Raw genomic sequence first — 56567 nt, 5'->3', positions numbered from 1 at the left:
TCATAGCGGTGTTGAACACCACTTCGCCGCTGGTTTCGCCGTCAGCGCCAATAGCGGTGCCGTAAAACAGGCTTCCGTCTGCGAGTGCAAGGATTGCGGGTGTGCTCAAGGCTTGTATCCTCATCGAGTGGCGTATCGGTTCGTCACGAACAGGAACGCAAGCGCAAATTCAGGTCGCAAAAAAGCGAGAGGGAGTAAAAACTCCGTCCCGCTTTTTGTTATCCGGGAACGGCTTTTGTTCCCTGGGCTATTCAAAGCCTACGCTTGGTGCAGTTAAACCGCCTTATTGTAAGAAATATGCGGTTTTTTGTCCATGTAAAATCACCACCCGGCATTACTTCAACGATAGAACATCCTGCATGTCGTACAAGCCGGCAGGCTTATCTTTCAACCACAGCGCGGCGCGCATGGCTCCCTTGGCAAAAGTCATACGACTGCTTGCCTTGTGGGTAATCTCGATGCGCTCACCTTCCGTGGCGAAAAGTACGGTGTGATCTCCCACCACGTCACCGGCACGAATGGTTTCGAAGCCGATTTCCTTACGGGTACGCTCCCCAGTGAAACCTTCACGACCGTATACCGCACACTCTTTAAGATCACGACCAAGCGCATCAGCAACGACTTCGCCCATGCGCAGGGCGGTGCCGGAGGGTGCATCTTTTTTATGGCGATGGTGAGCTTCGATGATTTCAACGTCGTAGTCATCACCCAGCGCGGCTGCCGCTGTGCGCAGGAGGTTCAGGACGACGTTAACGCCTACGCTCATGTTGGGCGCAAACACCACGGGAGCGGATTCTGCTGCAAAAGCCAACTGCTCTTTCTCGGCGTCGGACAGGCCGGTAGTACCGATAACGAGCATTTTACCGTTGGCTTTGCAGAATTCGGCGTTTTCCAGGGTCAGATCCGGAAAGGTGAAGTCGATAAGTACGTCGAAATCGTCTTTCACGTCAGCCAGGGTGCCAGCCATTTTTACGCCGGTTTTGCCGATGCTGCTCATTTCACCGGCATCCGCACCGATGAGGCTGCTGCCGGGCTCGACGACAGCGGCACCGAGCTCGAGCCCTTCCGTGCCGTCAACCGCTTCAATCAGCACCTTACCCATGCGCCCGGTGGCGCCGATGATTGCTACCCTCATGGCTTTTTCCCTGTATAAAGCTGATCAGAATTTCATTTCGTCGAAGAAGCTCTTAACACCCTCAAACCAGGATGTTTTCTTCGGTGCGTGGTTCGTGCCGTTGTTACTGCCATCCAAGGTTACCTGAAACTCGTCCAGCAGCTCTTTCTGACGTTTGGTCAGATTGACCGGAGTCTCAACCGTCACACGACACAACAGGTCGCCGGAAGGACCTCCGCGAACCGGGCTGACGCCTTTGTTTCGCAGCCGGAAGAGTTTTCCGGTCTGGGTTTCCGGGGGAATCCGGAGCTTCACGCGACCATCCAGCGTTGGCACCTCAAGCTCGCCGCCAAGGGTGGCATCAATAATACTGATCGGCACTTCGCAATAAAGGTTGCGACCATCGCGAGTGAAAATCGAGTGCTCACGCACCGACATCTGCACATACAGATCGCCCGAAGGGCCGCCCTCTATGCCCATCTCGCCTTCGCCGGAGAGCCGGATACGATCACCGGTATCCACGCCCGGAGGCACTTTGACGGAGAGCGTCTTTTCTTCCTGCACCCTGCCCTGACCGTGGCAGACTTTACAGGGATTTTTGATAATCTGGCCGGATCCCCGACATGTGGGGCAAGCCTGTTGCACGGTAAAGAAACCCTGCTGCATGCGCACCTGCCCCATACCTTTACAGGTACTACAGGCCTCAGGGCGAGAGCCCTTTTCAGCGCCACTGCCGTCACAACTGCCGCACTCTCGATGCCCGGGAATTGTGATCTCTACGGTTCTTCCCTTTACCGCCTCTTCGAGATCCAACTCCAGGGTATAACGCAGGTCCGAGCCGCGGGTGTTGCGGCCGCGACCGCCGCCACCACCAAAAATGTCGCCAAACACATCACCAAAGATATCGGAGAAATTGCCTCCGCCTCCGCCTCCGAAGCCGCCACCGGCCTGGCCATCTACGCCGGCATGACCGAACTGGTCGTAGGCCGCCCGCTTGGACTGATCCGCCAACACTTCATAGGCTTCACTGGCCTCTTTGAACTTGTTCTCGGCGTCTTTGTCTTCCGGGTTGCGGTCGGGATGGTACTTCATCGCGAGCTTTCGGTACGCCCGCTTGACTTCTTTCTCATCCGCGTCCCGGGAAAGTCCGAGAATGTCGTAATAATCGCGCTTGGCCATGCTTTAAAACCCTGTTTTTTAAACGCGGAAAACGCGGAGTAGCTCCGCGTTTTCCAACTACCTGATGTACGTCAGATTTACTTCTTTTCGTCGTCTTTGACTTCTTCGAACTCGGCATCCACCGCATCGTCAGCAGATTGCGACTTCGCGTCTTCCTGGCCGCCGGCCTGCTCTGTCTGGCCATCCTGGTCTGCGTACATCTTCTGGGCCAGCTCACCTGAAACTTCGGTCAGTTTCTGGGTTTTGGCTTCGATGTCGTCTTTGTTAGAACCGGTCAGTGCTTCTTCCAGATCTTTGATGGACGCTTCGATCGATTCTTTCTCGCTGTCGCTAACCTTGTCGCCAGCGTCTTTCAGAGTCTTGCGCACAGCGTGAACCATGGCATCGCCCTGATTGCGAACCTTAACCAGCTCTTCGAACTTGCGGTCCTCTTCGGCGTTCGCCTCGGCATCCTGCACCATCTTTTCAATCTCATCGTCGTTCAGGCCAGAAGACGCTTTGATCACGATGGACTGCTCTTTGCCGGTAGCCTTGTCTTTCGCAGACACATTCAGAATACCGTTGGCATCAATATCGAAAGTAACTTCGATCTGCGGCACGCCCCGCGGTGCGGGTGGAATGTCTGCCAGATCAAAACGACCCAGAGACTTGTTCTGTGTCGCCTGCTTACGCTCACCCTGAACAACATGAATCGTTACGGCAGTCTGGCTGTCATCCGCTGTAGAGAAGGTCTGCGATTTTTTGGTCGGAATCGTAGTGTTCTTGTCGATCAGCGGCGTAGCGACGCCACCCATGGTTTCAATACCCAGGGTCAACGGAGTCACATCCAGCAACAGTACGTCTTTTACATCACCAGAAAGTACAGCCGCCTGAATCGCTGCGCCCATGGCAACGGCTTCGTCAGGGTTCACATCCTTACGGGCTTCTTTGCCAAAGAACTCTTTAACCTTCTCCTGAACCAGCGGCATACGGGTCTGACCACCAACCAGGATAACCTCGTTGATTTCACTGGCGCTCATGCCGGCGTCTTTCAGGGCCACCTTGCAAGGCTCCATAGTGCGCTGCACCAGGTCTTCTACAAGGGATTCCAGCTTGGCACGGGTCAGCTTGACGTTCATGTGCTTGGGACCACTGGCATCGGCAGTGATGTAGGGCAGGTTAACGTCTGTCTGCTGGCTGCTGGACAGTTCGATCTTGGCTTTTTCGCCGGCTTCTTTCAGGCGCTGCATGGCCAGTGAGTCGCCGCGCAGATCAATGCCGCTGTCTTTTTTGAACTGGTCAGCCAGAAATTCGATGATTTTCATATCGAAGTCTTCGCCGCCCAGGAAGGTGTCGCCGTTGGTGGCCAACACTTCAAACTGGTGCTCGCCGTCTACATCAGCAATTTCGATAATGGACAGGTCGAAGGTACCACCGCCCAAGTCATAAACGGCCACGGTGCGGTCGCCGCCTTTCTTGTCCAGGCCATAAGCCAGAGCAGCAGCGGTGGGCTCGTTGATGATGCGCTTCACTTCCAGACCGGCAATTTTACCTGCGTCTTTGGTAGCCTGGCGCTGGCTATCATTAAAGTAAGCCGGAACGGTGATAACCGCTTCAGTCACTTTCTCGCCAAGGTAGTCTTCAGCGGTCTTCTTCATTTTCTTCAGGATTTCCGCAGAAATCTGCGGTGGTGCCATTTTCTGGCCCTTTACATCCACCCAAGCGTCGCCGTTGTCAGCCTTGGCGATTTTGTAAGGCACCATCTTGATGTCTTTTTGAACAACGTCGTCTTCAAAACGACGCCCAATCAGACGCTTGATGGCATATATGGTGTTATTGGGGTTGGTAACCGCCTGACGCTTGGCAGATTGCCCAACCAGAATTTCATTTTCATCGGTGTAAGCGATGATTGACGGGGTGGTGCGATCACCCTCTGCGTTCTCAATAACCCGAACCTTGTCGCCATCCATAATGGCAACACAGGAGTTGGTCGTTCCTAGGTCGATACCGATAATCTTGCTCATTGAATCACTCCAGTTCTTCTGAATGCTGTACTTAATAGTTGTCCGGAAACATCTACTCCGGCTGTTGCGGTTTACAGGCTATATTGGCGCTTAAGTCGGTTTTTCAAGCCTGCTCATCAATTTTTGGTGCATCTTGTGCCTTAGCCACCACGACCATTGCCGGGCGCACAACGCGGCCATTCAACAAGTAACCTTTCTGTACCACCGCCACCACGCTGTTTGGCTCAGCATCTGGCGCAGGCACCATGGACATGGCTTCGTGTTGCTGGGGATCGAATGGCTCACCTACGGGATTCAAAGGTTCAACGTTGAACTTTTTCAGGCTGGAAACGAACAGACTCAGCGTCATTTCGACACCCTGACGGATAGACGCTACCAGCTCGCCAGCATTCCCCTGGCCTTCCGTGCTCTCAACCGCCTTCTCAAGACTGTCTGCCACCGGTAGCAACTCTTTAACGAACTTTTCCAACGCAAACTTGTGCGCCTTTTCAACGTCTATCTCGGCCCTGCGACGCACGTTCTGCATCTCCGCCTGGGACCGCAGCATCTGCTCCTGAAACTCCTGAACCTGGGATTTTAAAGCGTCAAGTTCGGAAACCTCACCTTGCTCGGCCTGCGGCTCACCTCCCTGCACTTCTTCACCAGATGCCTCAGCGGCCTCTTTCAATTCATCTACTTGTTCATTGCGCTTTACGTCGTTGCTCATGACTACTCCTGCCAGATCTTCGGTGGCCGGCTTAAACGCGACCAATTGAACATAGGCTCCAGCCCCACAGAGCCGAAAGAATGCTATTGCGAACGAATATGGGGTTCAGAGCTCAGGTTTCAACCACCACAGCCTGCATTCCTGAAGAAAATCCCGTCGCGGTGTTTGCAAACCTGAAATTACCTGTATATATTCACAGTGACTGTATGCACGAACAGTATATTTTGAAAGGCGGAGGTTATCTGCATGCTCACACAGCTCACAGTTTCCAATTACGCGATTGCCGAAAGGGTAGAACTGCAATTCAGCAAAGGCATGACAGCCCTCACTGGCGAGACAGGTGCGGGCAAATCCATTGTGTTGGATGCCCTCGGGCTTGCGATGGGCGGTCGCGCTGACGCAGGAGCTGTACGTTTTGGCGCGAAGCGCGCAGATATCACCGCCACATTTGATGTCTCGGGCATCCCCGAGGCCCTGCAATGGCTGGAAAGCCACGAACTGGATGACGACAGCGACTGCATCCTGCGCCGGGTAATCAGCAAAGACGGGCGCTCACGGGCCTACATTAACGGCCAGCCCTGCCCCCTTGCCCACCTGAAAGATCTGGGTGGGCTGCTGATGGATATTCACAGCCAGCACCAGCATCAGTCACTCCTGCGCAAAGAAACACACCGCAAACTGATCGATGAATTCGCGGGCGCAGAAGACCTCGCCGGCCTGACCTGCGAGGCATGGAAAGCCTGGAACCAGATTCGCGCGAAGCTGGCCGAGCGCCAGCAGAATGCAGAAGAGTCTGAAGCCAGGCTACAACTACTGCGCTACCAGGTTGAAGAGCTTGATCGCCTGGCCCTGGAAAGCGGCGAACAGGAGCAACTGGAGCAGGATCAGGCGCAACTGAGCCAGGCCGATGCGATTCTGCACAGCAGCCATCAGGCAGCTCTGCTGTGTACCGAAGATGAAACCAGTGCAGCGGGCCTGGTGCGGCAGGCATTGCAGCAACTGGAGCAACTTCCGGTTGCGATCCCCGCGCTGGCCGACACCATACAGATGCTGAACGAAGCCCAGATTCAGATCAGCGAAGCTGGCGATAATCTTCGCCATTTTGTGGATGACTACGAGGCAGACCCAGCACGACTGACCGAAGTTGAAGACAGGCTCAGCGCTATATACCAGATGGCGCGCAAACATCGCATCAATCCGGAGGAGCTGCCCGAATTTCATCAACGGCTAAGCGCGGAATTGGCAGAACTTGATGGCGGAGAGGGCAGCCTGGAGAAACTCGAAGCGGAGCTTGAAATCCAGCGCAAAGGCTTCGACGAGCTGGCGGACAAGCTTTCAGAAGCCCGGGCCAAAGCAGCCGTGGCACTGGATCAGCGCATTGCGGGCGAACTCGCTCAACTGAGCATGCCGGCCGTGCAGTTTGTTACGCAACTGAACCGCAACGGCCAGGATGAGCCAGCGCCCCACGGCCTGGAAGAAATAGAATTTCTGGTCAGTGCCAACCCCGGGCAGCCTGCAAGACCACTAGCCAAGGTCGCTTCCGGTGGCGAACTGTCACGAATCAGTCTGGCGATTCAGGTGGTGGTTGCACAGACATCGACAACCCCAACCCTTATCTTTGACGAAGTCGATGTGGGTATTGGGGGCGGCACGGCTGAGGTGGTTGGCAAGTTGCTGCGCTCGCTGGGCGACAATGGCCAGGTTATCTGCGTGACCCACCTGCCACAGGTTGCGGCTCAGTGTCATCAACACCTGTTTGTCAGCAAGTTCACCCAGCAGGACGCGACTTTCTCAAAAATCGAATCTCTGGACGACCAGGGGCGGATCAGTGAAGTTGCAAGAATGCTCGGCGGGGTGGATATGACCGACCACACCATCGCCCACGCGACAGAAATGTTTTCCAAAGGACAGGCAACCCATCACTGACGTAATGGCGATTACCACTTCCCCCTCTCTACCCTGAGAGCTGTTGGGGCAGGCTTCACAGCCTGCCCCCTTTTTATTCGGCCATTAACACTGCGAATTTACGACTTAATGGGCTTAACGTAGAGAATCAGGCTGTGCTCGACAATTTCGTAGCCGTGCTCTTTCGCTATTTTCTGCTGACGCTCCTCAATCACGTCGTCAACAAACTCAATCACCTGCCCTGTCTGGGTGCAGACCATGTGGTCGTGGTGATCTTCGCTCGCCATCTCGAATACCGCGTGGCCGCCTTCAAAGTTGTGACGCAACACCAGACCCGCCGTTTCAAACTGGGTTAACACCCGGTATACGGTGGCCAGCCCCACGTCATCACCCTGATCCAGGAGTCGCTTGTACACATCCTCAGCACTGAGATGGTGATCCTTGGCGTTTTCCAGGATATTGAAGATCTTCACTCTTGGCAGAGTTACTTTGAGACCGACTTTTCGTAGTTCGGCGTTTTCAGATGCCATGTTACCATTCACTCTTTGGTGTGCCTCACGGCTTCCGGTATGATGAAGCCGCCATTTAACGGTTAACCCGTGCCACACCTGCCCTTGGCAGGCGATTTCAAGATAGAGGATTTCCTCCGGCGATGCAAAAGCTTACAGCTCTCATTCTCACTCTGGTTCTGTCCGGTTGTGCTTTCCCGGGCGTTTACAAAATCAACGTCCAGCAAGGCAACATTGTTACCGATGAAGAGCTGACCAAACTCAACGAAGGAATGCCGCGCAGCCAGGTTCAGGCGCTACTGGGCAGCCCTTTGATGCTGAACCCGGTTGACCGTTCGCGCGAATATTATGTGTACACGTTCCAGCGCCGCGGCGGCGATATCGAAGAACAACGCATCATCGTGTATTACGACGGCGACCGTTACTCACATTACGAAGCTCAGCTTCTGGAAGAAACGCCGGCCTACTGATCCGGCCCGGACTTCTTTTTGGCCCGGTTCAGGCGCGCCTGTTTCGGGTCAATCTGGAGTGGGCGATACAACTCTACCCGATCCCCTTCGCGCAGCTCATGCTCAGCGGGATTTTTAATAACCTTGCCAAATATCCCCATATCGATCGAATCTGCATCGATCTCCGGGAAAATTGCGGTGATGCCTGACAACTTGACCGCCTGAACGGCGGTTGCGCCTTCAGGCACCTGAACAGAAACGATCTCCTGTTTGTCCGGCCGGGCGTAGGCCACTTCAACCTGCGGCATCAGGCGCCTCCCTTATAGATATCATCCGCGCGACGACAGAAAGCATCTACCATGGTGGTAGCAGCCTGGTTGAACACTGGCCCGAAGGTCATACGCGACAGCGTGCCTGAGAACTCAAACTCCAACGTCAGGATCACTTTACAGGCATTCTCATCCAGGGCTTTGAAGTGCCAGCGGCCCGTGAGATTGCGGAACGGCCCATCTACGAGACTCATTTCAATGGCTTCCGGCATCAGCAGCTGGTTGCGGGTAGTAAGCGTGTGCCGCACACCGCCCTTGGCTATTTCCAGGGAAGCCATAATCTCCTCCGGGCCCTGCTGGTGAACCTCCGCGGCCGCACACCAGGGTAGAAACTCCGGATAACGGGCAATGTCATTAACCAGGTGAAACATGCGCTCGGCAGAGTGCATAACCAGGGCTGTTTTATCAATCTGATGGGGCATCGGAACCGGTTGTCCTGCTTACAAACACGCTTTAAAAATGATTGCAGACGCCTGAAGAACCAACACGGCTGCAATCAGACGCTATGATAAAGGATATCGTCGTCTTTAGGGGCATTTTCAGGGGCCGATTTCTGTTCGCTGTGCTCACTTGCAGGCGCCTGTACTGCCGGTAACAGTTCTCCTCCCCCCTCGCCTGCCCCGTCACTGACGGCGCCGCTCTCACCAACATCTGCCGCCTCAGGAGAGGCTCCACTCTCATCCCGGAAGACCATACCAGGTGCCGGCTCACACCAGAATGCCTTGCTGCCGTTGTCGCAGAGGTTTACCAGTGAAGCTGCGGTGTATTGGATACCGATGTAGACAACAACCAGAGGCAGCACCAGGCGCATAACCCAGAACCAGATTGTACCAAAAAGCTTCGGTGCTGCTCCGAGCATGGTTTTTGAGAGGTTGCGGGTCAGACACCAGCCAGTAAAAAGCGCGATGAGAATAGCCACCAGGGGAATCATCAAGCCGCCGCTTGTCAGTTCCAGCCAGCGAAAAACCGTCGCGCCGCCAAACCGGTATTCCGCCCACACATTGAACGAAAACAGGGAGACCAGCCCCGCGAGCCAAACCGCCAGGCCCAAAAGAACCACAGACAACCCCCGGGGGGCACCTGTCCATTCACGAAACCAGCCAACAACCGGCTCCAGTAAAGCCAGTGCAGTTGCCCACACAACCATCACCACCACAAGAAAAACTGTCGCGATAACGAACTGGCTTGCCGGAATCTCTGCAAGTGTAATGGGAAGTGAGATAAACAGTAGGCTGAACCCCCGCTCGCCATCAAAAACGCCGCTTTCCGTCGCCATGGAAAAAATCATCAGCCCGGCCATAATTGCGACCAGCGTATCCATCAACACAACAGCCAGAATGGATCGCTTCAGGCGTGTGTCCGGTGTGGTGTAAGCACCCAGAACCGCCCATACCCCCATACCCAAGCCCAGAGTATAGAACGCATGGAATAAAGCGGCGCGCAGACTGGCCCAGGTTAGATCCTGCGGATGCATCTCGAGAATCTGACTGATGGCGCCGTCAATACGGCCATGCCAAGCGGCAAGCCCGAACAAGGCGAGCAAGAGTATCAGCGTGCCTGGCACCACAATTCTGAACGCGCGCTCAAGGCCTCCAGCCACACCCTGCCCCGACACCCACAGCACCATGATCAGAAAGAAGGCATGCCAGCCCATGAACACGCGATACGCCCTGGGGTCAGAAACCAGCCCGGCGAGTAGGCTGGTGGCCTCCACCTGACCCGCACCGGAAAACCGGCCCATCGCACCAAAAAACACATAGGCCAGCGCAATGGCCCCAAAAACTGCAGTAAACGACAGCACCAGAAAAGCAGCCAGTATGCTAAGCCGACCTGCAGCCATCCACACTCTTGAACTTTTAGCACTGCGAATCAGGCCATCCATCGCCAGCACAATGCCATGGCGGGCATAACGGCCAATAGAAGCTTCGGTAACCATTAATGGCAGAGTGACCAGTAGCAGACAGCCGAGATACAGCAGAATGAATAGACCGCCACCGTGCAAGCTCGCCAGATAAGGAAACTGCCACAGGTTAGCCAGACCCACAGTTGCACCCACTGCGGCCCAGAAAAAGGTTGATTTACGGGTAAACGACCCGATATGTGTCTGATATGGCGCAGGCATTTTTGCCTCTGAAAAGAGTCTGGCCCGATAGTGTAGCCGAAGGCCTTCTATACACACGAACCGGCCGCGCCTTTAAAGGCCATTTCGTGACCGGTCTGGCACTCGTGAGCTACAATGCTCCTTTTGCCGACCCGTGTCCGGTCGGCCCGTTCATTCGTCCGAACCCGGATAACTGATTCATGAGCAAAAAGAAACCCGGTACGCCAAGCAGTACCATCGCCCTGAACAAGAAGGCGAAGCACGAATACCACATAGAGGATCGCTTTGAGGCGGGGCTTGTCCTGCTCGGCTGGGAAGTGAAATCACTGCGAGCTGGCAAAGCCCAGATAACCGACGCCTATGTATTGCTGAAAGACGGTGAGGCCTTCCTGCTGGGCGGGCACTTTCAGCCGCTGACCGAAGCCTCCACCCACGTTATTGCCGACCCCACCCGCACCCGCAAGCTGCTGCTGCACGCAAAAGAACTGGCCAAGCTGATCGGGGAAACGAGTCAAGCCGGCCAAACCTGCGTGCCTCTGGCGCTGTATTGGAAAAAGAACAAAGTGAAGTGCGAAATCGCTCTGGTAAAAGGCAAGAAGCTGTTCGACAAGCGCGCCACCGAGAAAGAGCGCGACTGGAATCGCCAGAAACAGCGTATTCTGCGTGACTCCAACGCCTGAACGTTCGGTTTAACCGTCGATTTTCCTGATCCGCGTCACGGGCGACAAGCACTTTGTGTCGCATACTTGTCCTCTATGCACCGTTTTTTATGCTGCCTATACTGCTGTTGTCCGGTGCACCGCTCAGGGAGGGTTTATGTCACCAACTCAAATACCAATGGCCGCCGTCGACCGCGCCTGGCTGCGAATGGACACGCCCCAAAACTCAATGATGATCTGTGGCGTGTGGATGCTGGACCGCCCTGTTTCCGTGAACCGCCTCAGGCGCACGATTGAGGAACGCTTCCTGTGCTTCGACCGCTTCCGGCAGAAGGCTGTGGACACCGGAGACCGCGCCTACTGGCAGGATGACCCGCTGTTTGACCTGGACAACCATTTCCACCAAATTGCCCTTCCGGGCAAGGCCGACAAAGCTGAGCTCCAGAAACTGGTCAGCGATCTGAACAGTACCTCGCTGGATTTCCGGCAACCGCTCTGGCAAATGCATTATATCGACAATTATCAGGGCGGCAGCGCACTGTTGATTCGTATTCACCATTGTATTGCCGATGGCATCTCACTGGTTCGGGTCATGCTGTCACTGACGGATAAAACGCCAGAGCCCAAGCTAAGCAAAGTTGCGTCAAAACGTCATTCAAAACCACCCCAGAGATCCGCAATCCAGCGATTGCTCCACCGCGCGGTGGACAACGCACAGATCGCCACACATCAGGCAAAGCTATTCATTCAATCCGTCCGGGAAGAGCCTAACTACCCCCTCAAACTGGCATCGACGGCCAGTGCCGTGGCTCTGGACATTATTAAGCTCGGCATGACCCCCGTTGAACCCAAAACCGGGTTGAAAGAGCCACTTTCTGGACGCAAACAGGTGGCCTGGGCAGACCCTCTGGACCTGGACGAAGTAAAAGCCTGCGCCAAGGCTTTGGGTGGCACCATAAACGACGCACTGCTCTGCACAGTCACCGGGGCTTTGCAGCGGCATTTTGCAGCACACAAGGAGGCCATCCCCGATTGCGGAATACGCGTTGCCGTTCCGTTCAACCTGCGGCCTCTTGATCAACCCATAGAAACCCTCGGCAACAAGTTCGGTCTGGTGTTAGTTACCCTGCCGGTGGAAGTATTGGACCCGCTCATGTGCTTCCAGCAAGTGCAGGAAAACATGAACCGGCTTAAACGGTCCTATCAGGCCCAGGTCACCTACAGCCTTCTGGATTTATTCGGCCGCGGCCCCGATGTCATTGAACGCCGGGCACTGGACCTGCTCAGCAACAAAGCGTCTGCCGTACTGACTAATGTGCCGGGGCCGAAAGACGCCCTTTACCTGGCTGGCAGCAAGCTGACCCAACCCATGTGCTGGGTGCCCCAGAGCGGCAATATCGGCATCGGCATGAGCATTCTCAGTTACGCCGGCACTGTTCAGTTCGGCATTACCGTCGACAAAGCCATCCACGCCGACCCAAATGCCGTGATGGATTATTTCCGACAAAGCTTTGAAGCCCTTAGCCACGCGGCTCTGGCAGGCAGACACAAGAGCATAAAGCGCCAGCCAGGCTGAGAAACAGCGATACATAAAAGCCTGCCTGTGCAAAACAGCAACAAAGAAGCCTTGAAGTCGGGCGACGCACCCCCATATACTGTGAGTAAGGGGACGACATGGCTTCGACGCTGGTGGCGAACCCTTGGGTGCATGTCGAGATGGCAGCGAATCTCGTTAATCCAAAGCTGCAATGCAATAGTCGCAAACGACGAAAACTACTCACTAGCAGCGTAAGCTGCTAGTCGTCCTGACTGGGTCGCCCGTAGCCCAGAGCTACATCTCAGGACGTCATCGCTTACGGGATGCTCCGTTATCCAGAGTTCACTGGCTAACGGCTAAGATTTAAAGAACTCGCCTCTTGCACCCTGGCCTTCGGGTCGCTCGAGGTTAAATCAATAGAAGGACATAAACATGTAGATCTCAAGGCATAGTGCTGGCGGACGCGGGTTCAATTCCCGCCGTCTCCACCAAACAAAGATCCAAAGCCGCCCAAGGGCGGCTTTTTTCATGCCTAAAATCATGCTTAAAGCCGATTCTTCCGTCCTAGAAGGTCTTATATAATCCAGGGGCACATGCCTCACAACGAAGACTTGATGCCCCCCATGCCTTTGACAGATACTGCGATTCGGAAGGGTTCTGCTCCATTCAATCGCCTTCGCGCCGAAGGCGGATTTGCAGGCGCGCGTGGTCGATAGCTCCAGTGCAGGGTTTCTGGTGTCCGACTACGCTAAACAAGTCACCGGTCAGACGATGTATGTGGATGCTGGTTATAATGTGAGGGGATCATGATAGATATAAAGGAACTGAACGGATACACCTTTGAAGAATTGCAGCTGGGCATGTCAGCCATGCATAGCCTTACCATTACTGATACAGACTTGCGCCTTTTTTCTGGCGTTTCCGGTGATACCAACCCAACGCACTTAAATGAAGAATATGCAAAAAGCACCCTATCCACGGGGTGTATTGTGCATGGCATGCTCACTGCGAGCTTGCTCTCCACAGTCATTGGCACAAAACTGCCAGGTCCCGGTTGCCTTTATGTTAGCCAGACACTGCTCTTCAAAGCACCTGTGCATGTGGGCGATACGGTCTACGCTAAAGCAACAGTAATAGAACTAATACCTGAAAAACGCCGCGCTAAGTTACATACCCAATGTCTGGTGAAGGATGTGGTAGTGCTGGATGGTGAGGCGGTGGTTCAATTGCCTAAGAGCCAGACTTGATCGGTTTCTGATGCTGTATTCGTCCACTGCATCTACGAATAAAACCGGGACAGATCTATTTTCTGTATTGTGTGCGCCATCGCCGAGCCAACAGGTTATGGCCCAGGGCGGCGGCGGTTACGCCACTTTCAGTTTTTGGTCCTGGCTGATCAGGTATTCGCCATAGGTGCCCTGGAAGTCCACCAACTCCTGGTCTTTGATTTCAATGACGCGGGTTGCCAGTGATGACACAAATTCCCGGTCATGGCTGACGAAGATCAGGGTGCCATCGTAATTCTCCAACGCACGGTTTAGCGCCTCAATGGCTTCCATGTCCAAGTGGTTGGTGGGTTCATCCATGATCAAGACATTGGCGTCAGACATCATTAATTTGCCGAATAGCAGCCGGTTTTTTTCGCCACCAGAGCAGACCTTGGCTTTCTTGTTGGCATCATCGGCGGTGAACAACAGGCGGCCAAGCATTGCGCGGATCATCAAATCGTCGTGTTTGGGTGTGCGCCACTGGGCCAACCAGTCAAACAGGTTCAGATCACAGTCAAAGTCGGCGGTGCTGTCCTGGGGGCAATAAGCGACGACGGCGTTCTCAGCCCATTTAATCTCACCGGAATTGGCTGTGATTTCTTCCATCAGGCAGCGTAAAAAGGTAGTTTTACCGACGCCGTTTTCGCCAATAACGGCCAGTTTGGCACCGGCTTCCAGAATCAGGTCGCCGTCGGAAAACAGCGGCTGGTTGTCAAAACCATGGGACAACTTATCCAGAATCAGGGCCTGGCGGTGGAGTTTTTTGTGCTGCTTCATGCTGATGGACGGCGTGACCCGACTGGACGATTTCACTTCATCGAGTTTGATCTTATCCATCCGCTTGGCGCGGGAGCTTGCCTGTTTGGCCTTGGAGGCGTTGGCTGAAAAGCGGTTGACGAATTGCTGTAGATCGTCAATTTCCGCGCTTTTCTTAGCGTTCTCTGTATGCAACTGGTCACGGATGAGTGTCGACGCTGCGACGAAACTCTCGTAGTTGCCGGGATAGATACGCAGCTCGCCGTAGTCAATATCGGCCATGTGGGTGCAGACGGAATTCAAGAAATGCCGATCGTGAGAAATGATGATCATGGTGCAGTTGCGCTGGTTCAGAATCGTCGCCAGCCAATGGATGGTGTGGATATCCAGGTTGTTGGTAGGCTCGTCCAGCAGCAGGATGTCCGGGTTGGCGTAGAGCGCCTGCGCCAGTAATACCCGAAGCTTCCAGCCGGGCGCCACCTGCTTCATCAGGCCAAAATGGAACGCTTCCTCGATGCCGGCTTCCAGCAGTAGTTCGCCAGCACGGCTTTCGGCGGTGTAGCCGTCCATTTCGGCGAATTCGACCTCCAGCCCGGCCACGACCATACCGTCTTCTTCGGTCATTTCGGGCTGTGCATAAATGCGATCACGGGCCTGCTTAACCCTCCATAACTCCGCATCACCCATGATGACGGCATCGACCACGCTGTAGTCTTCGAAGGCAAACTGGTCCTGGCTCAGGGTGCCGACGGTCTGTCCGGGGGTAATCGAGACGTTGCCGGATGTCGGCACCAAGTCCCCACTCAGGATTTTCATAAACGTCGATTTACCGCAGCCATTTGCACCAATCAGACCGTAGCGATTATTGTTACCGAATTGGGCGGAAATATTTTCAAACAAAGGCTCTGCGCCAAACTGCATGGTGATGTTTGCGGTGGAGATCAAAGACGTATTCCTGGAAGCAGAAAAAATAGAAGGTGTTAACCAGTAGCGCAATATGAGGCGTAGAGGGCGTACACAAATGGAGGCGGACTATAGAGACTTAGGCCTCCAATGTCGAGTTGGCTGTGCATTATTTGCACGAAGGTTGCCGGTGCGGTGGGCGCCCGGCCGGTGCACTTCCGGACTCCCCACACCACTACACTTGGACTATAAATAACCGGGACAGATTTATTTTTAAACACTCTTTCTGGTACAGATAGAGCTCAGATTGCGCAGATAAATCTGTCCCGGTTTCGGGGAATCCTCAATGCCTGACTGGCGGAGGCGGCATGAAGTCTCTCTCGAATACAGGGTTTGCACTTTTTGGTGCGGCGCTGATCGCGATCAGCTACGGGCTCGCGCGCTTCGCCTTTGGTCTTTTTGTACCCCCTATTCGGGCCGAGTTGGGTCTGACGCCAGACGTAATCGGTATCATCGGCGCGCTGCCGCTTATCAGTTTCCTGCTGGCCACGCTGGTGGCCCCGCTCTCCGCCGATCGTTTCGGTGCCCGCAACACGGCCGTCCTGTCGGGTGGTTTTGGCGTTGTCGGTCTGGCGCTGATCAGCCAGGCATCTGGAGCTCTGTCGCTCGGCGCCGGTGTGTTCGCATGCGGCATCTGCACCGGACTGATGATGCCGGCGCTCACGGCCGCCATGCAGGCGATGGTGAGCCGAGCGGTGCACGGCCGGGTCAGCTCAGTCATAAATGCGGGCACCAGTATCGGCGTGGCCATTGCCGTGCCGGTGGTTCTGTTCCTGTCTGGTGCCTGGCGTTCTGCGTATGTGTCTTTCGCCATCCTGGCGGGGATTGGCATGGTTGCCGCGTGGTACTTTATTCCTTCGGTGTCTCGGGTCATTCCCGCGAACGCCGCGCCACCAACTCCGATCAGCGCCCTGCAGTGGTGGCGGCTGCTCAGGCTTTCGCTGTTTGCATTCGTGATGGGCTTCGTTTCCTCTGCGTACTGGATCTTCGCACCCGATTTAATGGTCACCCTCGGTGGCCTGCCGCCCTCTGCAACCGGGTGGCTGTGGCTGGCGGTTGGCATCGCCGGCATCGGAGGTGCCGTGGTGGCCGACCTGGCCGATCGCAACAACCCACCCATCACGCATTCACTGATGCTGGTAATGCTGTCCGCGAGTTTGGCACTGCTTGCTGCCAGCCCTGAACAGCTGGTGCTCGCGGCATTCTCCGCGCTGGTCTTCGGCCTGGCCTATATGAGCCTGACGGGGCTCTATCTAATGACAGGCATCCGCCTGTTGCCGGCATGCTGGTGAGCGAATTCGGCTACGCCAATGCGTTTGCCACCTTCTCCGCGATCGGCATCCTGGTAGCAATGTTGTCGCCACTGTACCCGCGCTACATTGACCATGAGCCCGAGGAGGAGCAGGAGCAGATTGAAGACCAAACCGGCCTCCAGGCGGCGTACAATTACCAGCTCCTGGACGAAGATGGAGAGCCCCTGGCACCCGTCGCGGACGAGACTGAAAACCCGTAACCGATGGCTGCTTAAATAAATCCGTCCCGATTTTCGCACTTAAATAAATCTGTCCCGGTTTTAACAAATTTTTTTGCACTCTAGTATGAACACTCTAATTTTTCACCGTACTGTAGGCCCATAGTTTGAAGTCAGACGGATTCCCGTCGACACATTCGCTTGGTGAATCCTTCTTCAATCAAAGCGATCACTAGCAACCAGGAGATTCAAAATGGGTAAACTCAAAACATATCAGCAACAGATTCAGGAAATCGTCGAGAAAGGCATCAACGCCGCAGAAGAGCAACAGAAGAAGTTATCTGCCAAGCCTTTCGAGTACGCTGAGAAATTGGAATCCAGCGCTCGCGAATACAGTGTCAAGTCATTGCGCTCGCGTTACTACGGCTACAGTGAAACGCTGTTCGAGCAGCTTCGCAGCCTGAACCTGCGTATGGGTGGCTTTGCTGCCGACATCGTGTCAAAGCTTGAGAAAGAAGCAGCTGAAGGTGCCGATGAGGCCGCTGAAGTTGTAGCTGACGCCGCTGATGACGTAACCAGCGTGGCGCAGTCCACCAAGCACAAGGTCAACACTAAAAAGCCGACTGCAAGTAAGACTCCGGCCAAGAAGACAACAACCACCGCTTCTGCCTAATAGCGGAACCGTGAAATTAAAAAGGTCGCCCTAGGGCGACCTTTTTTCGTTCTACACTTCCGATGAAGTCGGTAAAAGTTCGCCCATCACCCTCTAACCAGCTTAAGCACCCGCTCCAGCATCGGATCCTTGCCGTCCTCGCGCCCCTTTCGTCCAAGATAGTTCAACCGGATATGCGGCGGGATGCCGATATCTTCGTATACCTCGCCATCGTAGGCCCGGTATATTTCGTTGGATAAAGTGAGGTGCCAGCCATTTGGCAGGTGGCGCTCAAGAGTGTCGGAAAGGATGCCTTGGGTAGGCTCGCCAATCAGGGTGAGGCGGGGGTGCTGAAGTAATGAGAGCACAAAGATTTCCGCAGCACTGGCCGTCAGCTCGCTGGTCAGCACAAACAGGTTGCCACGGTAGGTCTGACTGACAGGGGTGACATGGATGGCCTGCTTGCCGGTGAACCCATTGCCATGACGGGCCGACTTGGTGAAAGCCAGTCGCTTTCGGTCCATTAAATAGGCGGCAAACCGCAGCGCGACGCCATCATACCCGCCGCCGTTATTGCGGAGATCGACTACCAGATTGGGGAGCTCGCCAACATCCGCCAGCACCTTTTGCATTAAACCGTCAACGGCACTCAGATCGGCCGCCGGTTCCCCGGTCTTGCCGCTTTGGCCGGCCATGGCCCGGATATTCATGTACCCGATGGCATCATTAAGACGCCCCCACCCCACCAGCCGGTTACCACCGTGGCTAATGCCGCTCGCGAGATAGTCCTCGTGAATGACGTCGTGCAGCCACCCATTCAGATCGCCCAAATAGCTTATGAGTTCCCGGTCATCGTTGGCATTTTCAAGTTCCTGTGTCAGCCGCTGGTAAAGTGCGGGTTGAGCGCCGGCACTGTAATGGCCCCAGGGTGTATTCAAACGAATGTGACCATCCTTAAGCGGCCGCAGCATGGCTGCCATGGTTGCAAACAGAGTTTCTCGTGAGCTGCGCGCGTTAATTTGCGGGCGATAGGTGTGGTACGCCTTATCCCAAGCCACGCCTTTCAGTTCAAACAAGGCATATTGCTCGTGGAAGGTTCGCCAAAAAATTTCGAAGTTATGCTCCGGATCCTTTGTCACATGCCTCCGGCTTTCTGCGGCACTGGCCGGCAACGCTTTCAGGCGACGAAAGCTGATGCGCGCCACACCGCTGACACGATGGGCACTGAACGCCTGTCCACCCGGGGATACCACCAGATCTTCGTAAAAATGGCTGAGCTCCTCGATGCTGCCTGTATACAGCTTCCGGCAGCTAATGGTGGTTTCTTCAAACAGGGTGTACTGGTCGCTCTCTATCAGCAGTATTTTGCCATAACCCTGCGAACGCCAGACACCCTTCAGGTTGGCGAAAACAGGGGCAGAAAGAGAATGGTTACGCCTTTGACCAGCCGTCATAGAGAACTCCAGGCTCGTTTGTGCGACGCTTGGCGGCATGGGCTATGCACCCTCGCATCGTATGGATCCTTATGAATACAGAATAGCCAGTTAAGAGCTAAAAGGTAAGTAAGCACCGACATAACGATAACGGCGGACTCCCGTTCCGGCAGCTTCCGTCAAATTCCCAGAGGCAAAGGAGATTCTCAGATGTCGATACTGATTACGGGTGCCAACCGTGGCATAGGTAGCGCATTAGCCGGGGAGTGGCAAAGTGCAGGAAAAAAGGTCATTCAGACAGCCCGGAACTCCCCCGGCATGGAGCCGCTTGATGTTGCCGATCCCTCCAGCATCAAACAATTCGCACAACGCCTCGAAGGACGCCCAATCTCCACCCTGGTCTGCAATGCCGGCGTTTCTCTGGACAAGTCCGATGAGCTGGAAACAGGATACGCGCCGGAACTCTGGGCGCAGTCTTTTGCCGTCAATGTAACCGGTGTCTTTCTGGTGGTTCAGGCCCTGCTACCCAACCTGCGGGCCAGCCGGGACGCAGGCGAAGCCCCGAAAATAGCCATCATTGCCAGCCAGATGGGATCACAGAATTCATTAGCGGGTAACCGGTTCATTTACCGTGCCTCCAAAGCGGCGGCCATAAACCTGGGGCGTAATCTGGCGGTAAGTCTTGAAAGTGAAGGGATCGCAGTGGGCATCTATCATCCGGGCTGGGTTGCAACCGACATGGGGGGTGACTCGGCAGATCTGACGCTCGAAGAAGCCGTGCCGGGGCTACGGAAGCAGATTGATGCGCTCAGGTTATCCGAGACCGGATGCTTTAAATCCTGGGACGGAACAGACTGTCAGCTCTGAGGGCCTGACGGCTGGTGATCCTCAGGACAACTCCATCGTACTAAAAGGTGACCCGCGACGTTGGTATTAGAGCCAGCTTTGTGGCAAGGTCGCGGCCCGCTCAGTAACGCACTAAGCGCATATCATTTGCTGTTCAATGCAAATCGGCTCTGCAGAAAGCAGCAAGAACCACCCCGAACGGTTTTGTCAGGCAACACAGGCAAGCGAAAGTAATTAAACACAAAGGTTAGTTTTTATGAAGAATGACAATCTCAAGCGCGGGGGGGATTACTCCATCGCCCAGCTTGGTGATCCTGTGGTACTGACACTCAGCATTGGTTTCATTGTTTTGTTCGTCGGTTTCTCACTTTTTGATATCAAAGCGGTGGCCGACCTTATCGGCAACGGCTTTGCCTGGACCGCCAAAGTTTTTGGCACCTACTTCCAGATGTTGCTGCTGGCAACTTTCTTTATCGCTATAGGCCTGGCATGCACGCCTGCAGCCAAAGCCAAGATCGGCAACCTGGACCGGCCAGAGATGAGCACGTTCCGCTGGCTCTCGATCATTATGTGTACGTTGCTGGCTGGAGGCGGTGTGTTCTTTGCTGCCGGCGAGCCGATCTACCACTTTGTTGTCACTCCGCCAGCCTTCACCAGTGAGCCTGGCACAGCTGCAGCGGTTTCCAATGCCATGGCGCAATCGTTCATGCACTGGGGCTTTCTGGCATGGGCCGTTCTGGGAACGCTGGCAGCGATTGTTCTGGCCCACGCTCACTATGTGAAGGGCAAACCATTACAGCCGCGAACGCTGCTTTATCCGGTGTTTGGTGAGCGCGTCATGAGTGGTTGGCTCGGCAGCGTTGTAGATGCCTGCTGCGTAATTGCCGTGGTTGCCGGCACAGTTGGCCCGATTGGCTTTCTGGCTACCCAGATGAGCTTCGGCCTGAGTGAACTCTTCGGCGTGAACGACGGTCTGGTCACGCAAATGGCCATTCTGGTTGGCCTCGCCATCGTTTATGTGACCTCTGCCATTTCCGGTATCCATCGTGGCATCCAGTTTTTAAGCCGTCTGAATGTATTCCTGGCGCTGGCTGTAGCGGGCATTATTTTCATCTTCGGCCCCACACTGTTTCTCACCAACACCTACTTCCAGAGCATGGGGCAGTATGTTTCCTCATTCATGGAAATGGCGACCATGACGGCAGAAACCGCTCCCGACTGGTGGATGCAGTGGTGGACGGTTTTCTTCTTTGCATGGTTTATTGGCTATGCACCGCTGATGGCTATTTTCGTTGCACGCATCTCGCGCGGCAGAACCATCCGGGACATGATTCTGGCGGTTGCTGTTATGGCCCCCATTGCCACCACAATCTGGTTCACCCTGCTGGGTGGCTCAGGCATCTATTACCAGATGACCGGCGAGATCGATCTCGCAGAAGCACTGAACAACTTCCGCTTTGATGTGGCGACCCTCACCGTTGCACAAGCTCTGCCGGGCGGAGGCTTTATGGCCCTGGCCATTCTGGTACTGACCACCATTTTTGTGGCAACCACCGGTGATTCCATGAGCTATTCCATCGCGGTTGTAAGCTCTGGCCACGATCAGCCGAATACCTTTGTGCGGGCGTTCTGGGGCTTGGCAATGGCAGGTATGGCCGCAGTTCTTCTGTATATGGGGGCTGGCCAGATAAGCGTGCTTCAGCAGTTTATTGTGATCACAGCGATTCCGGTTTCACTGGTTCTGCTACCTTCACTGTGGCTCGGACCTAAAGCGGCCTACGCAATGGCCCGTGAGCAGAATCTGATAGCAGAACAGGTGGCACCGCAAAAGTGCTGAACACGATTCGTTACCAAAGTTGCCACGGTAACGAGTGATAATGCCCCATAAGCTTGCTATCTTTAATCCGTATCGCATTTGACTCCCCCTCCCCGAAAGCCTCCTGCTTTCGCGGGAGGGGTAAGTTCGCAAGGACCGGGTTATGACCAGCAAAACTAAACAATCCCAAAAACTTCTTCTTTTCCGCTTGTTCGGCACCCGGCTGTTCGGCATTGGCACGCTGAAAATCCGCGAAATATTGCCCTTCAAACCGCTTACCAAGCTTCCCCACAGTCACTCTGCTGTCGTTGGAACGACCAGCTTCCGAGGCTCCGCTGTACCGGTGATTGACATGGCGGCTGCCGTTGGCTATCCGGCTTTAACGCAGGAGGAGCTAAAGGCGTCGTCCATCATTATTACCGATGTGCAGCGTCAGGAAACCGGATTTCTGGTGCGCGGCGTGCAGAAAATCATAGAGACCGACTGGAAGAAGGTAAAAGCACCGCCGGCGGCGCTGGGAGACAAAGCGTTTATAACCGGCCTGCTGGATGCGGAGGGTGACATCATTCAGCTTCTGGACGTTGAGCTGTTACTGGCGAATGTATACCCCGATTCGCTGGATGCCGGTGATGTCGCACTCACTGACGTACAGAGCGAAACCCTGAAAGCCCTGAACATTCTGCTGGTGGACGACTCCCGTGTCGCCCGCAAGCAACTGTGCGATGTGCTGGACGCAAAGGATATCTCTTATCAGGTCACCACCAACGGTGACGAAGCGCTGCAGATTCTTCTGAAAGACAACGAGCTCGGCCAGCCGGTCGATATCCTGGTAAGCGATATTGAGATGCCGGGGCTGGACGGCTACGAGCTGACATTCGATGCACGGGATAACGGCGCGCTGAAGCAGCCTTACATCATTCTGCACACATCCCTGAACAGTGAGATGAGCCTGAGCTATGCCAACCAGGTTGGCGCCAATGAGGCTCTTACCAAGTTTGATGCGGACGAGCTGTTGCATGCCATGCTAAGGGGCGCGAGCCAGCCTGAGTAACAGGCCGGCCGGCACCGCCAGCCTACTCTGCCTGCGGCGGCTCTGCTTGTAGCTCTTTTGCGGGAACGCGGTTTTTCCCCCAGCTTCGGTATACCCGCTCAATTACCCTTTGCAGCTCGTCTTCACCTACATCCGCAGGCTCGCCATGCTCAAGCGGGTCAAAATGGAATATGTACAGCCGGGACGCAAACTGCTCGAACGGCAGAGAGGCCTCGCCGAACCTTTCCCCGCAGCCCTGAGTATTCACGTGCACATCATCACCCCAGCTCTGGCCGCTGTCGTTGTTCGGGTTGTAGAAATACACACGCATCTCGCCTTCCGGGTCCAGGGCCGCCCGGAGAATCGTTATGGCGTGCCAGCCAATAAAGCGTGCAGCCTTGTCAGTTATGGCAACACCGGCAGGCTGAGGATGTATGAGAGGCTGATTGCCGTTGTAGTATGGGTGATAGCTGGCATAGAAATGCCGGATGAAACCTTCCAGGTCATCCAGGTTACCGGTGGCCACATCCACATTGATGGCAAAACCCCGCCCTGCAGACCAGCCGTGGAATTCCGGGTTCACCCATCTATGCGGATCGCCTTCGCGCCCGATGCACATGCGGCCCATCTCGACGTATATCCGGTCAAGGTGCGGCACCACAACCAGTGAAACCGGGTCCAGATCAAGGGTTACTTCAGAAGCCAATCCACCAGGGCTATGCGCCGAGGAAACCGGCTGTCCCTCAAAATGCATGACAATTTCATTATCCCGGGCGGCCCAGGCGACCATCTGCAACAAATAGTCCGGATCGTTGTAGGCCCACATGGAAAGAGCCCGGGCGGACTGGCAGGTCGGGTTGTTTCCCTGCCCAACGCCCAACGGCTGCCCCAGCATATTCAGCATGCCCTGAACCAGCCAGGCGCCCGCTTGAGGCTGGTAGCCATAAGCAAGCTGCAGGCGCTCGCGCGCTTGCGGGCTCAGATTCAACCGAGCCTGACGCCAGAGCGCAGGTGCAACGGGTGGCTGATAGAGAATGCCGCGTTCCAGCAGGAGCGCCAGGCCATAAATACCCTGAGCAGTTTCCGGGAAAATACCCTCGGTGATCAGGGTATGCACCAGCTCCCGGTAACACATCAAACAGTCGCGACCTGTGCTGGAGAGCCCTAACGCTTCGCTGAGCAGATTGTCGTGGTCTTCCATGATGTAGCGTATAAAGCATGCGTGGTAGGGAGAAACCAAACCAGTATCGTGCATGGAACGGGCGAATCCGGTGGCTTCATTCTGCAATGTCTGGGAATCCATGGATTCCATTCGCTGCTGGTAAACCACCGTACCCGGATCTTCACTGCATCCTCGCGTCGGGCCATAAAGACTGGAGATCAGCCGGTCCGCTCCGCGCCCTGCACTGCCGAGATCGGCATCTGGTTCAGCCCTGCAAATGGCGATCTGAGTGATCATCTTGCGCGCATCACCCACCTGAATTGGCCGCTGCTGCAGAATGCGCCAGATTTCTTCAATCAGGCTGTCGATTACATGTTCATAGCCAATATGCTGGGCCACATGCTGCACAACGTGCTGGCTGACCAGTGACAACTGGCCCTGTTCACGCTCAGCTTCACCGGTCATGCCGAACAGCAGGCCAAGATTGATCGCAAGAACCTGCGTCAGGTAATGGTGAGCCTGCTCGGCAGACAGTGAGGGATGTAAATATATTCCGCGGGCAACCGCCAATAATCGAAGCTCGCTAAGCGCTTCAACGATCACCGTGTCTGCATTCTGGCTTTGCAGTGCGAAAGTGGTTAATGCCGGCAGCAAGTTGGCGGGTTCCGCCCAGTCCGTGCCGGCAAACACGCCGGCCTTTTCAAGCCGCTCTGCACGCGCTTCAACCACTGCACAGCCTTCGGGCTGCATCAATATCCTGCGGACAATACCGAATACGCGAGGGAGTTTCCCGATCTTGTCAACGGACTGGCTTTCTTCCAGTGCCTGAATCGAATCATCCAGCCTTTGCGCCAACTTGTGCAGGTTCACAGCGGGAACTGCATTGCCCGATTGCTGATCGTTCAAACGATGTTCCTCAGAGCCTGCATCAGGCCCCATTGTTTTGAATGCATCGCCCGATTATACATAGAAATCCAGACCTTCCTGATGTTTCAGTAGATCGTGCATCACATTAGGGTTTTCACCAAAGAAGTAAACCAGGCCCCAGAGGTATTCGAAACACCGTTGGTTTTAGGTCTCTTCCGGAATTTCCGAGTTGCTGGATGGGTGAGAACCTCAAATGTCAGCGTAATTTCAGGGTAGCAAGCGTTCTTTCCCGGACTTTCGTCAGCAACACCTCATCGTTCACCAGAGACTGGCCGTAGGATGGCACCATCTGTTTCATGCGCGCCTGCCATTCATCCGTTTTGATGCTCTCCGGGAAGCAACGCTCGATCACACTGATCATCGCATTCGCAGCTGTGGAGGCACCCGGCGATGCCCCTAGCAGAGCCGCCAGAGTACCGTCTTTTGAAGCCACAATTTCGGTACCGAACTCCAGCTTTCCACCACCGCCCTCAGCTTGCTTGATAATCTGAACCCGCTGACCGGCATTGCGCAGCTCCCAGTTGCCTTCCTCCGCTTCCGGAAAAAAGTTGCGCAACGCTTCCACACGATCGCTGTGCGACTGGAATACTTCACCGATCAGATAGCGAGTGAGATCCATGTTGCTCTTACTCACCGACAACATCGGTTTGAGATTGGACGTACGCACCGAGCCGAAAAGATCAAAGATGGAGCCCTGCTTGAGAAAACGGGTGGTAAAGCCCGCAAACGGGCCAAACAACAGAGCCGGTTCGCCATTTATAATTCGGGTATCCAGGTGTGGCACCGACATGGGTGGCGCACCGATGGGCGCCTTGCCATACACCTTGGCATGATGCTGCTCTACAACGTCAGGTTTGCGACACACCAGCCACTGCCCACTAACAGGGAAACCACCGTAGCCACGAGCCTCATCAATTCCGGATTTCTGCAGCAACGGCAACGCACCTCCACCAGCACCCAGGAAAACAAAGTCGGTTTCCAGCTTGGTCAGTTCGCCGGTGTGCTGATTTTTTACCCGGACCTTCCAGCGGCCATTGTCGCGCTGGTCTATGTAATGCACCGGGCAACCCAGCATCAACTCAAAGTTGGGCTGGCTTTGCAGGTACTCGACCATATTCCGGGTCAGAGAGCCGAAATCCACATCCGAACCGTGGTGAATACGGGTCGCGGCAACGCGCTGCATCGGATCCCGACCCTGAACGACCAGCGGCATCCACGCTTCCAGATCCCTTGGCGACTCGGTGTATTCCATGTCACGGAACAGGTGGTGGGCACTCAGGCGCTCATAGCGACGCTTGAGGAAAGCCACGTCCTTTTCACCCCATACAAAACTCTGGTGCGGTGTACGATTAATGAATTTTGCAGGCTCGGGCAACATGCCCTGCTCTACCAAATGCGACCAGAACTGCAGAGACACCTCATATTGCGCATTAATCTGAAGCGCGCGTTCGATAGCCACATCCCCGTCTTCGGTCTGGGGCGTGTAGTTCAGCTCACAGTATCCGGCGTGTCCGGTTCCAGCGTTGTTCCATCCGTCAGTGCTTTCATGGGCAACGTGATCCAGACGCTCCAACATGACGATTTTCATGGACGGATCCAGCTGCATTAGCATCACGCCAAGAGTGGCGCTCATGACACCACCACCGACCAGCACTACATCTGCCTGTTTAACGGCCATTGGTTTCTCACCCTAGCTAGTATTGAAACTTTAGCCCCTCCACGATCAGCGGAGTGGTCTGTCGGATGCAGCCCTGGCGCGAGGTAAATGGCGCTGCCGTGTGCGTCCGTTCTGAATGTGCGCGCAATTATCCGGGTTTTACGGAAAGAATAAATTGCGATTGTTAATCGTTGCGGGTCTGTGCGCGACCTGGAGGCTGAATAACTGCTTACGAACAGTGGCTTGCGCCGGTTTATAGGTAATCATCCGGACACGCGATGCGGCAAGCTTTCGAGACATTTTCTCTCCTTTGACAAGCAATATCACCGCAACTTTAGTCTCATGCTCCTGCCCAGCCGGGATCATAACACTTCATCCGAAAGGGGCTGACCTCAACCGCCCATATGCGGTATCTTTCACACCTTCCTGGCGCTTACACCCTTGGGTAAGCGGGGTTTTCACGCACGGATTTTTGCAGAAGCTACCTGACTGAGGCTTATCTATGGGAATGGCTATAGGCGCAATCATCGCCGGCCTTGTATTGTTGGTATGGAGTGCAGACAAGTTCGTTGAAGGGGCTGCGGCAACCGCCAAACATCTGGGCATGCCCACGCTACTCATCGGCATGGTGATTATCGGGTTCGGTACCTCGGCACCTGAACTGGCCGTTTCGGCCATGGCAGCGGCCGACGGCAATCCCGGGCTTGCCCTCGGTAACGGTTATGGCTCTAACATCACCAACATTGCGCTGATCGTGGGCCTGACTGCCGTGATCGCACCCATTGCAGTCCACTCCCAGGTTCTGCGGAAAGAGCTTCCACTGCTGATAGTACTGACCCTGATTGCCGGTGCTCAATTGCTTGATGGCGAGCTCTCACGGCTCGATGGCTGGGTGCTGCTGGGCGTATTTGCTGCGGTAATGGGCTGGTCGATCTTTCAGGGCATGCGGGGCAAAGCCGATACGCTGGCGGGTGAGACCGATGCTCAGCTGGGTGACGAGCTGATGCCGATGAAAACGGCCATCATGTGGCTGGTTATTGGCCTTGTCCTGCTCGTGGTCAGTTCCCGCCTGCTGGTCTGGGGCGCCGTTACCATAGCCCAGAGCCTTGGGGTCAGTGATCTGGTGATTGGCCTGACCATCGTGGCGATTGGTACGTCGCTGCCAGAACTGGCCTCGGCGCTGGCTGCAGTCAGAAAAAACGAGCACGACCTGATTCTGGGAAATATTCTCGGATCCGGCATCTTCAATACTCTGGCGGTTGTCGGCCTGGCTGCCGTTATCGAACCGCTGTCGGTAGCTCCGGAAGTACTGTATCGGGACTGGACGCTGATGCTGGCACTGACCGTTGGCCTGCTGGTCATGGGCTTCGGCATGACCGGCTGGCGCAAGGTTATCAGCCGGTTTGACGGCTCCCTTCTTTTGCTGGTTTACGTTGCTTACACCGGTTACCTGCTTTCCACGGTTGTGGCCGCCAGCACAAGCTGAAACTCCGTAAGCGGGTCCATGTTTAATCGGACCCGCGATGCGTTTCAGCTGTTTTCCTGAAAGGCCATGGCTATGGAATTCAGGCAGTAACGCTGGCCGGTGGGCGCAGGTCCGTCAGGAAACACATGGCCAAGATGGCTGTCACAGCGAGCGCAGCGCACCTCTGTGCGGGCCATCCCCAAGCTTGTATCTTCAATGTAGCGGATGTGTTCTTTGTCAAACGGCTGAAAAAAACTGGGCCAGCCGGTACCGGAATCAAATTTCGCGTTCGAGCTGAACAGAGGAAGATCACAAAGTCGGCAGTGATAGACACCGGCCATCTTGTTATCCAGCAACGTGCCACAGAAAGGATGCTCGGTTCCGTGATCCAGCAGCACCTGACGCTCTTCAGGTGTCAGGCCGGCGGCTTTCTCTTCTAATTGCGCCTCGGTCAGAGGCGTCAAGTCGTAACCTGCAACAGAACTGCTCATTATTAATCTCCTCAGGCCAGGTTGTTCCCGGAATCAGAATGGGAATTGGAGTCGGCGTCAGCATATTCCGGTTTAAGCCGGTCACTGAAGCCATCGATCAGCTTTTCCATTTTCGGAGCGGCCACTGCCATGATGTAAGGCTGGTACGGATTCCGGGCAGCAAAATTCTGGTGGTTCGCCTCGGCCGGGTAAAACGCTTCCAGCGGCTCCAAAGCAGTTACAACCGGCCCCGGATAGACTCCTGCCTTGTCAAGTTGGCGGATATAAGACTCTACAACCTGCTTTTGCTCAGGGGTTTCGTAAAAAACGGCAGAGCGATACTGCGTGCCACGGTCGTTACCTTGGCGGTTCAGCTGAGTTGGATCGTGAGCAACAGAGAAAAATACTCGGAGCAGCTCACCAAAACTGACCCGGGCAGGATCATAGTGCACGTCCACCACTTCGGCATGACCGGTTGTACCGGTACATACTGCTTCATAATTAGCAGTTTCCCGCGATCCGCCAGCATAGCCAGACTCTACCCGGCTCACGCCAGCCATTGCCAGGAGCACCGCCTCCACACACCAGAAGCAACCACCAGCAAGAACCACTCTTTGCTCACCCTCTCCAGCCTGCAGATCCTGCTCCGGTTCTGGAAAGCGACTGCGGGGTACGTTCAGGCCAGGAATACTGCAAGATGATGTCATAACGCCCTCTGCTACGGATATGAATGTGTTCAGGCTACAGATTGTGGCTGTTAACCCGTCGTTTTGCCAACCAGAGCCTTTGTATCAGGTAGAACTTACTTTGCCTGGCTCACACCGGCCGGGTTGCATCCCTTCTATTGCCTATCATAATGTGAGGACGGGCGCGGCAAAACAATGCACAGACCCGGCCTGAAACCAAAGGAACACAGATGACCTCACCGGCCCGAACACTGGAACATCAGGATGAGCTTCTGGAGTACCGACTCAGCCTCAGACTGGGGCCGGTTCACGCCCGCCAGCGCTTGGGCATTGAACGTGAAGCTGAAGCCAGGGTATTTGGCCGGGATCGATCTTCGTTTCATCTCGAAAACCTGACGTCTGCTCCCGGATTTATCCGCCTCTGCCTGCGGATGGCCGGGCTACTCGGGCGCGGGCAGGCCAACAGCCGGAACCTGAGCACGGTGCACAACCGTTTTCGCCTGCCTGACTTGCCGGCAAGCTTCGAAGGCTTTCGCATCCTCCACCTGACAGATCTCCACGTGGATATGGACGAAGCCAACCTGCAATCAGTTATACGACAGATATCTCCCCTGGATTATGATCTGTGCGTACTTACTGGCGATTACCGCAAACTGACGTGGGGGCCGGTTGAGGCCGCCCTTGAAGGCATGGCGCGCCTGCGTGAGGCGATTCAGGGGCCGGCCTATGCTGTACTTGGCAACCACGACAGTGTGCGCATGGTTCCCGCTATGGAAGACATGGGCTACTCACTGCTGATGAATGAGATGGTTCCGATAGAACGGGGGGGAGAACACCTGTATCTCGCAGGAGTTGATGACCCGCACTTCTACAAGGTTCACAACCTGCATCGTGCAGGCGATGACATTCCGCCTGGCGGTATCAGCCTTCTCCTCAGCCACACGCCTGAAATATGGCGGGAAGCCTCCCATGCCGGCTACGACATGTTCCTGTGCGGGCATACCCATGGCGGCCAGATCTGCCTGCCCGGAAGAATTCCGCTAACACTGGACGCAGACTGCCCTCGCCATCTTGGCCGCGGCTACTGGCAGGCAAACGACATGCAGGGATATACATCTCCCGGGGCCGGTACTTCTGTGGTCAACGTGCGACTGAACTGCCCGCCGGAAGTGACTATTCACACTCTGACTCGCGGCCCCTCTCAGTGAGGCTGGCGCCGGATCCCCAGGCGGTAGAGTAAAGGCGATATCCACATATTGGATAGCGCAAAAAACACGACAATGAACAGCGCGGCCCAGACTCCAATCAGCCCCCATCCCATGGCCATCAGCACGGGGAAAGCCGCCTCGGGCACCTGATCCAGCCACGGCATACGCGCGCTGGACTTCAGGTTCAGCCGGCGTTTGATAAAGCTGCTGAGCAGATCCCCGGCGAGCGCCAGCACACCAAACAGCAATCCGAATAAAAAACCGTGCCCGGTGGCCAGGGCAAACAGCGCACAGCACAAAGCACCGGAAGCGATCCCTCGCCAGGTCTTACTTTTGCCCAGCAGCGGGCGACCATCAAACCAGTGCAGCCCGGCATCCACCGGTGCGGACCAGCGGCGTCTGAGAACCTTTGCGGCAACCACTGGCGCGCCGTTGGCCAGTACCAGCATCACAAACAACTCCAGGGATATCAGCAAACGCCCGCACTCCTGATCCGTTTATTTCAGGCGTTTCCGCCCCGGGTCAGCTTGAGCGGATCCATCAGCTTTTCCAGCCGTTCCCTACTGAGACCGCTTCTTTCCTCAGCCACATCAATAACCGGCCGGCCGGTTTTATAGGCTTCCTTGGCAATGTCCGAAGCCAGGCTGTAACCGATTTCCGGGTTCAGTGCTGTCACCAGAACCGGGTTGCGGCCCACACTGGCATTCAGCGTTTCAGTGTTTACGGAAAAGTCCCGAATGGCCTTATCCGCCAGCATGCCGGTTACATTGCCCAGCAGGCCGATCATATCCAGTAGGTTGCCGCCAATGAGTGGCAACATCACATTAAGCTGAAAGTTACCGGATTGCCCCGCAATGGCATTGGCGCTGTCCAGGCCCATTACCTGTGCCCCCACCATGGCCACCGATTCGGGAATAACCGGGTTAACCTTGCCCGGCATAATACTGCTGCCCGGCTGCAGCGCCGGCAGGCTGATCTCCGCAAGCCCGTGAATCGGGCCACTGTTCATCCAGCGCAGATCATTGGCAATTTTGGTGAGCACAATGCCCAGCCCACGCAATTGCGATGAGAGAGCAACCGGGCCATCCACCGCGCTCTGCGCTATAAACTTGTGATCCAGAGAACGAAACGGGTAACCGGTATTGGCTTTCAGAAACTTCACAAACTGGCCGGAAAACTCAGACAGCGCGTTCACGCCGGTGCCCACAGCTGTGCCACCCTGGGGCAGCGCAAGCAGTTCATCAGTCGCAGCATCAAGGCGCTTTTCCACCGCGAGTATCTGCTCCCGCCAAGTGCGCAACTCCTGGCCAAGTGTGATTGGCATCGCATCCATCAGGTGGGTGCGTCCAGTTTTAACCTGGGTAGAAAAAATCGCTTCGCGCTCGTAAATAACCCCGCGCAAATGGGTTAACGCAGGAATAAGCCGCCCCCTGACCCCGATCACAGCGCTGACGTGAATGGCCGTCGGGATGACATCGTTGGAGCTCTGGCTCATATTCACGTGATCATTAGGGTGCACTTCCACGCCGTTCCTGGCTGCGATGGCGGCAATCACTTCATTCACGTTCATGTTGGTGCTGGTGCCCGAGCCGGTCTGGTAGCGGTCTACCGGAAACTGATCCGCATATTCCCCCCGGATGAGCGCCTCACAAGCGTCGGTGATTGCATCGCAACGGCTATTATCCAGAACTCCGAGACTGGCATTAGATTCTGCTGCCGCCTGTTTGATTCTGGCCACTGCTGCAATAAAAGCCGGCGGCATGGGTTGACCACTGACCGGGAAGTTATCAACGGCGCGCTGGGTCTGAGCACCCCAGAGTGCGTCGACAGGCACATGGACATCGCCCAAGCTGTCGGTTTCTACTCTGGTCAGCGCATTTACTCCTCTGGCTCCGCTTTCGTTCATGATTCCTCCTGTCTGCTCCTGTATCAGGATGGCTTGCCGGGCATCAAAACGTGTGGCGGACCAGCCTCTTGGGAGGCTGGTCCGCCACAGAAGGCTTAGAAGAAGCCCAGGGGATTGATGTCGTAGCTGGTCAGCATGCACTTGGTCTGCTGATAATGCTCCAGCGCCATCTTATGCGTTTCACGGCCAACTCCAGACTTTTTGTAACCGCCAAAGGCCGCGTGTGCCGGATACGCGTGATAACAGTTCATCCATACTCGGCCAGCCTGAATGCTGCGCCCCATACGATAAGCAAGGTTGGTATCGCGGGTCCAGACGCCAGCACCCAACCCGAACTCAGTATCGTTGGCAATCGCCAGCGCTTCCTCTTCGGTTTTGAACGTGGTCACACCCACTACCGGGCCAAAGATTTCTTCCTGAAACACCCGCATCTTGTTGTCACCCTTGAACAGGGTAGGCTGAATGTAGAAGCCGTTGTTGAATTCGGCATCCATGTCTTCCTTACCCCCACCCGTGAGGACAACAGCACCTTCCTGCTTGCCGATCTCCAGGTAGGACATAATCTTGTCGTACTGTTCTTTACTGGCCTGGGCTCCCACCTGCACATCGGTATCCAGCGGATTGCCGCGCTTGATGGCCTTGGTGCGTTCAACCACCTTCTCCATAAACTCTTCAAACATATCTTCCTGGACCAGCGCGCGGGATGGACATGTGCACACTTCACCCTGGTTGAAGAACGCCAGAACCAGGCCCTCCACACACTTGCTCACGAACTCCGGCTCGGCTTTCATAACATCGGAGAAATAGATGTTGGGAGACTTGCCACCCAGTTCAACGGTTGAAGGAATGATGTTTTCTGCCGCGCACTTAAGGATGTGCGAGCCAACCGGTGTAGAGCCTGTGAAGGCGATCTTGGCGATACGCTTACTGGTTGCCAAAGCCTCGCCAGCCTCAATGCCGTAGCCGTTAACAATGTTGAGAACACCCGGCGGCAACAGGTCGCCAATGATCTCCATAAGTATCAGAATACTGGCGGGCGTTTGCTCTGCGGGCTTGAACACGGTGCAGTTGCCAGCAGCAAGACAGGGGCCAAGCTTCCACGCCGCCATCAGGATTGGGAAGTTCCACGGAATGATTTGCCCGACCACGCCAAGGGGCTCATGAAAATGGTAGGCCACGGTATTATGGTCGATTTCACCCATGTGCCCTTCCTGGGCCCGGATACAGCCGGCAAAATAACGGAAGTGATCTGCAGCCAGAGGAATATCGGCATTCAGGGTTTCACGAACCGCCTTGCCGTTATCCCAGGTTTCTGCAACAGCCAGTTTTTCCAGGTTGGCTTCAATACGGTCAGCAATTTTAAGCAGAATATTGGAACGCTCTGTCGGAGAGGTTCTGCCCCAAGCTGGCGCCGCCTTGTGCGCAGCATCAAGAGCCAGATCGATATCCTCGGCGGATGAGCGCGGAATATCGCAGATAACCGCGCCGGTCACCGGCGTTATGTTTTCGAAATACTGCCCTTTAACCGGAGGGACCCACTCGCCGCCAATATAATTCTCGTACCGGGTTTTGAACGAAACGACGGAGCCGTCTTTTCCTGGTTGTGCGTAGATCATACTCGTCACCTCTTATTGTGTTTGTAAATGACAACGCGACTATTCGCGTTTACCCATTCACTGTAGACCTCAAACAACAATAGGTGAACTACCCGGGAATTCCGACAACTCCTGCAGGCAGTCTTCCAGGAAATGTTCAGGATCAGCCAGCACAGCTTCGTCTGCCACCACACCGAACTGAACCTGCCCGGCATAACTGACAATGCTGACCCCAAGCCCGATATCACCGGCCTGAGGCACCCAGAACATCTGCTCCATAATACGGCAGCCGGCGATATAGCGCGCCTCGGGAGTACCGGGAACGTTTGACACCACCGCGCTGGCCTTGCGGTAAAAGACATCTGAAAGCGGCTGACGCAGAGGCTCAGGAATCAGGGATGAGCATGCTGACAGTCCCCAGGCAATTCCGGGCTGCCAGCTCTTTTTCAGCCGGCGGGTTTCCTGCTTGATACGATAAAGCCGCTCCAGAGCGCTCTCGCCATCTACTGGCAGGGGGACAAACACTGTACCGAAGTAGTTGCCGAGCGCATTTTCCTCTGGCTTAAGGTCGTCCGGCAGGCGACTGCGAATATCAACGGGAACGGCGGCATGCAACACGGCATCTTCCAACGTTTCGCCGGCAATACCCAGTCGTGGGCGAACCGCCGCCACCACGCAGCCGAGCAAAACATCGTTGATGGTTACATTGGTCGCCTTGGCGATTGACCGGAACCGGTCCAGAGGAACCGGCACAGACCACCGGCAATGACGTCGGCCCAGCAAGGGGCGCTTGAGATCAGACGGCGTATCTTCCGGCTCAGCCAGAAAATCACTGAATTCGTTTACCAGCTTCAAGCCGTTGCGGGTCAGTTGCTCCAGCAACACACCCGCTTGCTCCCACTGACCGCCCGGCTCCATGCGATGCTTGTCAGTAGCAGCTTCCGATATGGAATCACCGCCCATTAACTGCTCAATCCGGCTTTTGGCCGCCGATATCCAGGGGGATAGATCTCCGGTTTGTCGAGCCCCATAGACAGTAGGATGCTGCTGCGGTGAGGCAGGACACAGGCGATCAAAAATGCCCGTCAGCGATACTCCGTCGGCATAGCAATGGTGCAACCGCAACAGCAAGACCGAGCCACCCTCGGCATTCGGTGCCAGCCAGAACTTCCAGAGCGGCCGATAAAAAGGCAGGGGCTGATTCAAACGAGCGGAAACCCACTCCTGAAGGGAAGATTCCGTGAAACGGTCGAGTACCACATCCAGATGGTGCCTGAGATCAAAAACCGGATCCGGCTCCCACCACCATGCCGGCGCCCGCTTGACGGGCATATACCAGAAGCGCTCCCAAGCCATCCAGTAAACCCGCAAGAATTCCCGGAGCCGGGGCGCGCTCAGGCCATCGACCCGCATCATGACGGTAATGGTCATGGGGTTTCGGGGGTTCTCCAGAGCCAGCCAGGCTGAATCCGCAGGAAGCATGACGTGCGTTTGTTCGTGACTCAAACCCGAACATCCCTGGAAGTGGTGGAGTTGAAAACCGAATGATCAGCATTGTGCCAGACATACACTGCCGGCTCCACAAAGGCACCCGAAGCACACGTTTACAAAAAATTACAATCCTACACCCCTTCACTTCTATACTGGTTATAAGCCTTGATGCAATAGTTATTAGTGCCTCCTGGAGGTTACTGATTGGCCATTGCAAGGCAATAACGGCGTTGCCCGTGCCAATAAAGACCGGGCCGAATGGGAGTTCAACAGGCTATAAGCCGCGCCGGGAGGGGACGCATTATGAAAGCAAGCCATATCCGCAAGCTGATCAAGCCGATCGACAGCGCCTACTCGGAGATGTTCTCGGGGCGAGTCTATCGCGTTGGTGAAGGCGCTGTTTCTGTTCGCAATCACAGTGGCGAGGCAGAGCATACCGTTATTGGCGTGCATGGCTTTCTGGAAAATCATTGCTACTTCACCCAGACCTACGACGCACCGACTACAGAACTGATCCTGCTTACCTGCAGCAACTACCATATCCCGGTAAACGGCGTAACACCGGAAACTCCGGAATGGGAAGTGCCGATCAAGCATCTTGAGGGCACCATTGAATACGATGCCTGCATTCTGAACCAGGCACTGACAAACCTGCCCAGCACCCGAAATGTGCGGATCCACGGCCACTCACGGGGAGGTGCCGTCATTCTCGAAGCCATTAAACAGCGTCCGGAACTCTACGAAGACGCAGAAGTCGTTCTTGAAGCGCCAGCCCTGCCGCAGGGTAAAATTCACCCGTTGGTCTCAACCATCCTGGAGCCTGTCAGTCATGGCATGTGGCCCTGGCTGATTCGCTTGATCAACAGCGCGCCCTCGTCCACTTACGGGCAGACGTTCTTTGGCAAGATGAACCCTCGAAAAAAACAGCTGTTGAGCAAGCTGTTTTACGCCACCCGCGACCACCTGACCATTGTCCGCAATATCGAAAACCTTCTCGAATGGATGTCGCGTACCCATACTGACATCTATCGCCATGTGCGCCACGGCACCTTCCTGATTCCCGGAGTGGATCACATTCTGGATCGCCCGGCGATGCTCGCCAGTGCAAGGCAGAGCCCGACCACCATGCGCATTATCGAGACCCAGGCACCAAGCCACTTCGTTACTCTCGACAGCAAGGAATGGCTGCCTGGTTTTGAATCCCTGCCTGCTGCCGCCCAAAACTGAAATCGAACCGCGCAAGCTGAGACCTGACCTGATGCCCGGCAAATGACCGGGCTTGCTGCAGCCGCGCTTTCCCTCCGGTAAACTACAAGCCTCTAAACAGACTTATCGGAGCCGGCACCATGTATCGTGAGCGCCTTGTCAGCACAGATGTGCGCTCAGAAAGCGCCCGACGCTTACAGCAGCTGTTACTGGACTATCACGATTTCCGGCAATTTAAAGCCGGTCACCGGCTGCTCGACAGTACGCTTACCATTGCAGACTGGCAGGCAGGGCGCCTCAAACTGACCCACCAGGATCTGTATCAGCACCCTGACTACCAGGCTGGCCTGAGGTTCTTGCTCACTGATCTTTACGCCCCCGCCAGCATGACCCGGCGCGACGACAACATAGACCGGGTCTTCCCGAAAATGGTCAAGTGGCTGCCGGACCACCTGCTGGAAACGCTTGCCGGGCTGGTAGAACTGAACCTGATCACCCAGCAGCTGGATCTTGAGTTGGCTGAACTGCTTGATGAGCGTGATATACAAGCCAGATTGGTAACCGCTGAACACTACTGCGAGGTGTACCGGGCCAGCCAGAAGCTGGAGCAGCGCAGAAAGCAGGTGATGCTGGTTGCCGATGTCGGACAGCAGCTCGACCGCTACGTGCGCAATCGCACATTGGGCTGGCTGCTCTCAATGAGCCGCGCCCCGGCGGAAATAGCCGATCTCAGTGACCTGCATGATTTCCTTCACAGAGGTTATTCTGCTTTCCGGAAAATGGATAAAGTGGACTTGCTGATTGATCGGCTGGTGACCCGGGAGCATCGGGTTATGGACAACATTATTAACGGTCACCCAGAGCCGTTTATACTTCCGGGCGACCTTTGATAAACCCCTGCATGCCCGCCCCCTGGCGGATCAGGCTTTCAGAATCTGATCAAGCTGGCTGTGAATCTCCTGCTCAATCCGCGATTTGAAGGGCCGCAGCAACATGCCCAGCTCCAGATGCACGTGCAGATCGGCGCCGGTAATGTTCAGGTGACCTTTAGCACCCGAGCGCTTGAACTTCAGATGATCACCCTCCCACTGGTAATTCAGGTCGAACTGGCTGGAGAGATCGCGGGCAAGCGCCTCTGCCGCTTCGCGGGCATGGTCTTTATCGAGGGTGTGGGCGCGATGTACATCGATTACGGACATGAATCAGTTTTCTCTTCAAAATTGAACGGTTTTACAGTGTAAGGCGGTATTAAACGTCTAGCCACTCTTGTAGCAACCCCGTCAACCGTTAGAATACGGGATTCAGATTCCGACAGGACATGCCCCATGAGCGAGCAACAAACCCCGGCCAGCCCCGGCAATGGCCAGGACGACGTCACCCATTTCGGTTTCAGCAATGTGCCCAAGAGCCAGAAAGCTGGCCAGGTAGCCGAAGTTTTTCACAGCGTAGCGGGTAAATACGACCTCATGAACGACCTGATGTCCATGGGTGTTCACCGGTTGTGGAAACGTTTTACCATTGAGCTTTCCGGCGTGCGCCCGGGCCATCAGGTTCTTGATATTGCCGGCGGAACCGGTGATCTGACCATGAAGTTCTCTGATCTGGTAGGGCGTGAGGGCAAAGTGGTTCTAGCCGACATCAACGCTTCCATGCTGCAGGTTGGCCGCAGCCGCCTGACCGATCGCGGTTATGTGGGCAACATTGAATACGTGCAGGCTGATGCCGAGCACCTTCCCTTCCCGGACAACAACTTCAACGCCGTATCCATTGCCTTCGGACTGCGTAACGTAACCGACAAGGACCAGGCGCTGCGGGATATGACCCGCGTACTGAAGCCCGGAGGCAAACTGATGGTGCTGGAATTTTCCAAGCCCACGAATCCGCTGCTCAGCAAAGTTTACGACACCTACTCGTTTACCGCTTTGCCATTGATGGGCCAGCTCATTGCCGGCGACAGCGAGAGCTACAAGTACCTGGCCGAATCCATCCGCATGCACCCGGATCAGGATACGCTCAAAGGCATGATGGAAAACGCAGGCCTGGTGAACTGCAAGTACTACAACATGACTGGCGGAGTTGTTGCCCTGCACGTGGGAATCAAGCCCTGATGTTTCCCGGCCCGACCCTGCTTACGGCGATGACAGCCATAATCGAGCGGGCACTGAACCACGCGCTTGAGCTGGACCCCGCGGGCCAGCAGGCACTGCTGGGTGCTCTTGAGGGGCCGGTACAGTTCCGCATTACCGATCCAGTCTCCCTTACCTGCTCTCTGCACCGAGCCGGCAACCGGGTGCAGGTGCACAGTCAACCTGCAGAAGAACCCGCCCTGGAAATCAGCGGCAAGCCGCTGGCTTTTGCTGCACTGGCCACGGGCGACAACCGCGTGTTCACGGATAACCGTCTCCAAGTAGCAGGTGATACCGGCCTGGCACACCAGTTTCAACGAGCGCTGGACCAACTCAATCCGGACTGGGAAGCCGCCATGGCACGGCACATCGGCGATGTGCCCGCCCACTTTATCGGTAAACGTATTCGCAGCGCAGTGAGCTGGAGTCGCCAGGCTTTCAGCACCCTGAGCGCCAATATTGAAGAATACGTGCATGAGGAAAGCCGCGCCCTGCCCGGCCGCCGCGAACTGGAAGCCACGTTTGAGGATATCGACTCCCTCAGCCTGCGCACCGAGCGCCTGGAAGCGCGCGTCAACCAGATTGAAAGCCGCGGTAATACTGACAAACCGGAGACTCTGTGACCCGCCTGCAACGCCTGTTCCGAATATCCTGGGTATTCTGCCGCTACCGGCTGGACACGTTTCTACCACTGACTGAGCTTCCAGGAGCACTGAAAGTATTTTTCATGCTGGCACCCTGGCACCTGTTTCCACAGCCAAAACTCAGCCGTGGTGATCGCCTGCGACTGGCTCTGGAAGAATTGGGGCCGGTATTCGTAAAGTTCGGCCAGATTCTGTCCACGCGCCGTGACTTGCTGCCAGACGACATGGCGGACTCCCTCAAAACTCTGCAAGATCGTGTACCTCCGTTTCCCAGCGATGCTGCCCGCCGCATTATTGAAACCTCTCTCGGCGCCCCGGTTTCCGAATTGTTTAAAGAGTTCGGCGCCGATCCCATGGCCTCAGCGTCCGTGGCACAGGTTCATACAGCCACTCTGTTAAACGGCCAGGAAGTGGTGGTCAAAGTGCTGCGTCCAGGCATCGACAAAGTGATCCGCCAGGACCTTGCCCTGATGTACCTTATGGCCAACCTGCTTGAGAAATACTGGACAGAAGGCAAACGCCTGCACCCGGTAGACGTGGTGGCAGATTATGACTCCACCATTCACGATGAACTGGACCTGCAACGTGAAGCCGCCAATGCGAGCCAACTGCGCCGGAACTTCGAGAATTCCTCGCTGATCTACATTCCCTTCATCGACTGGGACTATACCCGCAAGTCCGTGATGGTGATGGAGCGCATCCACGGCATCCCTATTGCCGATATTCCAGCCCTGAAAGCGGCAGGCGTTAACCTGAAGGTTCTGGCGGAAAAAGGCGTTGAGATTTTCTTTACCCAGGTATTCCGGGACAGCTTTTTCCACGCAGACATGCACCCGGGCAATATTTTTGTAGACGCAACCAACCCGGCCGACCCGAGATACATCGCCGTCGATTTTGGCATTGTCGGCACCCTGGCGCCGGATGATCAAAGCTATCTTGCCCGCAATCTCCTGGCTTTTTTCCGCCGTGACTACCGGCAAGTGGCCCAGCTCCATATTCAGTCCGGCTGGGTGCCACCGGATACCCGGGTAAACGAATTCGAAGCCGCCATCCGCACCGTATGCGAGCCGATTTTTGAAAAACCCTTGAAGGATATTTCCTTCGGCCACTTCCTGCTCCGCCTGTTCCAGACCGCTCGCCGGTTCAATATGGAAGTGCAGCCGCAACTGGTTTTGCTGCAAAAAACCCTGCTTAACGTAGAGGGCCTGGGCCGCCAGCTGTATCCGGAGCTTGATCTGTGGAGCACCGCCCAACCTTTCCTGGAAAGCTGGATGCGAAAACGAATCGGCCCGGCGGGCCTGATCAAATCTCTCCAGACCCACCTGCCCGCATGGCTGGAACAGTCTCCGGAAATGCCGCAACTGGTTCACGATGCCTTGCTACAGCTGCGCAGCGCCGGCCCCAGCGAAAAACAGAACCAGGACACACTGGCGCTACTCCGGGAACAGCAACGCAGAACTGACCGACGCTGGCGACGGGGGATCACAGCCGCGGCATTGGTTGCCGCAGCCATTATCGGAACCCAGCCGGAAGCCCTCATATGGGCAGAGAACGCGCCAATCTGGACCTGGGCTTTGCTGGTTGCAGCGGGCGCCCTGGTTATACGCGGCAGCCGCTGAAACTCTTCCCGGTTGCCGCTATGGAGACCAAACAGATGCAGAATAGTGAGGTGGTATCATGCGACTGATTATTTTGTTAATCGCCCTGATCGTTATTGGTCTTCTTGTTAGCAATAAAATCAGTAATGAAACTCAGCCCAACGCTGAAAGCGCTGTGGGGCCGGCGAGCAGCGACGCCCCAAAGATTCCAGTGCAACCGAAAGACGTAAAGCAGTTTGAAAAGGATATGAATGCATTTATGGAAAATGAAGCATCTGAGCAGGCGAGAAGAATTGAGCAAGCCACGCAATGATCATTTTCAATTACTTTGAAATTTCGTGAGTGGGCCGTCGACGGAGTAAGGCCAACTGCATGGGACTTGGTTGGCTCGGGTGTCGCTTTGGCAGGTATGGCAATCATCATGTTCGGGCCCTGCACCACATAACCAATAAATCGCGCCGGAATAGAGAGCGCTAGGCGTGTTATTTAGCTCTGAATATGCAGCCTACTAAATGCGGGTTCGCCGGTGAAACGCGCATGATTCACTGAAACAGAACAGGAATTAGAGTAGCCAACTTACATTCGTGAGGTAGCCGTAAATGACAACTGACACAACTAAAGACTGGACACTGGAACAGTTTCCAGCCCGGGCTTATGACAAGCTGCGCTTCGCAGATACTGACCGACAGGGCCATGTAAACAACGCTGTATTTTCAACACTTATTGAAACCGGCCGAGTCGAACTGATCTATGACCCGCAGGCTCCTCTCGCCTCCCCCGGCACATCCTTTGTGATTGCCAGTCTCAACCTTCAGTTGCGCGCAGAAATTCATTGGCCAGGCATTGTAGATATTGGGACAGCCGTTACGCGTGTTGGCAACAGTTCCATGCAGCTATATCAGGGTCTCTTTCAGAACGGTGTTTGCTGTGCAACGGCGGAAACGGTGATTGTTTGCGTTGACGACAGCACGCAAAAGTCTACTCCGTTACCAGACTCCGCCCGGCACACTCTGGCTCAGTATCAAACTGCAGAAAAAAAGGTGTAACCAGTCTCCAAGGTGACACCAGCAAATGTCTGGCAGAAAACAGGCATTCTGGTTAGGTTCGGGCGGATTAGAATACCGCCCGTTCCGCACTCCTGTTCTTTCGTCGACAATTTGTAGAGCTCAAGTACTCAGGATTCAATGAAATGAAAGACTTATCTGTTAATCTAGGCACTCTTGACTGGCTTGAAGCCATTCGCTGGACAGCCGATGGCCTGGTTCCGGCGATCGCCCAGGATGCTGTCACCGGCGACATTCTGATGATGGCCTGGATGAACCGTGAGTCGCTTCGTCTCACTGCCGAAGAAGGTCAGGCGGTTTACTGGTCGCGATCACGAGGTAAACTCTGGCGCAAAGGTGAGACTTCCGGACACCAGCAGGTGGTGAAAGATATTCGCCTCGATTGTGATGAGGATGTGATATTACTTAAGGTGGAGCAAAAGGGCGGCATTGCCTGCCATACTGGCCGGCGCAGCTGTTTTTACCGGTCCCTGAAAGACGGCCAGTGGGCCAGTATTGAACCCGTTATTAAAGATCCGGATGCCATTTATCGTAAAAACTGAGGGGTGTATGTAGTGAGCGATGTGCTGGAAAACTTGGCCCGGGTTCTGGAAGCCCGAAAATCAGCCGACCCGGAGAAATCCTACGTCGCCAGCCTCCATGCCAAAGGCCTGAACAAGATTCTGGAAAAGGTCGGCGAAGAGTGTACAGAGACACTGCTGGCCGCCAAGGATGCCGAGCACTCGGGAGACACCCGGGCGGTGATCAGCGAAACTGCGGATCTCTGGTTTCACAGCATGGTAATGCTTTCCAGTCTGGGGCTGACTCCCAAGGATATTCTGGACGAGCTGGCCGGCCGGTTTGACCTGTCAGGACTTGAGGAAAAGGCTTCCCGGAGCGACTGACGTGTAAATACCCCTCAGGAGGGTTTCCGCGAACATCTTCTGTTAAAGTACAATAAAACAAAACAGAAACATCAAAACGAGGGTCCCCTGATGGGCATTAGTATCTGGCAACTTCTTATCGTACTCGGCATTGTTATCCTGTTGTTCGGAACCAAGAAACTGCGCAACATCGGCACCGACCTTGGTGGCGCCATTCGTGGCTTCAAGAAGTCCATGGGCGATGACGATACCAAATCCGACGACCCGGACTCTCTGGAAGGTCAAGCCGAGGAGCAGACCCGGCAGACGACTGAAGAGAAGTCCGGGGATAAAACCAAAAGCTGAGACCAGACAGAATGTTTGATATCGGCTTTCTTGAGCTGCTGATCTGCGGCGTTATTGCTTTATTGGTGCTTGGCCCCGAACGGCTGCCAACGGCTGCTCGCGCGGCCGGGCGCTGGGTTGGCCGTGCCCGCCGCATGGTTAGCCAGTTTACCTCAGAGCTCGACAGCCAGCTGAAAGCCGATGAGCTCAGGAAAGAGCTCCGCGACGCCGGCGGCGTAGGCTTGGATGACGTTCAGAAAACCGTGCGCGGAGCTCTGGACGAAGCCAAGAAGTATGAGCACATGATCAGGTCGGACAAGCCAGGCGACATGTTGAAACACAACAAACAGACTGTGACTGACCAAAGCCAGAAAAGCGACGCAACCGCAGAATCCGGTGTAAACGAACCGGATCAACAGGCCGCCGCGCAAGAACCGTCGGATAAGCCTTCATGAATGCAAAGACAGATGGTGAGAAGTCAGACCATCAGAACACCTCTTTCGGCCAACCGGAAATGCCACTGGTTGAACACCTGCTGGAACTTCGTAACCGTTTACTGAAAATGGTTCTGGCCGTGGTTATCTGTTTCGCGGCCATTTACCCCTTCGCCAACGAGCTGTATCTCTGGCTGTCCGAGCCTATTCGGTCACTGTTGCCGATCGGGCAGACCATGATCGCAACGGACATCACCTCACCGTTTTTCGCGCCCCTGAAACTGGCACTGTTCGTATCGGTCTTTGTCGCTATCCCGGTCATTCTTTACCAGCTCTGGAACTTTGTTGCGCCGGGGCTCTATGCCCATGAAAAGCGCCTCGCGTTCCCGCTGCTGTTTACCTCCGTTCTCCTGTTCTATCTGGGCGCCGCTTTTGCGTATTACGTGGTATTTCCTCTGGTGTTCGGCTTTTTTACGGCCATAGGCCCGGAAGGTATTGTTGAACTACCGGATATCAGCAGCTACCTGAATTTCGTGCTGAAGATGTTTTTCGCCTTTGGGGTAGCCTTTGAGATTCCCATTGCCACCATTCTGCTGATCCTGAGTGGCGCAACAACGCCGGCGGATCTGGCAGCAAAACGGCCTTACGTGGTGGTCGGCTGCTTTGTCATCGGAATGATGCTGACACCGCCAGACATTATCTCCCAGACACTTCTGGCTGTGCCCATGTGGATTCTGTTCGAGCTGGGCATTCTGTTTGGCCGGCTGGCCAAACGCGAAGTATCAGAGGCGGAAGCTGACGAGCCGCCTGCCGGATGAATCTGGCTTTACTGTTCGATGAAGACTTTGTTGCGCAGAATCGGGTGGTGCTGCGGGGCCGTCGACTCGAGCACATCAAATCCATTCTCCGCGTATCCACGGGGGATCAGCTACCGGTTGGTCGCGTAAACGGCCAGATGGGGCTGGGCAAGGTGATAAAACTCACCGATTCCGAAACAGAACTGGTTGTTGTCCTGGATCAGCAACCACCGACCCCACTGCCGCTTACGCTCATCCTCGCCATGCCCCGACCCAAAATGCTCCGCCGCATTCTGCAAACCAGCGCGACACTGGGCATCAAGGATATCTGGCTGATTAACAGCTACAAGGTGGAAAAAAGCTTCTGGCAGACGCCATGGCTGTCGGATGAAAACCTGCGGGAGAACCTGACCCTCGGGCTCGAGCAGGCAAAGGATACGGCCATGCCGCGCGTGCACATCCGCAAGCTGTTCAAACCCTTCGTGGAGGATGAACTGCCCGCCCTGTTGAAAGGCAAACAGGCCCTGGTTGCACACCCGGGCACCTCTGCGCCCTGCCCCACACACCTGAATAGTCCCACCGCGCTATGCATCGGCCCGGAAGGCGGCTTCACGCCCTACGAAGTGGTTAAACTGGAAGAGGCCGGATGCCAGAGCGTCCATCTGGGGCCGCGCATTCTCCGGGTGGAAACCGCTGTTCCGGTGCTCGTCAGCCGACTGTTTGACGCCTGCCTCTGAATCAGGAAGCCTCTGATCTGGCTTCCCACATCCGGAGCAGGGGTGTAATCACCGCCACCAGCAACGCACCCGCCAGCAAGCCGAGCAAGCCGTTTGCCAGCATGGGAATCAGCGTGGTGGAGAGACCCCCCGAAGCCACGGCAAAGTCTTCAATAGCATTATAAACCGGCGGTATCCCATGCACCAGAATGCCACCACCCACCAGGAACATGGCAATCGTGCCGAGAATCGACAAGGTTTTCATCATGTAAGGCGCCAGCCAAAGAATGCCTCGCCCTACTTTTTGCGCGAACTCACTGTCCTTCTGGGTCAGGTACAGGCCGCCATCGTCCAGTTTCACAATACCCGCAACCAGCCCATAAACACAGATGGTGATCATCACAGCCACCACTGACAGCACAGCAAACTGCATAACGATGCCCTGACCCGTTACCACTCCGAGAGTGATGGCAATGATCTCCGCAGACAGAATGAAATCCGTTCGGATAGCGCCTTTAATCTTTTGCTTTTCCAGAACTTTCAGATCCACATCAGGCTTTTTCAGGGCCTCACGTAGCTCTTTTTTGTGCTGGCCATCTTCCTTTGCGTGCAAAAACTTATGGGCCAGTTTTTCAGCCCCTTCAAAACACAGAAAAGCCCCACCAAGCATCAACAGCGGAGTGACCAGCCAGGGTACAAAAAAACTGATCGCGACAGCGGCCGGCACCAGTATTGCCTTATTAATCATCGAGCCTTTGGCAACCGCCCAGACCACAGGCAACTCCCGCGCAGGCTTCACACCGGTTACCTGTTGTGCGTTCAGGGCAAGGTCGTCACCAAGCACGCCCGCGGTTTTTTTAGTGGCCGCTTTGGTCATCAACGAAACATCATCAAGAATCGTGGCTATATCATCGATGAGGGCGAGTAGGCTGGTTCCTGCCATGGCACTGGGTTCCCGGGAGTTTTGGTGGCGTATTATCGGACGAGTGTATCCGAAACCCGATTCCCCAGAAACCTGCGCGGTAACAGCAGTCTTAAGGCTTCCTTAAGATTTGCTCTTTAGACTGGCATCCGTAATCATTTGGAGTCTTGCCCATGGTTGTTTCTGCAACACTCATTTCTCGCCGGTGTGGCGTCATCGTCGCGACACTTTTCTGCTCGGCCCTTCTCAGTATGCCCGCCCTCGCACTGGACACAGGGCCAGCACCGGAGCTGAGCCTGCCCACAAAAGACGGCAAGATCAGCCTTTCTGAGTTGCGTGGCAAAGTTGTGCTGCTGGATTTCTGGGCATCCTGGTGCGGCCCGTGTCGCCAATCCTTCCCCTGGATGAACGAGATGCAGGGCAAGTATGAGAATCAGGGCTTTGAGGTAGTGGCCGTCAATGTCGACCAGAAACCAGAGGCCGCAGCGGAATTCCTGAGCCAGATACCGGCCACCTTTACCATCGCCTACGACCCCGAAGGCAAGACACCGGAGGCTTACGAGGTTATGGGCATGCCGAGTGCTTATCTGATTGATCGGAATGGTCATATCCACAGCCAGCACATTGGCTTCCATAACGACAACAAAGAAACCTATGAAGCAGCGATTCGCAGCCTTTTGCGCGTCCGGAACTGAGGAATAAAAAATGCCCGATAGCCGTTTATTTTATCGTCCGCTAAGGCAAGCCCGAAGGGCTCTGATGCTGACGGCATTTCTCGCTGCAACATTGATCACAGCCGGCTGCAGCAATCTGGGAGTGAAGCCTTGGGAGCGCGACTTGCTGGCAGACCCCGACATGCAGTTAACCGTCTCCGGTGTCGACGCTGGCCTGGATGATCACATTTATTTCAGTAAAGAAGCGTCCAGCGGTGGGCGCGGATTTGGCGGAGGTGGCTGCGGATGCAACTAATGAATCACAACAAGAGTGGTAAACCGGTAGGCCGCGCCCTGGCTGCAGCTACCTGCGCCCTGCTTGGGGTTCAGGCAACAGACAGCCTGGCAAAGGGACAACCCGGTGAATGGGATGTGGAGACCGCGCTGCTGGTGTATTCGGAAACTGATGATCGGGTTCAGGCCGCGGAGCCTGTTATCAGCGCGACCCGCAACTTTGACGGTGAGCGCAAACTGAATCTGAAGCTGATTGCCGACACACTCACCGGCGCATCGCCCTCTGGCGCAACGCCCAGTGAGCTTCCACAAACCTACACCAGTCCTTCTGGCAACGGCAGCTACGAAGTCGCGCCCGGAGATGCGCCTCTGGATGACACCTTCAAAGACACCCGGGTAGCCGTTTCCGCCAGTTGGGAGGCTCCGATAAACCGGGATTACGCCTACAGTGTGGGTGCCTATGGCTCCCGAGAGTATGACTACACTTCTACCGCGATAAACGGCAGTCTGTCCCGTTATTTCGATAACAAGAACACCACACTGACCACCGGGCTGTCACTGGGTGTGGATCTGGTGGATCCGGTTGGCGGCGCACCGATAGGGTTGTCTCGGATGCCGCTGAACAACAACAAAAGCCAGGCCGATTTCGATCAGGAGTTTGCCGCAACCCGTGAGAGCGATGACACCAAAACGGTGGTGGACGCCCTGTTCGGTGTCACACAGGTAATCAACCGCCAAACGCTGATGCAGTTCACCTACGGCGTCAGCTACTCCAGCGGTTATCTCACCGATCCTTATAAAATCCTGAGTGTGATTGATGACGCCAGCGGCTCCAATTACGGTGGAAATCTGATCGGCGGCGATGGTAATTCGGTGTACCTCTATGAGCACAGGCCTGACACCCGACTGAAACACTCATTGTACTGGCAAACCAAATACATGCTGGACAACGGGGATATCATGGACGGCTCCTACCGGTTCATGATCGATGACTGGGGCATCACCTCCCATACTCTTGATCTGAAATACCGGTGGCGGATGGGCAAAAGCTATCTCGAGCCCCACTTCCGTTACTACCTGCAGTCAGAAGCAGATTTCTACAAGCGCTATCTCACTGCAAGCGAGTACAACTCCGGCGCACCGGCTCTGACAGATGCCAGTGCGGACTACCGGCTTGGCGAGATGACCGGCCTGACGTTTGGTGCGAAATGGGGCTATCGCTTTGACGACGACCGAGAACTGGCACTTCGTGCTGAATACATGATTCAGACCAACGACGGCGACCAGGGCTTTGGCAAGCTGGCGGCTCAGGATCTGTATCCGGATACCAATGCCATGTGGCTGCAACTCAGCTATAGTTTCTGACAACGTCTGATTTACCCGGTGTATCCCGCCAGGCTCTTCTGTTGGCGGGATACCTTAGGACACCATGATTACCATCACTGTCAGCGACAACGACAATCCTGCAAAACACCCTCTGCCCCAGCTCAACGGCGGGCAACTCGCCTGGCAAGGCCGCTTTGAAGCCATGGCCAGCCCCTGCGAAATACTGCTGGACGGCGTAAACCAAAAAGACGCCAAACAGGCACTCGCCTTAGCGGCCCGGGAAACCTGGCGGCTGGAGCGAAAGTTCTCCCGCTACGTTTCCGGAAACCCCGTTGACCGGATTAACCGTAGCAAGGGGGAGGCGGTTACCGTGGATGATGAGATGGCCTTGATGCTGGACTATGCAACCCAGTGCCATGACCTCAGTGAGGGCCGGTTCGACATCACCTCCGGAGTGCTGCGCCAGGCATGGCGCTTTGATGGCAGCGACCATCTCCCTGAACGGGAAGACACCGATGCACTACTCAAACTGGTCGGCTGGAACAGGCTTTCCTGGCAACGCCCACAACTGACTCTGCCGGAAGGAATGGAGATCGATTTCGGCGGCATCGGCAAGGAATACGCGGTAGACCGGGTATTGCTGAACCTGAGACAGTCGCTGCCAGAAGGCAGTTCCGCTCTGGTGAACTTTGGCGGTGACCTGGCCTGTAGTGGGCCCAGAACCAATGGCAAGGCATGGATTGTCGGCGTGGAAGATCACCGGAAGCTGTCAGGCAGCAACGAAACTCTGTCATTGCGCAGCGGTGCTTTGGCAACCAGCGGTGACAGCCGTCGATATCTGTTGAGGAACGGTGTGCGCTACGGCCACATTCTCGACCCCCGTACCGGTTGGCCGGTACCCGACGCCCCTCACAGCGTTACAGTGGCGGCGCCAACCTGCACGCTGGCCGGTATGCTGGCAACCTTCGCCATGCTCCAGGGTATCGGGGCAGAGCACTTTCTGGAACAGCAGGGTGTTCAGTTCTGGGTGCAGCGCTGAACCTTTTAGCCTCTCCGCCCCCCTTAACCTCTTAACCCCATAGCCTCAGCAGCAATCCGGTTTTTTATCGGACCCAAGCCATCAAGCCAGCGCATACCGGTGTTTCTCAGCCATCTCAGTGGCAACTCATCACGGCCAAATAGCTGTTTGAAGCCTTCCATGGCAGCCATCATAGTCAGATTCTCACCTTTGCGTCGGCGCTGATAGCGCGCCAGCACCATCTCATGCGCAGGGCTCAAACCGACACTTCTGGCACGGGACAGCTCTTCCAGCAATACCCGGACATCGCCGTACCCAAGGTTGGCGCCCTGGCCCGCAAGCGGATGAATGGTATGGGCCGCATCACCTATCAGAGCAAAGCCGGGCGCAATGTAGTCTTTAGCGTGGCGCTGCCTGAGCGGGAAGGCAAAACGCTGGGACACGGCTTCAACAGCACCAAGCTCTCGTTCGATCGCCCGTTCAAGTTCCGCCGTAAAAGTTGCATCACTCAGCGCCATCAGGCGCCGGGCTTCTTCGGTATCCTGTGACCAGACGATGGAGCAGAAATGCTCATCGCCGCTTTCCGTCGCCAATGGCAAAAACGCCAGCGGCCCGGTTTGGGAAAACCGTTGCCAGGCCGTGTATCTGTGGCTCTGAGCCGTGCGCACGGTGCACACAATAGCTTGCTGGTCATAATCCCATTCACGAGTAGGCAGCCCAACCCACTGGCGCAGTCGGGAATGAGCACCGTCGGCAGCGACCACAAGCCGGGCGCCGAGTTTGCGGCCATCCGCAAGCTCAATGCTACGTTGATCGCCATCTTGCGAACAACCGCTAACCTGCACACCATCAATCAGCTCAACGGCGCTGTTTTCCAAAACCTCGAACAGAGCCCTGACCAGGCTGCGATTTTCGACAATCGTACCCAAGGCTCGGGCCTGCAATTCAGCTGCATCAAAATGGATGCGGCCGGTACCATCTCCGTCCCATACGGTCATCCCCTGATAGGGACAATGACGCCCTTCAGCGACGCCTTGCCAGGCTCCCAGCGACTCCAGAAGCTGCTGACTGGCTATGGATATAGCGCTGACACGGGGCTCAAAATCCGCCACTCCTTCAACAGAAGCCGGAACCTGCAACAATGTGGCGCGATCACCACCTTCGATCAGGCCAGTTTTCCAGCCCTGTCGGGAAAGGCCAAGAGCCAGAGCGGTGCCTGTCATGCCTCCGCCCACTACAAGAATATCGAACACCTTGGTATCACTCATGCTCTGAGCGCCTGCACTGGTTATGGTCTGATTTGTCACTCATCTCTTATCGCTTGCCGCAGGCCCATTGATAACTGCGCGACGCCCACCGGTACCCATGGCTGAGCGCGCAAACAGGCGCTTGGCTCCGGGTAACAAATCCAGACCCATCAGGCCAGCGTCCCGTGCTGCTGCGACTGGCGCCAGTGCGTGACCAAAAATGCGAATCAATGAATCCGAGAACTGGACTGTTTGCTGCCAATCCGGGCGGTGCAATTCGTGGTAGCGGCGCAAAATCTGAAAGTCACCAGGCGGCCGGCCTTGTTCGGCCGCCAACCGGAACTGTTCAACCAGAGTCATCAGGCCCCGTAATGCCAGGTTGAAACCCTGCCCGGCTACCGGGTGCAAGGCGTGTGCGGCATTGCCTACCAGCGCCACTCCCGGCCTTACGGGCTCATCAACCGTAGTCAGTTTCAGGGGATAATGGTTACAATCACCAATCCGGGTAAACCGGCCCAAGCGCCAACCAAACCGCTCCTGAAGCCGCTGGCATTTGTCGCTGTCAGGCATTGCCAGAACACCTTCGAGCTCTTTATCGCTCAACGTCCACACCAGCGCTGACTGATGGCCAGCGCGGGAAGGCGAACCGTGCGGCAACAAGGCCATGGGCCCGGCGTCGGTAAAACGCTCGAATGCCGAGAACTGGTGACTGTCGCTGGTAGTTACGTTGGCAATCAGGGCGTTCTGGTCATAGCTGTGATGATTGGCCTGGAAGCCCAGCTTTTCTCTCAGCCCCGAGCGGCCACCGTCTGCAATGATCAGGCATTGCGCCGTCATGATCCGGGTCTCATCGCCGGCCTTCACGGTAACGCTTACACCCTGCCCGGAAGGCGCCATATCGGCGACTTCAGCAGGCGCTTGCCACTGTGTATTCGTTTCGAGCAACGCCCGCATCAGGCACAGCCCCATCCAGCGGTTATCCACCACATAGCCCAGCGCCTGCTGCTCGTATTCGTTGGCGTTCAGACGGGTAGCGCCGAAACGGCCCCGGTCGGAAACGTGGATATGTCTGATGGGCGTCGCATGCTCCGATAACCGCGACCACAGGCCAAGCTCTTCAAAAATCAGCCGCGACCCCCACGCCAGCGCTGTAGAGCGAGCGTCATAACTGGGCTGATAAGAATCCGGCAAGGCATCCGCAGACAAAGGGAAAGCCTCAACCACGGTCACTCTCAGGGCCGGCGCGACCCTGGCAAGCGCCAGAGCCAAAGTAGCACCCGCCAGCCCGCCGCCAGCAATGATCACATCGGTATCGGAGTGTTTCACAGGCTCATTCCGCCATCAGTGCTTCAATCTCTTCAATGGTTTTGGGCACGCCGTTTGTCAGTACCCGGCAACCCTCTTTGGTAACCACCACGTCGTCTTCAATACGGATGCCGATACCACGCCATTTTTCATCCACATTGGTATTATCCGGTGCGATATATAACCCTGGCTCAACGGTCAGCGCCATACCTGGCTCAAGCTGTCGCCAGGCATCACCCACCTTGTAATCACCCACATCGTGTACATCCAGACCCAGCCAATGACCGGTGCGATGCATAAAGAACGGCTTGTAGGCTTCACTGGCGATGGCATCTTCAACCTTACCCGACAACAGTCCCAGCTCGATCAGACCGCCGGTCAGGACCTTCAAGGCCGCTTCGTGCGGATGATTCCAATGATTGCCAGGGCGAACCGCATCAATAGCGGCATACTGAGCCGCCAGCACCACTTCATAGAGCGCCCGTTGTTCGGGGCTGAATTTGCCGCTGACGGGGAATGTACGCGAAATATCCGAGGCGTAGCATTCCACCTCACAGCCCGCATCGATCAACACCAGATCACCGTCTTTCAGTGGCGCCGTGTTCTCGATGTAATGCAGGATACAGCCATTGACGCCGCCGCCGACAATGGAGGGATACGCGGTAGAACGGGCTCCATGATCCATAAACGTATGAATCAGCTCGGCCTCGAGATTGTATTCATTACCACCCTTTCGGGCCCGCTTCATTGCACGGCAATGGGCTTCGGCACTGATTTCACCGGCCCGGGCCATGACCTTGATCTCGCTGGCACTCTTGTAAAGCCGCAGATCGTGCAGAAGATGCTCCAGCGCCACGAACTCACCCGGCGGGTGCGCACCGCTTTTGACCTTGCTGCGGATAACCTTAACCCAGTCCATCACCCGGGTATCGAAACCCTGATCTTTGCCCAGCGGGTAATATACCCGGCTGCGACCTTCGATCATGCCCGGCAATATGTCGTCGATATCTGCCGCCGGGAAAGCGTCATCCAGTCCGTAGCGCTCAATCGCGCCCTCCTGGCCCACCAGAAAACCATCCCAGAGCTCTTTCTCAGGATTTCTCTCCTTGCAGAAAAGTACCGATTCACCATGCTCGCGGCCAGGAATCAGCGCCAACACAGCCTCGGGCTCACCGAAACCGGTCAGGTACTGAAAATCGCTGTCCTGACGAAACGGGTGCAACACGTCCCGGTTACGAACACGCTCCGGCGCAGCCGGAATAATGGCGATACTGTCCGGCGCCATGCGCTCCATCAATTTGCGACGGCGCTCGGCGAATTCCTGGACCGGTATAATGGACGACATGGGTTCTCCCGCAGTGTGTGAGATGATCAGTGCAGCGTTGGTGCTTGTGACGCCGGCTTTTCCGGAGGATTGAACTCGGTGAATACGGCAAGAGCTCCGAGCCGGATGTATTCGGTTATTTCCACTAACTGCTGCTCGCTTTCCTGATCAGATTCCTGGTCTTCTGAAACCTGACTGATGGCCACCATGTCTCCGATCAGTTCGCGAATTTCTTCCGGCGCCTCGCCGAGGGATTCTCCAGCAGACAAGGCCATGCCCTCGAGAAAACCTCGTACCCAGGCCACCAAGGCTTCCAGGCGCTGATCAAGCGCATAGTCATCATCAGGCAGCAGAGGGTGAAAGCTCATATCAGCCGACTTCAAAAACGCCAGCGCCTTTTCGTAAGCTTCGTTCATGAATACTGACAGATCATCAGCTTCCCCGGCCGCACTTTCGGGCAACCCCATGTGTTCGCAAACCATGGCCAGCCACTCATCTTCCTCAATGCGGGAACCGGCAGCCAGTCGGCCGCAAAGGGCTCCATGGAGCTCGGAAGGATGGCTGAACGCTTTATGGGCGGTAAAAAAATTCGCCCAGCGCTCGAATTCAACGGCGTAGGCCGCGCCGGCAGTGTCGGTTTCTGACATGAACCAAGGCAATCCTGTGTTGTGGAGTTAAGGCCCTATCCTAGCATTCAGGCGCCTTCAAGGCACTGGCTGGTTGATTTTCGCGGGCCAAGGGAACAATATGTTATAACATATCATCACTTACCAAAGGACGAAGAGATGCTCTCCCGAAAGCTCCTGGCGCTATCCATCGCATCGGCACTTGTCAGCGCGCCTGCAATAGCTGCAGACAATCCTGCTTCGCACCAGCACGGCCATGCCGAAATGCAACTTGCATTCAGCGACAATCAGGTTGAAATACTGCTCATGTCACCGGCCGGAAACATGCTTGGGTTCGAGCACCATCCGCGCACGCCGGAGCAGCACCAGACTGCAGACAACGTCACCAATTGGCTGGAGGAGACCCCACTGGTTAACACTCAGGAGTCAACCTGCACAGTTCAGGAAGGTACGGTTCAGAATGAGCTTGCAGACGATCGCGATCATGACGCGCACAGCCACGATGATCAGAACCAGCACGCCGATATCACGGTCACCCAGGTTCTGAACTGCCCCGGGCTGGATACATCAGCTTCTCTGACAACGCCGCTCACCACCCGTTTTCCTGGCCTGGAACATCTCGACATAGCCTGGGCCGGCCCGGATGGACAGGGCGCAATTCGCCTAAACCACGAAGAGAACTCGTTCAGGCTCGGGCGCTAAGGCTATTCTTCATAGGGTTCAACCGCTTCCGCCACCATGGAGTATGAGGACGTACCAACGTCTGTTTCCGTTCGGTCAATCAACAGAGTGCCTTCGACCCAGACGGGATCGTACAGAGCCTCGAGCTTGAACCCCTTTTTATACTTGATGTGGATAATCTGGTTGGGTGGCGGCGGTGGCACATGAATACAGGCGCCGTAATATGGCACCAGGAAAAATTCCAGAATGCGCATGTCTTGGGTTGTTTTGAGAGGCACCACAAAACCGGGGATTCGGCCTTCAACGTTACCCATATCCGGAACAACCCGGCCGGTCATAATTTCGTCCGGTAAAAGTACCGGGCCATCGCCCTCGTGCTCAAGTTCTGCCATATTTTTCAGCAGGGCCAGATCCTCGGCTGGCATCAGCTCCAGCCAATCGATTTCGCGCAGCTCTGAGTGCGCAGGCGCCGAAACGCTCAGCAGAACAACCAGCAAGGCTGGAAGCAGTGCCCCGGCAGGGCTACGTAAAGAGTGGATCATTAGCAAAGTTCTCCGGAAAACCGACAGCCAGGTAAACGCCGGCGAATATGAGCCAGACATAATACACGGAGCAGATAAAGACCAACATGAACAGCCAGTCAGAATCCAGCGCGCATAGCTCTCAAGACGGGCCTGCGGCAATTGAAATCACAAGTCTCACCTTCCGCTGGGACAACCATGAGCCGACGATCTCTTTCCCTGACCTGAGTTTGCCAAGGGGTGAGCATCTTTTTCTCCACGGCTCAAGCGGCACTGGTAAAAGTACATTCCTGAGCCTGCTAGCCGGCATGCTTCCGCCAGCGACTGGCACGATCGGGTTGTTGGGTACCAACATCCACCAGCTAAGCGCGGGCAAGCGTGATCGCTTCCGGGCTGACCATATCGGCGTGATATTCCAACAGTTCAACCTGGTGCCCTACCTCACTGCCGAGGCCAATGTGACCTTGCCCTGCAGACTCTCAGCACTCCGCAGGGCTGCAACAGGCGAGAATCCAACAATGGAGGCTCAGAGACTGCTGACAGCACTCGCCATTCCTGAAAGCCACTGGCAGCGAAAGGTTACACAGCTCAGCATTGGCCAGCAGCAGCGCATTGCCGCCGCGCGGGCGCTGATCGGAGCCCCGGAGATTATTCTTGCGGACGAGCCCACATCCGCACTGGACAGCGAGAACCGCGATCGCTTCATCAACCTTCTGCTGGCTATGGCTGAAGCGCGCAATACATCCGTTCTGTTTGTCAGCCATGACCGCGCTCTGGCACACCACTTTCACCATCAGATCCAACTCGGGCAGGTACCGGCATGAAAGCTCGCCTGGCATTATCACTGGCAACCGCAAGCCTCTGGCACCGCCGCAAAGTGCTGGCTCTTGTGTGCCTCACACTCACCCTGAGCGTCACCCTCCTGCTCGGTATCCAATATCTGCGCACAGAAGTGAAGCAGTCCTTTACCAGCACCATCAGCGATACCGATCTGATCATCGGCGCCCGCAGCGGCCAGCTCAATTTGTTGCTGTACACGGTGTTTCATATTGGCGATGCCACCAACAATATCCAGTGGTCTACGTTCCAGGAGCTCAAACAAGACAAGCGCATTGACTGGCTGATTCCTATTTCCCTGGGCGATAGCTACAAAGGGTTCCGGGTTGTCGGCACAGACGACGGATTTGGGAAGCACTTCCGGTTTGGCCGGGGGCAGCCCCTGAAGCTGGCCGATGGCCAGTGGTTCGACGGGGTTTTCGATGTGGTATTAGGGGCGGGTGTTGCCAAAAAACTGAACCATGCCATTGGCAACAAAATTGTACTTTCCCATGGCGGTGGCCGCACCAGCTTCTCCAACCACGACAACACCCCATTTACGATAACCGGCATTCTTGAGACCACAGGCACGCCGGTGGACCAGGCGGTCTACATCAGCCTGCAGGGCATGGAAGCCATGCATGTAGGCTGGGAATCGGGCGTTGCCATTCCCGGCCGCACGCTGACGCCCCAACAGGCTGAGGGCCGGGATTTTACACCCAGCGCGATTACCGCCGTTTTTGCCGGGCTGGATCGTAAAATCCTGACG

The 56567-nt window shown here is 55.7% G+C and carries 59 protein-coding genes, 1 other RNA gene and 1 pseudogene (2 of these 61 running past the window's edge); 35 read left to right on the top strand and 26 right to left on the bottom strand.

The genetic code is table 11. The features are described 5' to 3' along the window. The 5 genes from carA to grpE form a co-directional block, all read right to left on the bottom strand. Positions 1-109, bottom strand: partial view of a glutamine-hydrolyzing carbamoyl-phosphate synthase small subunit gene (gene carA, locus BUA49_RS05365; RefSeq protein WP_175547550.1) — the 5' end (the start) only. The gene continues 1022 nt to the left of window position 1, outside the view; only the first 109 of its 1131 coding nucleotides appear in the window; it begins with the start codon at positions 107-109; its stop codon lies off the left edge, out of view. A 225-nt stretch (positions 110-334) separates the two neighbouring features. Continuing rightward, on the bottom strand, positions 335-1135 hold the full coding sequence (dapB, locus tag BUA49_RS05360) for a 4-hydroxy-tetrahydrodipicolinate reductase (protein WP_072796115.1): 801 nt from the start codon (positions 1133-1135) through the stop codon (positions 335-337). Positions 1136-1159: 24 nt separating this feature from the next. Then, on the bottom strand, positions 1160-2293 hold the full coding sequence (dnaJ, locus tag BUA49_RS05355; RefSeq protein WP_072796114.1) for a molecular chaperone DnaJ: 1134 nt from the start codon (positions 2291-2293) through the stop codon (positions 1160-1162). A gap of 77 nt (positions 2294-2370) precedes the next feature. Beyond that, entirely contained in the window at positions 2371-4296 is a 1926-nt protein-coding gene (gene dnaK, locus BUA49_RS05350; protein WP_072796113.1) for a molecular chaperone DnaK, read from the bottom strand. Between the two features lie 103 nt (positions 4297-4399). Further along, complete coding sequence (gene grpE / locus BUA49_RS05345; protein WP_072796112.1) at positions 4400-5002, bottom strand: nucleotide exchange factor GrpE; 603 nt, start codon at positions 5000-5002, stop codon at positions 4400-4402. Between the two features lie 246 nt (positions 5003-5248). Here grpE and recN point away from each other — a divergent pair, with 246 nt between their 5' ends. Then, a complete protein-coding gene (recN, locus tag BUA49_RS05340; RefSeq protein WP_072796111.1) occupies positions 5249-6928 on the top strand; it encodes a DNA repair protein RecN in 1680 nt (559 codons plus the stop codon). A gap of 98 nt (positions 6929-7026) precedes the next feature. Here recN and fur read toward each other — a convergent pair whose 3' ends face one another. Next, positions 7027-7437: a ferric iron uptake transcriptional regulator gene (fur, locus tag BUA49_RS05335; protein ID WP_072796110.1), complete on the bottom strand. Its 411-nt coding sequence runs from the start codon at positions 7435-7437 to the stop codon at positions 7027-7029. 122 nt (positions 7438-7559) lie between these two features. Between fur and BUA49_RS05330 the strand changes: the two genes are divergently transcribed. Next, positions 7560-7886 (top strand): outer membrane protein assembly factor BamE, encoded by a 327-nt coding sequence (locus tag BUA49_RS05330; RefSeq protein WP_072796109.1) that lies wholly within the window; start codon positions 7560-7562, stop codon positions 7884-7886. On the opposite strand, the gene BUA49_RS05325 is transcribed toward BUA49_RS05330, so the two are convergent. The 3 genes from BUA49_RS05325 to BUA49_RS05315 form a co-directional block, all read right to left on the bottom strand. After that, on the bottom strand, positions 7880-8173 hold the full coding sequence (locus BUA49_RS05325) for an RnfH family protein (RefSeq protein ID WP_072796107.1): 294 nt from the start codon (positions 8171-8173) through the stop codon (positions 7880-7882). The genes BUA49_RS05330 and BUA49_RS05325 overlap by 7 nt on opposite strands. Then, complete coding sequence (locus tag BUA49_RS05320) at positions 8173-8616, bottom strand: type II toxin-antitoxin system RatA family toxin (protein ID WP_072796106.1); 444 nt, start codon at positions 8614-8616, stop codon at positions 8173-8175. The genes BUA49_RS05325 and BUA49_RS05320 overlap by 1 nt, the downstream gene beginning before the upstream one ends. A gap of 74 nt (positions 8617-8690) precedes the next feature. Continuing rightward, the gene (locus BUA49_RS05315) at positions 8691-10316 is read right to left on the bottom strand and encodes a sodium-dependent transporter (RefSeq protein ID WP_072796105.1); all 1626 of its coding nucleotides are present in this window, start codon (positions 10314-10316) and stop codon (positions 8691-8693) included. A 179-nt stretch (positions 10317-10495) separates the two neighbouring features. On the opposite strand from BUA49_RS05315, the gene smpB reads away from it, so the two are divergent. From smpB to BUA49_RS05295, 4 genes are all read left to right on the top strand, one after another. Beyond that, positions 10496-10975, top strand: a complete 480-nt coding sequence (smpB, locus tag BUA49_RS05310; protein WP_072796104.1) for an SsrA-binding protein SmpB — start codon at positions 10496-10498, stop codon at positions 10973-10975. A 136-nt stretch (positions 10976-11111) separates the two neighbouring features. Beyond that, positions 11112-12530, top strand: a complete 1419-nt coding sequence (locus BUA49_RS05305) for a WS/DGAT/MGAT family O-acyltransferase (protein ID WP_072796103.1) — start codon at positions 11112-11114, stop codon at positions 12528-12530. An 89-nt stretch (positions 12531-12619) separates the two neighbouring features. Then, positions 12620-12982, top strand: a transfer-messenger RNA (tmRNA) gene (gene ssrA / locus BUA49_RS05300). 315 nt (positions 12983-13297) lie between these two features. After that, entirely contained in the window at positions 13298-13738 is a 441-nt protein-coding gene (locus BUA49_RS05295; protein WP_072796102.1) for a MaoC family dehydratase, read from the top strand. Positions 13739-13855: 117 nt separating this feature from the next. Here BUA49_RS05295 and BUA49_RS05290 read toward each other — a convergent pair whose 3' ends face one another. After that, positions 13856-15460, bottom strand: a complete 1605-nt coding sequence (locus BUA49_RS05290) for an ABC-F family ATPase (RefSeq protein ID WP_072796101.1) — start codon at positions 15458-15460, stop codon at positions 13856-13858. A gap of 326 nt (positions 15461-15786) precedes the next feature. Between BUA49_RS05290 and BUA49_RS05285 the strand changes: the two genes are divergently transcribed. The 3 genes from BUA49_RS05285 (at position 15787) to BUA49_RS05280 (ending at position 17622) form a co-directional block, all read left to right on the top strand. After that, a complete protein-coding gene (locus tag BUA49_RS05285; RefSeq protein WP_228704410.1) occupies positions 15787-16770 on the top strand; it encodes an MFS transporter in 984 nt (327 codons plus the stop codon). After that, positions 16767-16991 carry a hypothetical protein gene (locus BUA49_RS17985; RefSeq protein WP_228704409.1) on the top strand — a complete coding sequence of 75 codons (225 nt, stop codon included), beginning with the start codon at positions 16767-16769 and terminating at the stop codon, positions 16989-16991. The genes BUA49_RS05285 and BUA49_RS17985 overlap by 4 nt, the downstream gene beginning before the upstream one ends. Positions 16992-17202: 211 nt before the next feature. Next, on the top strand, positions 17203-17622 hold the full coding sequence (locus tag BUA49_RS05280) for a hypothetical protein (protein WP_072796100.1): 420 nt from the start codon (positions 17203-17205) through the stop codon (positions 17620-17622). Positions 17623-17708: 86 nt separating this feature from the next. Here the strand turns inward: BUA49_RS05280 and BUA49_RS05275 are convergent, their stop codons facing one another. Next, positions 17709-19055 carry a S41 family peptidase gene (locus BUA49_RS05275; protein WP_072796099.1) on the bottom strand — a complete coding sequence of 449 codons (1347 nt, stop codon included), beginning with the start codon at positions 19053-19055 and terminating at the stop codon, positions 17709-17711. 189 nt (positions 19056-19244) lie between these two features. Between BUA49_RS05275 and BUA49_RS05270 the strand changes: the two genes are divergently transcribed. From BUA49_RS05270 to BUA49_RS05260, 3 genes are all read left to right on the top strand, one after another. Continuing rightward, complete coding sequence (locus tag BUA49_RS05270; RefSeq protein ID WP_072796098.1) at positions 19245-19901, top strand: SDR family NAD(P)-dependent oxidoreductase; 657 nt, start codon at positions 19245-19247, stop codon at positions 19899-19901. Positions 19902-20136: 235 nt separating this feature from the next. Next, positions 20137-21717 carry a BCCT family transporter gene (locus BUA49_RS05265; protein ID WP_072796097.1) on the top strand — a complete coding sequence of 527 codons (1581 nt, stop codon included), beginning with the start codon at positions 20137-20139 and terminating at the stop codon, positions 21715-21717. Positions 21718-21859: 142 nt separating this feature from the next. Next, complete coding sequence (locus tag BUA49_RS05260; protein ID WP_072796096.1) at positions 21860-22747, top strand: chemotaxis protein; 888 nt, start codon at positions 21860-21862, stop codon at positions 22745-22747. Positions 22748-22769: 22 nt separating this feature from the next. On the opposite strand, the gene BUA49_RS05255 is transcribed toward BUA49_RS05260, so the two are convergent. Both BUA49_RS05255 and mqo read right to left on the bottom strand, forming a co-directional pair. Then, positions 22770-24794 carry a hypothetical protein gene (locus BUA49_RS05255; protein ID WP_072797684.1) on the bottom strand — a complete coding sequence of 675 codons (2025 nt, stop codon included), beginning with the start codon at positions 24792-24794 and terminating at the stop codon, positions 22770-22772. A gap of 217 nt (positions 24795-25011) precedes the next feature. Then, positions 25012-26493 carry a malate dehydrogenase (quinone) gene (gene mqo / locus BUA49_RS05250; protein WP_072796095.1) on the bottom strand — a complete coding sequence of 494 codons (1482 nt, stop codon included), beginning with the start codon at positions 26491-26493 and terminating at the stop codon, positions 25012-25014. 481 nt (positions 26494-26974) lie between these two features. On the opposite strand from mqo, the gene BUA49_RS05240 reads away from it, so the two are divergent. Continuing rightward, positions 26975-27958, top strand: coding sequence for a calcium/sodium antiporter (locus BUA49_RS05240; protein ID WP_175547549.1), 984 nt, complete (start codon positions 26975-26977; stop codon positions 27956-27958). Positions 27959-28002: 44 nt separating this feature from the next. Here BUA49_RS05240 and msrB read toward each other — a convergent pair whose 3' ends face one another. Further along, positions 28003-28428 carry a peptide-methionine (R)-S-oxide reductase MsrB gene (msrB, locus tag BUA49_RS05235; protein WP_072796093.1) on the bottom strand — a complete coding sequence of 142 codons (426 nt, stop codon included), beginning with the start codon at positions 28426-28428 and terminating at the stop codon, positions 28003-28005. Between the two features lie 11 nt (positions 28429-28439). After that, positions 28440-29114 (bottom strand): peptide-methionine (S)-S-oxide reductase MsrA, encoded by a 675-nt coding sequence (msrA, locus tag BUA49_RS05230; protein ID WP_072796092.1) that lies wholly within the window; start codon positions 29112-29114, stop codon positions 28440-28442. A 209-nt stretch (positions 29115-29323) separates the two neighbouring features. On the opposite strand from msrA, the gene BUA49_RS05225 reads away from it, so the two are divergent. Next, on the top strand, positions 29324-30301 hold the full coding sequence (locus BUA49_RS05225) for a metallophosphoesterase (RefSeq protein WP_072796091.1): 978 nt from the start codon (positions 29324-29326) through the stop codon (positions 30299-30301). Here the strand turns inward: BUA49_RS05225 and BUA49_RS05220 are convergent. From BUA49_RS05220 to BUA49_RS05205, 4 genes are all read right to left on the bottom strand, one after another. Continuing rightward, entirely contained in the window at positions 30295-30777 is a 483-nt protein-coding gene (locus tag BUA49_RS05220) for a CDP-archaeol synthase (RefSeq protein WP_072796090.1), read from the bottom strand. The two genes, BUA49_RS05225 and BUA49_RS05220, sit on opposite strands and share 7 nt — an antisense overlap. 26 nt (positions 30778-30803) lie before the next feature. Beyond that, the gene (locus BUA49_RS05215) at positions 30804-32207 is read right to left on the bottom strand and encodes a class II fumarate hydratase (protein ID WP_072796089.1); all 1404 of its coding nucleotides are present in this window, start codon (positions 32205-32207) and stop codon (positions 30804-30806) included. A gap of 95 nt (positions 32208-32302) precedes the next feature. Continuing rightward, complete coding sequence (gene exaC, locus BUA49_RS05210) at positions 32303-33823, bottom strand: acetaldehyde dehydrogenase ExaC (protein ID WP_072796088.1); 1521 nt, start codon at positions 33821-33823, stop codon at positions 32303-32305. Positions 33824-33892: 69 nt separating this feature from the next. Next, the gene (locus BUA49_RS05205; RefSeq protein WP_072796087.1) at positions 33893-35308 is read right to left on the bottom strand and encodes a WS/DGAT domain-containing protein; all 1416 of its coding nucleotides are present in this window, start codon (positions 35306-35308) and stop codon (positions 33893-33895) included. A 288-nt stretch (positions 35309-35596) separates the two neighbouring features. Between BUA49_RS05205 and BUA49_RS05200 the strand changes: the two genes are divergently transcribed. After that, positions 35597-36520, top strand: coding sequence for an alpha/beta hydrolase (locus BUA49_RS05200; RefSeq protein ID WP_072796086.1), 924 nt, complete (start codon positions 35597-35599; stop codon positions 36518-36520). 119 nt (positions 36521-36639) lie between these two features. Beyond that, positions 36640-37389, top strand: coding sequence for an FFLEELY motif protein (locus BUA49_RS05195; RefSeq protein WP_072796085.1), 750 nt, complete (start codon positions 36640-36642; stop codon positions 37387-37389). 30 nt (positions 37390-37419) lie between these two features. Here BUA49_RS05195 and BUA49_RS05190 read toward each other — a convergent pair whose 3' ends face one another. Next, positions 37420-37698, bottom strand: a complete 279-nt coding sequence (locus BUA49_RS05190; protein WP_072796084.1) for a polyhydroxyalkanoic acid system family protein — start codon at positions 37696-37698, stop codon at positions 37420-37422. Between the two features lie 126 nt (positions 37699-37824). Here BUA49_RS05190 and ubiE point away from each other — a divergent pair, with 126 nt between their 5' ends. The 12 genes and pseudogenes from ubiE (at position 37825) to BUA49_RS05130 (ending at position 45086) form a co-directional block, all read left to right on the top strand. Then, the gene (gene ubiE, locus BUA49_RS05185) at positions 37825-38607 is read left to right on the top strand and encodes a bifunctional demethylmenaquinone methyltransferase/2-methoxy-6-polyprenyl-1,4-benzoquinol methylase UbiE (RefSeq protein WP_072796083.1); all 783 of its coding nucleotides are present in this window, start codon (positions 37825-37827) and stop codon (positions 38605-38607) included. Further along, entirely contained in the window at positions 38607-39248 is a 642-nt protein-coding gene (locus BUA49_RS05180) for a ubiquinone biosynthesis accessory factor UbiJ (protein WP_072796082.1), read from the top strand. Before ubiE ends, BUA49_RS05180 begins: the two co-directional genes overlap by 1 nt. Then, the gene (gene ubiB, locus BUA49_RS05175) at positions 39245-40888 is read left to right on the top strand and encodes a ubiquinone biosynthesis regulatory protein kinase UbiB (RefSeq protein ID WP_072796081.1); all 1644 of its coding nucleotides are present in this window, start codon (positions 39245-39247) and stop codon (positions 40886-40888) included. Before BUA49_RS05180 ends, ubiB begins: the two co-directional genes overlap by 4 nt. Before the next feature lie 58 nt (positions 40889-40946). Continuing rightward, positions 40947-41180 (top strand): hypothetical protein, encoded by a 234-nt coding sequence (locus BUA49_RS05170; RefSeq protein WP_072796080.1) that lies wholly within the window; start codon positions 40947-40949, stop codon positions 41178-41180. A gap of 30 nt (positions 41181-41210) precedes the next feature. Continuing rightward, positions 41211-41312: pseudogene (locus tag BUA49_RS05165) on the top strand (YnfA family protein); the annotation flags it as partial. Positions 41313-41466: 154 nt separating this feature from the next. Next, positions 41467-41913 (top strand): acyl-CoA thioesterase, encoded by a 447-nt coding sequence (locus BUA49_RS05160; RefSeq protein WP_072796079.1) that lies wholly within the window; start codon positions 41467-41469, stop codon positions 41911-41913. A 143-nt stretch (positions 41914-42056) separates the two neighbouring features. Then, positions 42057-42473, top strand: a complete 417-nt coding sequence (hisI, locus tag BUA49_RS05155) for a phosphoribosyl-AMP cyclohydrolase (RefSeq protein WP_072796078.1) — start codon at positions 42057-42059, stop codon at positions 42471-42473. Positions 42474-42485: 12 nt separating this feature from the next. Further along, a complete protein-coding gene (locus BUA49_RS05150) occupies positions 42486-42815 on the top strand; it encodes a phosphoribosyl-ATP diphosphatase (RefSeq protein WP_072796077.1) in 330 nt (109 codons plus the stop codon). 90 nt (positions 42816-42905) lie between these two features. Then, positions 42906-43139, top strand: coding sequence for a twin-arginine translocase TatA/TatE family subunit (tatA, locus tag BUA49_RS05145; protein ID WP_072796076.1), 234 nt, complete (start codon positions 42906-42908; stop codon positions 43137-43139). Between the two features lie 11 nt (positions 43140-43150). Further along, the gene (tatB, locus tag BUA49_RS05140) at positions 43151-43573 is read left to right on the top strand and encodes a Sec-independent protein translocase protein TatB (protein WP_072796075.1); all 423 of its coding nucleotides are present in this window, start codon (positions 43151-43153) and stop codon (positions 43571-43573) included. Further along, the gene (gene tatC, locus BUA49_RS05135; protein WP_072796074.1) at positions 43570-44370 is read left to right on the top strand and encodes a twin-arginine translocase subunit TatC; all 801 of its coding nucleotides are present in this window, start codon (positions 43570-43572) and stop codon (positions 44368-44370) included. Before tatB ends, tatC begins: the two co-directional genes overlap by 4 nt. After that, positions 44367-45086 (top strand): 16S rRNA (uracil(1498)-N(3))-methyltransferase, encoded by a 720-nt coding sequence (locus tag BUA49_RS05130; RefSeq protein ID WP_072796072.1) that lies wholly within the window; start codon positions 44367-44369, stop codon positions 45084-45086. The genes tatC and BUA49_RS05130 overlap by 4 nt, the downstream gene beginning before the upstream one ends. Position 45087: 1 nt before the next feature. On the opposite strand, the gene BUA49_RS05125 is transcribed toward BUA49_RS05130, so the two are convergent. Then, a complete protein-coding gene (locus BUA49_RS05125; protein ID WP_072796070.1) occupies positions 45088-46008 on the bottom strand; it encodes a DUF808 domain-containing protein in 921 nt (306 codons plus the stop codon). A 152-nt stretch (positions 46009-46160) separates the two neighbouring features. Here BUA49_RS05125 and BUA49_RS05120 point away from each other — a divergent pair, with 152 nt between their 5' ends. The 4 genes from BUA49_RS05120 (at position 46161) to BUA49_RS05105 (ending at position 49299) form a co-directional block, all read left to right on the top strand. Next, positions 46161-46682, top strand: coding sequence for a TlpA family protein disulfide reductase (locus BUA49_RS05120; protein WP_072796068.1), 522 nt, complete (start codon positions 46161-46163; stop codon positions 46680-46682). A gap of 10 nt (positions 46683-46692) precedes the next feature. Beyond that, positions 46693-46956 (top strand): DUF4266 domain-containing protein, encoded by a 264-nt coding sequence (locus BUA49_RS05115; protein ID WP_072796066.1) that lies wholly within the window; start codon positions 46693-46695, stop codon positions 46954-46956. Then, entirely contained in the window at positions 46956-48299 is a 1344-nt protein-coding gene (locus tag BUA49_RS05110) for a DUF3570 domain-containing protein (RefSeq protein ID WP_139248739.1), read from the top strand. Before BUA49_RS05115 ends, BUA49_RS05110 begins: the two co-directional genes overlap by 1 nt. A 64-nt stretch (positions 48300-48363) precedes the next feature. Continuing rightward, on the top strand, positions 48364-49299 hold the full coding sequence (locus BUA49_RS05105) for an FAD:protein FMN transferase (protein WP_084063492.1): 936 nt from the start codon (positions 48364-48366) through the stop codon (positions 49297-49299). Between the two features lie 23 nt (positions 49300-49322). On the opposite strand, the gene BUA49_RS05100 is transcribed toward BUA49_RS05105, so the two are convergent. The 4 genes from BUA49_RS05100 to BUA49_RS05085 are packed head-to-tail and all read right to left on the bottom strand — an operon-like array spanning position 49323 to position 53801. Continuing rightward, on the bottom strand, positions 49323-50546 hold the full coding sequence (locus tag BUA49_RS05100) for an FAD-dependent monooxygenase (RefSeq protein WP_072796062.1): 1224 nt from the start codon (positions 50544-50546) through the stop codon (positions 49323-49325). Between the two features lie 39 nt (positions 50547-50585). Then, positions 50586-51851 (bottom strand): 2-octaprenyl-6-methoxyphenyl hydroxylase, encoded by a 1266-nt coding sequence (gene ubiH, locus BUA49_RS05095; RefSeq protein ID WP_072796061.1) that lies wholly within the window; start codon positions 51849-51851, stop codon positions 50586-50588. Between the two features lie 4 nt (positions 51852-51855). Beyond that, a complete protein-coding gene (gene pepP / locus BUA49_RS05090; RefSeq protein WP_072796059.1) occupies positions 51856-53175 on the bottom strand; it encodes a Xaa-Pro aminopeptidase in 1320 nt (439 codons plus the stop codon). A gap of 26 nt (positions 53176-53201) precedes the next feature. After that, positions 53202-53801 (bottom strand): UPF0149 family protein, encoded by a 600-nt coding sequence (locus tag BUA49_RS05085; protein WP_072796057.1) that lies wholly within the window; start codon positions 53799-53801, stop codon positions 53202-53204. A 138-nt stretch (positions 53802-53939) separates the two neighbouring features. Between BUA49_RS05085 and BUA49_RS05080 the strand changes: the two genes are divergently transcribed. After that, complete coding sequence (locus tag BUA49_RS05080) at positions 53940-54482, top strand: ZrgA family zinc uptake protein (RefSeq protein WP_072796055.1); 543 nt, start codon at positions 53940-53942, stop codon at positions 54480-54482. 2 nt (positions 54483-54484) lie between these two features. Here the strand turns inward: BUA49_RS05080 and BUA49_RS05075 are convergent, their stop codons facing one another. Continuing rightward, positions 54485-55003: a DUF3299 domain-containing protein gene (locus tag BUA49_RS05075; RefSeq protein ID WP_072796053.1), complete on the bottom strand. Its 519-nt coding sequence runs from the start codon at positions 55001-55003 to the stop codon at positions 54485-54487. Positions 55004-55089: 86 nt separating this feature from the next. Between BUA49_RS05075 and BUA49_RS05070 the strand changes: the two genes are divergently transcribed. Next, on the top strand, positions 55090-55806 hold the full coding sequence (locus BUA49_RS05070; protein ID WP_072796051.1) for an ABC transporter ATP-binding protein: 717 nt from the start codon (positions 55090-55092) through the stop codon (positions 55804-55806). After that, on the top strand, positions 55803-56567 hold the 5' portion of the coding sequence (locus BUA49_RS05065; protein WP_072796049.1) for an ABC transporter permease. 510 nt of this gene lie beyond the right edge of the window; the window shows 765 of its 1275 coding nt (coding positions 1-765); it begins with the start codon at positions 55803-55805; its stop codon lies beyond the right edge, outside the window. The genes BUA49_RS05070 and BUA49_RS05065 overlap by 4 nt, the downstream gene beginning before the upstream one ends.

The sequence above is a fragment of the Marinobacter antarcticus genome (assembly GCF_900142385.1).
Classification (GTDB): domain Bacteria; phylum Pseudomonadota; class Gammaproteobacteria; order Pseudomonadales; family Oleiphilaceae; genus Marinobacter; species Marinobacter antarcticus.
This window is presented reverse-complemented; position numbering and strand designations above follow the sequence as displayed.

Bases quoted from the DNA above. Each gene is read 5' to 3' on its own strand.
- BUA49_RS05240 (WP_175547549.1), top strand. From the start codon at position 26,975: ATGGGAATGGCTATAGGCGCAATCATCGCCGGCCTTGTATTGTTGGTA.
- BUA49_RS05225 (WP_072796091.1), top strand. From the start codon at position 29,324: ATGACCTCACCGGCCCGAACACTGGAACATCAGGATGAGCTTCTGGAG.
- dnaK (WP_072796113.1), bottom strand. From the start codon at position 4,296: ATGAGCAAGATTATCGGTATCGACCTAGGAACGACCAACTCCTGTGTT.
- recN (WP_072796111.1), top strand. From the start codon at position 5,249: ATGCTCACACAGCTCACAGTTTCCAATTACGCGATTGCCGAAAGGGTA.
- BUA49_RS05075 (WP_072796053.1), bottom strand. From the start codon at position 55,003: ATGATCCACTCTTTACGTAGCCCTGCCGGGGCACTGCTTCCAGCCTTG.
- dnaJ (WP_072796114.1), bottom strand. From the start codon at position 2,293: ATGGCCAAGCGCGATTATTACGACATTCTCGGACTTTCCCGGGACGCG.
- BUA49_RS05180 (WP_072796082.1), top strand. From the start codon at position 38,607: ATGTTTCCCGGCCCGACCCTGCTTACGGCGATGACAGCCATAATCGAG.
- exaC (WP_072796088.1), bottom strand. From the start codon at position 33,823: ATGATCTACGCACAACCAGGAAAAGACGGCTCCGTCGTTTCGTTCAAA.
- msrB (WP_072796093.1), bottom strand. From the start codon at position 28,428: ATGAGCAGTTCTGTTGCAGGTTACGACTTGACGCCTCTGACCGAGGCG.
- BUA49_RS05170 (WP_072796080.1), top strand. From the start codon at position 40,947: ATGCGACTGATTATTTTGTTAATCGCCCTGATCGTTATTGGTCTTCTT.
- tatB (WP_072796075.1), top strand. From the start codon at position 43,151: ATGTTTGATATCGGCTTTCTTGAGCTGCTGATCTGCGGCGTTATTGCT.
- BUA49_RS05130 (WP_072796072.1), top strand. From the start codon at position 44,367: ATGAATCTGGCTTTACTGTTCGATGAAGACTTTGTTGCGCAGAATCGG.
- BUA49_RS05195 (WP_072796085.1), top strand. From the start codon at position 36,640: ATGTATCGTGAGCGCCTTGTCAGCACAGATGTGCGCTCAGAAAGCGCC.
- BUA49_RS05315 (WP_072796105.1), bottom strand. From the start codon at position 10,316: ATGCCTGCGCCATATCAGACACATATCGGGTCGTTTACCCGTAAATCA.
- ubiE (WP_072796083.1), top strand. From the start codon at position 37,825: ATGAGCGAGCAACAAACCCCGGCCAGCCCCGGCAATGGCCAGGACGAC.
- BUA49_RS05275 (WP_072796099.1), bottom strand. From the start codon at position 19,055: ATGACGGCTGGTCAAAGGCGTAACCATTCTCTTTCTGCCCCTGTTTTC.
- BUA49_RS05305 (WP_072796103.1), top strand. From the start codon at position 11,112: ATGTCACCAACTCAAATACCAATGGCCGCCGTCGACCGCGCCTGGCTG.
- fur (WP_072796110.1), bottom strand. From the start codon at position 7,437: ATGGCATCTGAAAACGCCGAACTACGAAAAGTCGGTCTCAAAGTAACT.
- BUA49_RS05125 (WP_072796070.1), bottom strand. From the start codon at position 46,008: ATGGCAGGAACCAGCCTACTCGCCCTCATCGATGATATAGCCACGATT.
- tatA (WP_072796076.1), top strand. From the start codon at position 42,906: ATGGGCATTAGTATCTGGCAACTTCTTATCGTACTCGGCATTGTTATC.
- grpE (WP_072796112.1), bottom strand. From the start codon at position 5,002: ATGAGCAACGACGTAAAGCGCAATGAACAAGTAGATGAATTGAAAGAG.
- BUA49_RS05330 (WP_072796109.1), top strand. From the start codon at position 7,560: ATGCAAAAGCTTACAGCTCTCATTCTCACTCTGGTTCTGTCCGGTTGT.
- BUA49_RS05190 (WP_072796084.1), bottom strand. From the start codon at position 37,698: ATGTCCGTAATCGATGTACATCGCGCCCACACCCTCGATAAAGACCAT.
- tatC (WP_072796074.1), top strand. From the start codon at position 43,570: ATGAATGCAAAGACAGATGGTGAGAAGTCAGACCATCAGAACACCTCT.
- BUA49_RS05085 (WP_072796057.1), bottom strand. From the start codon at position 53,801: ATGTCAGAAACCGACACTGCCGGCGCGGCCTACGCCGTTGAATTCGAG.
- BUA49_RS05280 (WP_072796100.1), top strand. From the start codon at position 17,203: ATGGGTAAACTCAAAACATATCAGCAACAGATTCAGGAAATCGTCGAG.
- BUA49_RS05120 (WP_072796068.1), top strand. From the start codon at position 46,161: ATGGTTGTTTCTGCAACACTCATTTCTCGCCGGTGTGGCGTCATCGTC.
- BUA49_RS05080 (WP_072796055.1), top strand. From the start codon at position 53,940: ATGCTCTCCCGAAAGCTCCTGGCGCTATCCATCGCATCGGCACTTGTC.
- BUA49_RS05270 (WP_072796098.1), top strand. From the start codon at position 19,245: ATGTCGATACTGATTACGGGTGCCAACCGTGGCATAGGTAGCGCATTA.
- BUA49_RS05200 (WP_072796086.1), top strand. From the start codon at position 35,597: ATGAAAGCAAGCCATATCCGCAAGCTGATCAAGCCGATCGACAGCGCC.
- BUA49_RS05070 (WP_072796051.1), top strand. From the start codon at position 55,090: ATGAACAGCCAGTCAGAATCCAGCGCGCATAGCTCTCAAGACGGGCCT.
- dapB (WP_072796115.1), bottom strand. From the start codon at position 1,135: ATGAGGGTAGCAATCATCGGCGCCACCGGGCGCATGGGTAAGGTGCTG.
- BUA49_RS05260 (WP_072796096.1), top strand. From the start codon at position 21,860: ATGACCAGCAAAACTAAACAATCCCAAAAACTTCTTCTTTTCCGCTTG.
- BUA49_RS05100 (WP_072796062.1), bottom strand. From the start codon at position 50,546: ATGAGTGATACCAAGGTGTTCGATATTCTTGTAGTGGGCGGAGGCATG.
- BUA49_RS05215 (WP_072796089.1), bottom strand. From the start codon at position 32,207: ATGAACGAAAGCGGAGCCAGAGGAGTAAATGCGCTGACCAGAGTAGAA.
- mqo (WP_072796095.1), bottom strand. From the start codon at position 26,493: ATGGCCGTTAAACAGGCAGATGTAGTGCTGGTCGGTGGTGGTGTCATG.
- pepP (WP_072796059.1), bottom strand. From the start codon at position 53,175: ATGTCGTCCATTATACCGGTCCAGGAATTCGCCGAGCGCCGTCGCAAA.
- BUA49_RS05295 (WP_072796102.1), top strand. From the start codon at position 13,298: ATGATAGATATAAAGGAACTGAACGGATACACCTTTGAAGAATTGCAG.
- BUA49_RS05160 (WP_072796079.1), top strand. From the start codon at position 41,467: ATGACAACTGACACAACTAAAGACTGGACACTGGAACAGTTTCCAGCC.
- hisI (WP_072796078.1), top strand. From the start codon at position 42,057: ATGAAAGACTTATCTGTTAATCTAGGCACTCTTGACTGGCTTGAAGCC.
- BUA49_RS05115 (WP_072796066.1), top strand. From the start codon at position 46,693: ATGCCCGATAGCCGTTTATTTTATCGTCCGCTAAGGCAAGCCCGAAGG.
- BUA49_RS05285 (WP_228704410.1), top strand. From the start codon at position 15,787: ATGAAGTCTCTCTCGAATACAGGGTTTGCACTTTTTGGTGCGGCGCTG.
- smpB (WP_072796104.1), top strand. From the start codon at position 10,496: ATGAGCAAAAAGAAACCCGGTACGCCAAGCAGTACCATCGCCCTGAAC.
- msrA (WP_072796092.1), bottom strand. From the start codon at position 29,114: ATGACATCATCTTGCAGTATTCCTGGCCTGAACGTACCCCGCAGTCGC.
- BUA49_RS05105 (WP_084063492.1), top strand. From the start codon at position 48,364: ATGATTACCATCACTGTCAGCGACAACGACAATCCTGCAAAACACCCT.
- BUA49_RS05265 (WP_072796097.1), top strand. From the start codon at position 20,137: ATGAAGAATGACAATCTCAAGCGCGGGGGGGATTACTCCATCGCCCAG.
- BUA49_RS05320 (WP_072796106.1), bottom strand. From the start codon at position 8,616: ATGCCCCATCAGATTGATAAAACAGCCCTGGTTATGCACTCTGCCGAG.
- BUA49_RS05110 (WP_139248739.1), top strand. From the start codon at position 46,956: ATGAATCACAACAAGAGTGGTAAACCGGTAGGCCGCGCCCTGGCTGCA.
- BUA49_RS05325 (WP_072796107.1), bottom strand. From the start codon at position 8,173: ATGCCGCAGGTTGAAGTGGCCTACGCCCGGCCGGACAAACAGGAGATC.